Here is a 54096-nt window from a genome sequence, read left to right as displayed (position 1 = left end):
GCTCCTGCCGCAAAAAGCAGCAGGTTAGGGTTCTTACGTGGGTCAGATTTGGACGGAAATTACCTGTGGCAGTGGGTCAGTTCTGCGTGGAAATCAACAGGTGTTGGCCATGGGCAGCAGCGAGCCCAGCGTGCCCTTGTTGATGGCGCCCTGCAGGTCGGCGATGCGCTTGCGGTTGGTCAGTGCCAGCACCACGATGGCGGCCAGCATGGCGCCGATGATGGCCCAGATGGCCAGCACCTTCTTGAGGTCGATGTTCTTGAACCTGGCCGTGGCCAGCTCGCTGTGGTCGAAGGCCGGGATCACGTACTTGGAGAGCAGGAAGTTCAGGCCGATCACGAGCAGGATGGGCAGCAGCGCGAGGAAGAAGGACGGCAGGTTGGAGTTGTCCACCGCGGCGAACTCCTCCTTGTGCTCGCCATAGCCTTCGCCGGCCTTGCGCGCGGCGGCGGTGCGCCGCGACAGCCACAGCATGCCGGTGGCGAACATGAACACCGCCGCCACCAGGCCCATGCCGGGTGCGGCGTAGATGGTGGTCTTGAAGAACGGGATCGGGATCGCGTTCTGGATCGCCGGCGTGCCCGGCAGCGCCACCATCGTGAAGGTGAAGCTTCCGAGGCCGATGGCGGCCGGGATCAGCCGCTTGGGGATCTGCGCCTCGCGGAACAGCGAGGCCGCGATCGGGTAGACCGAGAAGGCCACCACGAACAGCGACACGCCGCCGTAGGTCAGCAGCGCACAGGCCAGCACCACGGCCAGGATGGCGCGCTCGCCACCGACCCAGCGCACGATCTGGTGGGCGATGGCGCGCGCCGCGCCCGATTCGTCCATCAGCTTGCCGAACACCGCGCCGAGCAGGAACAGCGGGAAGTAGGTGGCGAAGTAGCTGCCCAGCGCCGGCATGAAGATTTGCGTGTAGCTGGCGAAGAAGGGCAGGTCGCCGATGTTGAAGGCCACCGCCACGGCGGCGCACAGTGGCGAGATGAAGATGACGTTCCAGCCGCGGTGGGCCAGGAAGATGAGCAGCGCCAAAGACGCGAAGATGCCAACGATGCCGAGCATGGGAGTTGTCTCCGAAAGAGTGAGCGGTCCCTGCCTCCTGTGCGAAGACTGTGCCAAGCCGAAACCAAGGGTTAACCCAAACGTTTTGGAGCCAGAACGGCGCATCCCTGCGGCGGCCTGTACACGTTCCTGGACAGGCCATGGACCAGGTGTACAGTCACCTGGACACATGGCGGCAGTGGGTTGACCGCGCCACACGACAACAAAGTCAACGAGAAAGCCCGAGGGGACGCATGACTGCAGCGGCGCACACCGAAGCCTGGCCCGACGGCGTCCTGGGCCACAGCGCCGCCAGCATCCGCATGCTGGCCATCCGCTCGTTGTTTGACCGCCTGGAAGACCTGTGCGAGGGCGCCGTCGCCGTCGACATGGAGGCGCGCGTGGCGTGGATCAACGACAAGTACGCGCGCAAGGTCGGCCTGGACGATGCCCGGGCCGCGCTGGGCCGGCCGATCGAGGAGATCATTCCCCACAGCGCGCTGCGTGAAGTCGCGCGCAGCGGAAAGCCCATCGTGGTGGACATCATGCCGCTCGGTGCGGAGCACGTGGTGGTCACGCGGCTACCGCTGCGTGACGAGCAGGGCCACTTGGCGGGCGCCATCGGCTTCGTGCTGTACGAGCGGGTGGACGGGCTCAAGCCCGTCATGGCCAAGCTGCAGCAGTTGCAGGCGCGGCTGCAGGCGGCCGAGCGCGAACTGGCCGACAACCGCCGTGCGCGCTACAGCCTGGCGGCATTCCTCGGCACGTCGGCACCGGCGAACGAGGTCAAACGCCAGGCACGGCGCGCGGCACAGCTGGACGCCACCGTGCTGCTGTGCGGCGAGACCGGCACCGGCAAGGAGTTGCTGGCCCATGCCATCCACCATGTGTCCCCGCGTGCGGCGCGGCCCTTCGTCAGCGTCAACGCCGCCGCCATCCCCGAAGCGCTGCTGGAGGCCGAACTGTTCGGCGTCGCACCCGGTGCCTACACCGGGGCGGACCGCCGTGGCCGCGACGGCAAGTTCAAGCTGGCCGACGGCGGCACGCTGTTCCTGGACGAGGTGGGCGACATGCCCATGGCCCTGCAGCCCAAGCTGTTGCGCGTGCTGCAGGAACAGGAGATCGAGCCGCTGGGCGCCAACCGCCTGCTGCGGTTGGATGTGCGGGTGATTGCGGCCAGCAGCTTCGATCTGGGCCAACGCGTGGCCGAGGGCCGCTTCCGTGCCGACCTGTACTACCGGCTGGCCGTGCTTGCGCTGCGGCTGCCGCCACTGCGCGAGCGGCTGGACGACCTGCCCCTGCTGGTGGAGCACCTGCTGGAAGACATCGGGGCACGCATGGGGCAGGCGGTCGACATCGACGCGCATGGCTTGGCGCTGCTCCAGCAGCACGATTGGCCCGGCAACGTGCGCGAACTGCGCAACACCCTGGAACGCGCGCTGCTGCAAAGCGATACACCGCACCTGAGCGCGGCGCACGTCGCGGCGTCACTGCCTGCACCGAAGCCCGGCGCCATGCCGCTGCCCACCGAGCGGCCCGTCGCCGCGACCACCGACGCCGCGGTGCAACCGCTGGCCGACGCCCTTCTCACGGCGGAACGCCTGGCGATCTCCGCCGCGCTCGAGGCCCATGGCGGCAGCAAGGTGGCCGCCGCACGCGCGCTCGGCATCTCGCGCGCAGCGCTGTACCAGAAGCTGTCCGCCCACCGCATGGGCTGACCAGAGCGCCGCGCACCCAAGGGCCGACGCGGCTGCGCCGGCTGGCTCTGGCGCCAGCCTGGCGTCTTGGCGCCGCCCGCCGGCCCTCAGCAGGAGGGCCGGGGCAACGAACGGCCGGCCACAGCGCCCGTTGCCGTGAACACTGAAGCGATGGGAAAAGCGCGGCCAGCGCAACAATGCTCAGAACAGTATGCAAATTGAAACAAAATTTAGATGGGTTGCGTGAATACAAAACAACAAATTCGCGCACTGAAAATGACAAACTCGCACACCTCTCATTGACCAAAAAAATTGTGTACCGTGAGTGCGCATTCTTTCGGCGCTGAGGTCATCGGGGGAGGCAGCGCCGGGATCGTTGATCGAGGGCCGAGGCAACTGTTGCCCCGCGCGCCATGACCAATACAACAACGTACGAGGAATCCATGAAATTTCGTCCAAAGATGCTGCTCGCCGCCTTGGCTCTGGCGGGAGTGGCAGGCGCTGCCCAGGCCGATGTGCTCAAGGTCGATGTCAACAACGGCTACACGACGCTGGCGCAGGCCCCTGGGTACCAAGGTGAAGTCGCGCAGTGGAGCGTCACCAACACCACCGTGCCGGCGGTCGGCGCACCGTATGACAGCTTCGTGGCCTACTGCCTGCAGATGATGGAATCGGTCGAACAGGTCGGCGAGCAGAACTACAGCCGTGTCAGCTTCGCTGCCAATGCCGACGTGCAGGAGCTGTACGACCGCTTCTACAGCAGCTCGCTCACCAGCGCCGTCAATGCCGTGGGCTTCCAACTGGCCCTGTGGGATCTGCTCGGCCAGGCCGATGCGACCAGCTTCGTCACCGGGCTTTCGGGTGCAGGCGCTGCGGCCCTGATGATGCTGGACGAGGTGCACAACGGCACCGATCCCTACCAGCAGGACCAGTACGAGCTGATCTCTTGGATCTCCCCAGACAACCAGGATCTGTTGCAGGCCGTGTCCACAGGCTCCGGCGAGGTGCCCGAGCCGAACGCCCTGGTGCTGGGCGGCGTCGGCCTGCTTGCCCTGGGCTGGGCTTCGCGCCGGCGCAAGACCGCGAACCGCATCTGACCCTGCCGGCGGCGCACGGCGAAGCCGTGCGCTGCTGAACCGGCGCGCGGGGGGGCGGTTGTCGCCCCCGCGCCGCATCGTCTGAAATCCACAGTGTTTGAACATCGTCCTGCGCCGCAATGCGGGCGGGAGAGGAGCGTTTGATGGGAGCCCCCAATAACCTGACCACCAGCGTCGAGGTCTGTGAAGACACGGACAAGACCTTCAGTCTGGTGGACCTGCTCGTCGCGGCTGGCTACACGCCGACGGCACCGGTGACGGTGACGCAGGCGCTGGTGACCAATCCGGACGGAACGATTTCGCCGGCGCCGACTTCCCTGGTGCGCCTGACCACCGATGGCAGCGGTATGACCATCACCGCCAGCAACGAGGCGAACTGGTACGGCAGCCTGAGCAGCCTGAACCTGGTGGTCGAGGTGGGGGTGCAAACCTTCACGGTGCGCGTGAACATCACGGTCCTGCCGGTCAACGATGCGCCGGAAGGCGCGGACCACGCCATCGCGCTGACCGACGATGCGGGCTATGTGCTCAAGGAGTCCGATTTCGGCTTCCACGACCCGGTGGAGGGGAACAACTTCAAGTCGGTCGTGCTGACCACCCTGCCGAGCTCCGGCCAGCTCCTGCTCAACGGCGTGGCCCTGGTGGCCGGTGCCGAGGTCTTGGTGCAGGACATCCGGGCCGGCGCGCTGGTGTACAGGCCGCCGGCGGCGGGCGCGGGGCCGGTCGGCTTCGACTTCCAGGTGCGCGACGATGGCGGCACCGCCAACTGCAACGGCCAGGACCTCGACCTCACGCCCAACCGCATCACCTTCGAGCCGGAACTGGGCAGCCTGGGCGACCGCGTCTGGTTCGATGCCAATGGCAACGGGACCCAGGACACTGGCGAGGCCGGCGTGGCCGGCATCAACGTGGTGCTGACGGGAGCGGGCGCCGACGGCACGTTCGGCACGGCCGACGACGTGTTCCGCGCCACCACCACGAACGCCCAGGGCAACTACCTGTTCGACGACCTGGCATCGGGCCAGTACCGCGTGACCTTCAATGCGGGCAGCACCTACACCTTCACTGCAGCGGACCGTGGCAGCAACGACGCTGCCGATTCCGATGCCAACGCCAGCGGCGCGACGGGCGTGGTGCAACTGGGCATCGGCGAGCACGACCTGACCGTGGACGCTGGCCTGGTGCTGCGCGACACCAACACCGCCAAGCTCGGCGACCGGCTGTGGTACGACACCAACCGCAACGGCGTGCAGGACACGGGCGAGACCGGGGTGGCCGGCATCACCGTCACGCTGGCCGGCGCGGGCGCCGACGGCGTGTTCGGCACGGCCGACGACATCAGCCGCACGACGACCACGAACAGTGCAGGCAACTACCTGTTCAGCAGCCTGGCGGCCGGGCAATACCGCGTGACCTTCGGCGCGGTCGCCGGCCACAACTTCACCGCAGCCAACGCGGGCACCAACGACGCGACCGACTCCGACGTGAACGCCAGCGGCGTCTCCCATACGGTCACGCTGGCGATCGGTCAGTCCGACCTGACGGTGGACGCTGGCATCGTGCAACGCGAGACCAACACCGCCAAGCTCGGCGACCGGCTGTGGTACGACACGGACCGCGACGGCGTGCAGGACACGGGCGAGACCGGCGTGGCCGGTGTCACCGTCACGCTGGCCGGCGCAGGCGCCGACGGCGTGTTCGGAACGGCCGACGACATCGCCCGCACGACGACCACGAACAGCACGGGCAACTACCTGTTCAGCAACCTGGCGGCAGGCCAGTACCGCGTGAGCTTCGGCGCCGTGGCCGGCTACAACTTCACCACGGCCAACGCGGGCGGCAACGACGCGACGGACTCCGACGTCAACGCCAGCGGCGTCTCGCACACGGTCACGCTGGCCATCGGCCAGTCCGACCTGACGGTGGACGCCGGCATCGTGCAGCGCCCGGTCACCACCGGCGCCATCGGCGACTTCGTCTGGTTCGACTACGGCACAGGGGCCAGCAACCACAACAACCTGCAGGACAGCAACGAAACCACGCTGCCGTACCTCGTCGCCAACGTGAAGGTGACCCTGCACGACGCCGGCACCGGCACCATCCTGCAGACCACCTACACGGGAACCGACGGCAAGTACCTGTTCACCGGCGTCAACGCCGGCAACTACTACCTGACCTTCGACAAGAGCAACGCCGTGGCCTACAGCGCCTACTATGGCCGCTATGAGAGCGTGGCGCGCCAGGCCTGGGTGCAGAAGGACGTGGGCAACGACGACACGCGCGACTCCGACGTCAGCGGCCTCATGCGGACCGATGAGGAGCTGTATGTCTCGCGCACCGACAGCTTCTACCTCGCGCAGGGGCAGACCGACCTCACGCGCGATGCCGGCATCACGCCCATCGTGCTGGACCTGGACGGCAACGGCATTCAGACCGTGGCACGCCAGGCCTCGGACGCCAGCTTCGACCTGTTCGGCAACGGCACCCCCGTGCACTCGGGCTGGATCTCCGGCGGTGACGGCTTCCTGGCCGTGGACAGCAACGGCAACGGCCGCATCGACGACATCGGCGAACTGTTCGGCGGCAATGCCAAGGGCGCGGGCTTCGCCAAGCTGGCCAGCTTCGACAGCAACGGCGACGGCCTGGTCGACAGCCGCGACGCCGCCTTCGGCGAGCTGCGCGTCTGGGTGGATGCCGATGGCAACCGCCAGACCGACGCCGGCGAGCTGCGCACGCTGGCCGAGGCCGGTGTCGCCGCGCTGACGGTGGACTACGTGGAGCAGCCCTTCCTCGATGCGCAGGGCAACCTGCACCTGGAGCGCAGCAGTGCCAGCCTAGCCGACGGCAGCGTGGTGGACATGACCGATGTCTACTTCAACGTCGATGCCGCCGACGCCCAGGCGGCCGGCGTGGCATTGCCGACCATGGCCGAACTGCTGGGCGTGGACGACGCGCTGCTGCAGCAGGCTTTCGGTGCGGGCACGCTGAGCGGGCAGGCCGGCCTGCCCGCCGCCGATCTCGGCTTCGATGCCGCCGCCGAAGCGCAGCGGGCCATCGCCGAAGCCATGAAGCACGCCGAGGCCTCGCTGTCCGTGAGCTGCTGAAGCCAGGCCTGCCCCGGGCGGCGGCCTTCCTTTCCGTGCCGCCGGCAGCGCTGGCGCGCGTCCATGCCATGACCTCTCCCTCCATGATCCAGGCAGCGCTGCCAGCCGAGGCGCCGCTGCTGGACGGCATCGCCTTCCTGGCACGCTACTTCGGCACCGCCATCGAGCGCGCCACGCTGCTGGAGGCCGCGCGCGGCAGCGGCGGCATCGATGACCTGCTGGCCATCTGCGCCGCGCGTGCCGGCCTGGCCTGCACGCCGCTGCCAGCGGGCGAGGTGCGCGCCACCATGCTGCCGGCGCTGGTGCGTGGCGACAACGGCCGCGTGCTGGTGGCCTTGCAGCGCGAGGGCGAGCGTTTCGAATGCCATGTGCCCGGTGTGCAGGGCAGCCACTGGCTGAGTCTGGCCCAACTGCAGGCCGAGTGCCCCGGCGCGCGCTGGCACGCCGTGCGCCCCGCGCTGTTCTTCGACCAGCGCAGCCTGCTCTACACCCTGCCGTCTGCGCGGCGCTGGTTCTGGGACGTGTTCGGCCGCAACCGCTGGATCTTCCGCTGGGCCTTGCTCGGCACGCTGGCGCTGAACCTGTTCGGCGCGCTGATCCCGTTCTTCTCGATGGCGGTCTACGACCGCGTCGTGCCCAACAATGCGCTCGGCAGCCTGTGGGTGCTCACGCTGGCGGCCGTGCTGCTGCTGGGCTTCGAGCTGGCCATGAAGCTGTTGCGCAGCGGTCTGCTGGAATCGGCCGCCCGACGCATGGATCTGGCCCTGTCCTCGGCCATCTTCGCGCAGTGCCTGCGCCTGCGCGCAGCCACGCGGCCGGCCTCGGGCGGCGTGCTGGCCAACCTGGTGCGCGACTTCGAATCCGTGCGCGACTTCTTCGCCGCCGGCACGCTGGCCGTGCTGGGCGACCTGCCGTTCCTGCTGCTGTTCCTGGGCCTGATCGTGCTGATCGGCGGCTGGCTGGTGCTGGTGCCGCTGGCCATGATCGTGCTGATGCTGGCCAGCGCCTGGCTGCTGCAAAAGCCGCTGGCGCGCCAGGTCATGTCCTCCACGCGCGAAGGCGCGCAGCGCACGGCCCACCTGTTCGAAACCATGAACGCGCTGGACACCGTCAAGTCGCTCGGCGCGGAGGCCTGGAGCCGGCGCAAGTGGGAGCAGCTGACGGTGGCCATCGCCCACAGCAGCCTGAAGACGCGCGAACTCGTCAACCTGGGCGCCTCGTTCTCGACCTCGGCCATGGGCCTGTCCAGCGTGCTGCTGGTCACCGCCGGCGCCGTGCTGATCGGCGAGCAGGCGCTCACGCTGGGCCAGCTCATCGGCGTGACCATGCTGTCGGGCCGGGCCCTGACGCCGGTGGCGCAGATCGCCGGCCTGATGGTGCGCTGGCAGCAGACCCGCTTGTCCCTGCAGGCCACCGACCAGATCATGGCCGCGGCCACCGACGACGCCGGCGCCACGCTGCATGCGCCGCCGCTGCGCGGCGCGCTCGAATTGCGCGAGGTGCACTTCGCCTACCCGCAGCGTCCACCGCTGCTGGACCGGCTGAGCCTGCGCATCCGACCCGGCGAGCGGGTCGGCTTCATCGGCAAGCTGGGCTCGGGCAAGAGCACGCTGCTCAAGCTGGTGCTGAACCTGCACCAGCCTGCCAGCGGCAGCGTGCTGGTGGACGACCTCGTCACCACCCAGCTCGACGCGCTGAGCCTGCGGCGCCAGATCGGCTACGTGCCGCAGGACGTCACGCTGTTCCACGGCACCGTGCGCGAGAACATCGAACTGGGCCGCACCGAAGGGGGCGACGCGGCGCTGCTGGCCTCCATCCGCAGCGCCTGCCTGGACGAAACGCTGGCGCAGCTGCCCGCCGGCGTGGACACCCAGGTCGGCGAGCGCGGCGAGCTGTTGTCCGGCGGCCAGCGCCAGGCCGTGGCCATCGCACGGGCGCTGCTGCCGCGCCCGCGCCTGCTGCTGCTGGACGAGCCCAGCTCCATGATGGATCCGGCCACCGAGCAGCGCCTGATCGGCCAGCTGCGCGCGCTGCCCGACACCACGCTGCTGCTGGTCACGCACCGCATGGCCATGCTGCCGCTGGTCGACCGCCTGGTCGTCATGGACCGCGGCCGCGTCGTGGCCGATGGGCCGCGCGACCAGGTGCTGCGTGCGCTCGCGCAGAACGCCGGGGCCGTCCCGGCCCAGCAGCAGGCCGCCGGTTGAGAAGCGCCATGGCAAGCGATCTCCAAGCCCTGACCGGTCCTGCCGAGCTGGACACCACGCCGCGCCGTCTGGCCCTGGTGCTGGTGGCCGCGCTGGCCCTGTTCTGCGTCGTCGCCCTGGCCTGGATGGCCCTGGCCCGGATCGATGTGGCCGTCAACGCCCGCGGCAGCGTCGTCGCACCCAGCCGCCTGCAGGAAGTCGCCAGCCTGGAAGGCGGCATCGTGCACCGCCTGCTGGTCAAGGCCGGCGACACGGTGCTGCGCGGCCAGCCCTTGGTCCAGCTGGACCGTGCCCAGTACGCTGCCGACCTCGGCGAAAGCCTGCAGACGCGCCGGGCGCTGCAGGCCGCGCGCATCCGCTTCGACGCGCTGCTCGCCGGCCGCACGCCCGACTTCTCCGGCCTGGACCCCGAGGCGGCACCGCTGGTGCGCGAGGAGCAGCGCCTGTGGCAGGAAGCCTGGCGCGAGCACCAGGCCGGCCAGGCCGCCACCGCGCAAGCCGTGCGCGCACGCGCCGCCGAGCTGCAGGAGGCGCATGGCCGCATCGCCAGCCTGCAGGCGTCCGAAGCCTCGGCGCGCGAATCGCTGCAGATCGAGGAGCGCCTGCTGCAGGCCGGCGCCGGTGCGCGCGCCGATTTCCTGGCGGCGCAGCAGCGCTGGCTGGCCCAGAAGGGCGAGCTGTCGGCGCTGCGCGAATCGCTGCCGCGCCTGCAGGCCGCGCTGGCCGAAGCCCAGGCCCAGGGCGCCGAGCTGACGGCGCGCGCACGCGCGCAGTGGGGCCTGCAGCGCACCGAGATCGAGGGCAAGCTCGGCACCTTGTCGCCGCAGGTCCAGGGACGCGAGGACCGGCTGCAGCGGCGCGAGCTGCTCTCGCCCATGGACGGCGTGGTCAACCGCGTGCTGATCGCCACCCAGGGCGGCGTGGCGGGCGCCGGTGCGCCCATCCTGGAGATCGTGCCGCACGACGATGCGCTGCGCATCAGCGCGCGGGTCGGCCCGGCGGACATCGGCTTCCTGCACGCACGGCAGCAGGCCCGGGTGCGCGTCGCAGCCTTCGATGCGTCGATCTACGGCACGCTGGACGCCACCGTCCAGCGCGTCGGCGCCGACGTGCTGCTGGACAACGACAAGCAGCCCTACTTCGAGGTCGAACTCATGGCCGCGAACAGCCACCTGGAGCATGACGGCAAGCGGCTGGCGCTGCAGCCCGGCATGTCGGTGGACGCCAGCATCCTGACCGGCCAGCGCACCGTGCTGCAGTACCTGCTCAAGCCGGTGTTCAAGACCCTGGGCATGGCCCTGCAGGAGCGCTGATGGCTCGACACATTCTGGTGGCGGCGCTGTGCCTGGCCTGGCTGGCCGGCTCGGCCACGGCGCAGGACGAGGCGGCGTGGACGCTGCCGCGCGCGCTGGAGCAGGCGCTGGCGCGCGATGCGCGGGTGGCCGGCGCCCGCGCCAACGCGCAGGCCGCGCGGGCGCAGCAGCGCCAGGCCGACAGCCGGCTCTGGCCCAGCGCCGGCCTGCGCCTGACCCATGGCCGCAGCTCCGACCGCGACCCGCCCTTCGTGCTGGAGCGCACTACGCGCCGCGGCGAAGCCTTCCTGCGCTGGAATTTGTTCAACGGCCTGGAAGACCAGCGCCAGATCGCGGCCCAGGAATTCGATGCGATCGCCGCCGAGGCCGACCTGCTGCAGGCGCTGGACGAAGCCTGCGAGCGCATCGCCGCCGCCTACTTCACGTTGCTGCGCCAGCAGCACCTGGCCCAGCTGGCCCGCGAGCGCCTGCGCGAGGTCGAGCGGCTGGCCGCGCGCGTGGCCAGCCAGGCCGCGCTGGGCAAGACTTCGGATGCCGACGCCCAGCTCGCCGAGGCCTCGCGCATCGACGCGCAGCTCGCGCTGCAGGGCATCGAGGCCGAGCAGCAGGCGGCCCGTTCCCGGCTGGCCGTGCTGCTGGGCTTGCAGCAGGGCGCTGGACTGCGGGTGGCCGAGGTGCTGCCGCCGCCCGCGGATGCCGACCTGGAGCCGCGCGCCTGGGCCGACCAGGCGGAGCGGCAGAACGGGCAATGGCTGGCCGCCGCGGCGCGCGTGGCCGGCACGCGTCGGCGCATCGCCAGCATCGCACCCGAGTACCTGCCGCGGCTGGACCTGGACCTGCGCCGCAGCCTGTACGACCGCACCGATCCACAGCCCACCACCTCCCAGCGCCATGGCTGGTCCGTCGGCGTGACCTGGGAGGTGCCGCTGGGCGGCGCGCCACGTGCGCGCCAGGACGAACTGCGTGCCCGCGCCGCGCTGGCCGAGGCCGAACTGCAACGTGTGCGCGACGAGGTGCAGACCGATGCCGGTGCCGCGCGCGAGCAGGCACGCCAGACCGCCAGTGCCGTGCCGCAGCTGGCGCAGCAGCGCCAGCGCTGGGAGCAGGTGGTGCGCGCCAGCGAGCTGCAGTTCGACGCCGGGCGGCGCAGCCTGATGCAGCTGATCGACCAGTACGACCGGCGCTTCGGCGTGCAGCAACGCGACATCGACAACGCCTGGCAGCAGGCCGAGGCCCATCTGCGGCTGCGCCGGCTGGCGGGCGACCTGGCCGAGTGGTTCGGCGTGCTGGACGGCGGCGCGCGCTGAGGCCCGGGGCCGGCCTGCGCTGGCGCCACGGGCGAGGTGCCAGGTACCGCGGTTCTCAGTCCAGCGAGATGTTGGCGCTGCGGATGACCTCACCCCATTTCTGCTGGTCGCGCCGGACCCAGACGCCGACCTCCTGCGGCCCGGTCGGCAGCGGCTCCATGCCATGGGCCTCGATCCTGCGCGCCAGTTCGGGATCCTTGAGCGTCTGCTGCAGCAAGGCGCTGATGCGCTCCACCACCGCAGGCGGCGTTTTCAGCGGAACGTACATGGCGTACCACGACGTGTAGTCGAAGCCGGGGAGGACGGCGGACATGAGCGGCAGCGACCGGGTCGCGGGCGAGGTGCTGGCCGAGGTCGCGGCGACCAGGCGCACCCGCCCCTTGTCGATGGCGGCCTGCAGCGAGGGCAGGCTGCTGAACATGGCTCCCACGCGGCCCGACGCGAGGTCGGAGATGGCCGGCGCCGTGCCCTTGTACGGCACGTGGATCACCTCGGTCTTCGACAGGCTCTTGAACAGCTCGGCGCCCAGATGCGCGGTGCCGCCCACGCCGGCCGACGCGAAGGACAGCTGGCCGGGGTTGGCGCGGGCGTAGTCGACCAGCTCCTGCACGTTGCGGACCGGCAGCTTGGCGGACACCACCAGCACATGGGCGCTGGTCGTCACCATGCCCACGGGTTGCAGCCTAGCCAGGTGGTCGGCGCCACCCTGCTTGCTCAGGAGCGGCTGCAGCACCGCGTTGCCCAGCGCGGGCATCCACAGCGTGTGGCCATCGGGCTCGGAGCGGCTGACGGCCATCAGCGAGGGGATGCCCATGGCGCCGCCCTGGTTCTCGACGACGAACGCCTGGCCGGTGGTCGTGGCGAGCTTCTGCGCGATCTCGCGCGCCGTGATGTCGGCGGGGCCGCCCGCGGCGTAGGGCACCACGATCTTCACCGGCTTGGCAGGCCAGTTCGCCTGTGCGTGCAAGGTGCCGGCGGCGGCGCAGAGCGCCGCGACGACGAGCGTGCGGCGGTGGAGGCAAGGGCTCACGGGTGGGTCTCCGGTTGTAGATTCGGCATGCTCAGGGGTGCGTGGGCACATCGCGCGGCGCGGGGCCGTCGTAGGTCCACAGGTAGTCGCGCGGAATCGGTCCCTTGTTCCTGCCGCCCTGGCCCGTCTGCTCCCAGGCGTGCGACAGGATGCCGACGGAGCGCGAGAGGCAGAACAGGCCACGCGCGAGCGGGGCCGGAAAGCCCAACTCGGCATAGATGACCGCGGTGGCACCGTCGATGTTCATGGGGATGCGGCGGCCGCCCTTGCGCGCGGCCAGTTCTTCTTCCACCGCCCTGCCGATCGCGGCGAAGCGGCCGCCGACCACGCCGCTGCGCGCGGCCTCGTCCACCAGCGCCAGCAGCCTGGGCGCGCGTGGGTCCAGCGGGTGGAAGCGGTGCCCGTAGCCGGAGACGAACTTGCCGCGCTCCTCGATCGCCTTGTCGAGGCCGGCGCGCGTGCTGTCGGCCAGCGAGGCGCCGGCGTCCTGGCGGCGCGCGATGTCCTCGAACATCTCCACGGCCTGCTCGCCTGCGCCGCCATGCACATCGCCCAGCACGTTCACGGCCGACGCCATGGCGTTGTTCAGCCCCACGCCGCAGGTCGTCGCCATGCGTGCGATGGCGATGCTCGGGGCCTGCGGGCCGTGGTCCACGCCTGCCACCAGGGCGGCGTCCAGCAGGCGCGCTTGGCCCGCGTCGGGCAGCTCGCCGCGCGTCATCAGCCAGACCATCTGGGCGAAGCCGACGCGGCCGATCAGCTCCTCGATGGCGTAGCCGCGAAAGCGGATCGCGCCGGGGCGCATGTCGATGATGGAGGTGCGCCACCAGTCGGGAACGCGGGGGTCGTCGGTGCTCATACAACCTTCTCCTTGATGTGTTCTTCGATCTCGCCCGGCGTGTAGCCGAGCTCTGCCAGGATGGCCGTGGTGTGCTCGCCCAGACGCGGCGGCGGGCGGTCCACGCGCGGTGCTTCGCCGTTGAGCTTGAAGCCGGTGCGCACCACGCGGATGTCGCGCCCCACGCCGGGCACGTCCTGGAAGGTGCCCACCATGCCGCGCTGCGCGATCTGCGGGTGCTCCAGGGCCTGCGGCACCGAGTAGACCGGCCCGGCCGGCACGCCGACCGCATTGAACAGCTCCCACCAGGCGTTGACCGACTTCGCGGACAGCGCGTCCTCGACCAGTGCCTTGAGGGCGGCGCGGTGCTGCAGCCGGCCCTGGCGGTCGGCGAAGCGTGGGTCCGTCTTCCATTCGGGGTGCGCCAGCACGTCGCACACGGCCTCCCACTGCTCCTGCTTGTTGGCGGCGATGTTCAGCAGGCCGTCGCCGGTGCGAAAGGTGCCGGAGGGGCTGGCCGTCACGTTGTCGTTGCCCAGCGGCTGGGGCGCGCGGCCGGCGATCAGGTGGTTGGAGACGGCCCAGCCCATGGTGGCCATGGCAGCCTCCAGCATCGACACGTCGACGAACACGCCGCCGGTGCGGTGGCGGTCGGCCAGCGCGCTGGCCACGGCGAACGCCGCCGTGATGCCGCCGATGGTGTCGGCCACCGGGTAGCCCACGCGGTAGGGTGCGTTCTCCGGAGCGCCGGTGATGCTCATGACGCCGGACATGCCCTGGATGATCTGGTCGTAGGCCGGCAGGTCGCGCAGCGGCCCGTCCTGCCCGAAGCCCGAAATTGCGCAGTAGATGAGCCGGGGGTTTTCCTTCAACAAGTCTTCGTAGCCCACGCCCAGGCGCTGCATCACACCGGGCCGGTAGTTCTCGACCAGCACATCGGCCGTGCGCACCAGTCGGCGCAGCGCTTCCTTGCCCTTCGGATGCTTGAGGTCCAGCGTGATGGACCGCTTGCCCGGGTTTTGCGCCAGGAAGGACACGCCCATCATGGCCTTGTTCAACGCGGGATCGGCGCCGAGCTGGCGGGCCAGGTCGCCGGTGTTGCGCGCTTCCACCTTGATGACGTCGGCGCCCATGTGCGCCAGTTGGTGGCACGCGAAGGGTCCCGCCAGCACGTTGGTCAGGTCCAGCACGCGGATGCCGTGCAGGGGTTGGATGGCCATGGAGGTTCCTTACTCGGGCTTGATGTTGGCCGACTTCACCACGGCCGCCCAGCGCTTCGTCTCGGAAGCGGCCTGCTGCGATGCCTGTGCCGGTGTGTTGACGACCGGCGTCAGCCCTTGTTCGGCCAGGCGCCGCTTGCCATCGTCGGCGTTCAGCGCTGCCGCAAATGCCTTGTTCAGCGTGTCGATGACTGGCTGCGGCGTGCCGGCGGGTGCCGCGAAACCGACCCAGAAATCCATCACGAAGCTCGGCAGCTTGGCCTCCTTGGCGGACGGCACATCGGGCAGCAACGGCGAGCGCGCCTCGCTCGTGACCACCAGCGGGCGCAGCTTGCCCGACCTGATGTGCGGCAGCGCCGTCGGCAACGACGTGACCAGTGCCTGCACTTGGCCTGCCATCAGGTCGGTCAGCACCGCGCCGGCGCCCTTGTACGGGATGTGCACCAGGTCGATGCCGGCGGCGGTCTTGAACAACTCGCCGCCCAGGTGCGTGTTCGTCCCGTTGCCGCCCGAGCCATAGTTCATCGTGCCGGGCTTGGCCTTGGCCAAAGCGATGAAATCCTGCACCGTCTTCACCGGCAAGCCCAGGTTGACCACCAGGACATGCGGCGCGGAGGCGGCCGTGATGATGTGCGAGAAGTCCTTCTGCGCATCGAATGGCATCTTGGGCAACAGGCCCGGCGCGATGGTGAAGGACATCTCGGTTGTCAGCACGGTGTAGCCGTCTGGCGCGGCCCGCGCAACGGTCCCCCAGCCGATCAGCCCGCCGCCGCCCACCTTGTTGTCCACGACGAAGGGTTGGCCCAGGCCGTTGGCGACCTGGTTGGCGGCCAGGCGCGCCACGATGTCGGTCGTGCCGCCCACAGCGTAGGGGACGACGATGGTGATGGGCCGCACCGGGAAGGTCTGTGCCGATGCGGTGGAGCCCGCGGCAATGGTCAGGGCTGCAGCGACGGGCAGGAAGCGGGACATGTTCATGGGAAGGTCTCCGGTGAAGTGGGCGGTCAGTCGAGCTTGATGTTTCCGCTGCGCACGACGGCGCCCCAGCGCTGTTGCTCGGTCTTCAGCAGTGCCACGGCCTCCTGCGATGTGCCGCCCACCGGTGCGCTGCCCTCGGCGAGCAGCGTGGCGATGGTGTCGGTGCGCGCCAGGGCTTTGGCCACTTCGGCTTGCAGGCGCGCAACGATGGCAGGCGGCGTGCCGGCCGGCGCGACGAGCATCTTCCAGTCGCTGGTATCGAAGCCGGCGTAGCCGCTCTCGCCCACCGTCGGCACATCGGGCAGCGCCGGCATGCGCTTGGCAGAGCTGACTGCCAGCGCGCGCAGCTTGCCGGCCTTGATGAACGGGATGACCGTCTGCGGCGTGGCGAAGTAGTAGTCGACCTGGCCGCCCAGCAGATCGTTGGCGGCCGGGCCTGCGCCCTTGTACGGGATGTGCCGCGTGCTGATGCCGGCCTGCTTCGTGAAGACCTCACCGGTCAGGTGGCCCACGGTGCCGTTGCCGGCCGAGGCCATGGTCAGCGCATCGGGTTTGGCCTTCGCGGCGTTGACCAGATCCTTCAATGTCTTGTAAGGCGACCCGTCCTTGACCACCAGCACCACGGCCTGACCCGCCACCGTGGCAACGGGTGTGAAGGCCTTGGCCGCGTCGTAAGGCATCTTCGCGTACAGCGACGGGTTGATGGCCAGGTTGGCCGTCTGGCCCATGCCCAGCGTGTAGCCGTCCGGTGCCGCCTTGGCCACGGCGTCCATGCCGATGTTTCCGCCGGCGCCGGCCTTGTTGTCCACGATCAGCGTCCAGCCCGTCCCGATGCGGACCTTGTCCAGCACCATGCGCGTCACGATGTCGGTGCCACCGCCCGGCGGGAAGGGCACGATCACCTTGATCGGCTGGCTGGGATAGGCGCCGGGCTGCGCGTGCGCGGCGGCGGCAAGGACCAGCGCGAGCGCGCCGGACAGGTAGGGCAAAAGCCTCATGGTGTCTCCAGATGGTGTGGAAGGAGGGGAGCGGTCAGGCGAGCCGGTACACGCGGCTCGCCGTGCCCTGGAACAGGGCGTGGCGCTCTGTGGCGGAGAAATCGGCCGTGAGCTTCTTGAACGCGTTCCAGCCGTTCACGAAGCTGTACGAACCCTTGTCGACCGGGAAATTGCTTTCGAACATGCAGCGCTCGGGGCCGAACGCGTCGATGCAGCCGAGCAGCCAGGGCCGCCAGGTGGCGGCCAGCCGGTCCGAGCTCGGCGGCAGCGCGCCGCTGTCGAAGCCGAAGCCGTTGATGCGCATGCCCAGGCCGCCCAGCTTCACATGGACGTTGGGGAACCGGGCCAACGCCTGCATGGATGCACGCCAGCGGGCGAACACCTCGTCGCGGTGCGCCGCGTGGGCGCCGATGCGCACCACGCCGCCGCAGTGGTCCACGATGATGGGCAGCGCGGGGAAGGCGGCGGCCACCTCCATCAGTTCGGGCAGCTGCGGCCAGAACAGCCAGGCGTCGTAGGACAGGCCCTGCGCCTGCAGCTGCGCCAGGCCCGCCCGGTAGGCGGCGTCGCGCAGCAGGCCCTGCGGCGCGGCGGTGAGCGGGTTGGCCAGCGAACCGTCCGCATCCCAGGTGGTCAGGTGGCGCACGCCGCGAAAGCGGCCGCGGCCGGCCTGCGCATGGGCGTCCAGCACCGCGGCGACGCCGGCTCCCAGGCGAAGGTCGGCGTAGCCCACGATGCCCTTGGCGATCTCGGGCGTGCGCGCGCCCGCCGTGGACGCCACGACGAACGCCGTCTCGCCGACCGGCCGCAAGGCCTCGGGGCCATCGGTCCGGTAGCGCGTGAGCGCCTGCATGTAGACCGAGGCCTGGACGGCGTGCCCGCTGCGGGCGTCGGCCGCGTAGTCGGCGTGCAGGTAGGTCCAGCCCGTCCGGTCGTAGAAGTGGTGGTGCGCGTCCACGATGGGCAGGGCCGGCTCGATGGCCTGCTCCTGTCCGCGCTGCAGCCATTCCTCGCGCACCGGGAGGTAGTTGGAACTCACCCCCGGCTCCTTGCGCAACCAACGAACGGGCGCATCTGCACCGGCTCGGCGGTGGCCGTGCCTTGTCCGGGAGTGGGCCGCATCGATGTTTGCTTCATGAATCCGACGGTGTGATTGTTCTGTTGAGTAGAACTATGTTCTGTGTAAAAGAACTATAAGCGCGCAAGGCATCTCTGTGGCATGCGGGAAAACCCTCGAATTTGCCGTTCCGTGCCGCGTGTTCTACTAGGCAGAACTAGCACTGCCTCCATGACGACCGACCCCTCCATCCCCACGGCCGAAGCCGACCCCGCCGAACCATCGAGTGGCGTGGCGGTGCTGGACCGCGCATTCGCCCTGCTGGGCGCTTTCCAGCCGACCGACGACCGGTTGAGCCTGACGGAGCTGTCGCGCCGCACAGGGCTGTACAAGAGCACGGTGCTCCGGCTCCTGGCGGCGCTCGAGCACGGGGGCTTCATGCGCAAGCTCGACGACGGGCAGTACGCCATCGGCCCGCAACCGATGCGCCTGGCCGCGATCTACCAGCGCTCCTTCCGCGTGGATTCCGTCATCGAGCCCTTGCTGGCCGAGCTCAGCGCCAGCCTCGGCGAGACGGCCTCGTTCTACGTGCGGGCGGGAAGCCGGCGCCTGGTGGTCAGCCGCGTCGAGCCGGCCCGTGCGGTGCGCGTGTCCATCCGCGTGGGGGAAGACTTCGACGTCGCCAAGGGCGCCTCGGGCAAGGTGCTGTGCGCGTTCACCGACGACGACGCCGCGGGCGAGCCGGTGCGCGCACGGCTGTGGGCCACCTCCTACGGGGAGCGTGACGCCGAGACGGCCTCCGCGTCGGTGCCCGTGTTCGGCGCTCTCGGCGAGCTCAAGGGCGCGCTCACGGTGTCCGGCCCGCTGTCCCGCCTCGGCGAGCCCGCGGCCATGCAGGCCGCCGTGGCGCAGCTGCTCGAGATGGCCCGCCGGGCCACGGCCGGCTTCGGCGGAAATCCGGCGCGGTACGCCGCGGCGGTGCAACCCGCGTCCGGGCCGGCCGGCGCACGCATCTGAGGCGCTGCCAGGCGCGGCCTCGCACGGGCCGGCGGATCAGTCCGCCAGCACCACGGGCCCGGCGCTCGCCGTCGCCGCATACAGCCGCTCGACCTCGGCATGGCGCCGCTGCAGCACCGCGCGCTGGTTGAGGTAGCCCTTGTCCGTGATCTCGCCGGCTTGCAGCGCAGGCGGGGCGTCCAGCACGAGCGCGCGGCGCGGGCTGCGCGCCGAGCCTGCGCCGGCGGCGGCCTGTTCCTGCATCATCCGACACAGCGCCGCCCGCAGCACTTCGGGCTGCTGCTGGCCGGCCGCCGAGGGGAACACCAGCAGCCCGATCTCGGCCCGGTCGTGGCCCGCGACCACGATGTCCTGCACCAGCGGCGCGAGCCGCGACACCAGCGCCACGCGCAGCGTGCCGACCGAGACCCAGGTGCCGCTGGACAGCTTGAAGTCCTCGGCCACGCGGCCATCGAACACGATGCCGCGGGCCGGCTGCTCGGCGTCGAGCAACCGGCCCGCATCGCCGATGCGGTAGTAGCCCTGCGCATCGAAGGCCGCGGCGGTTTCCTGCGGGCCGTGCAGGTAGCCGGGGAACACGGAGACGCCGCGAATGCGCATCTCCAGCTTGTCGCCGCTGGGCACGAAGCGCACCGCCATGCCGGGCAGCGGATTGCCGATGCAGTCCGCACCGTCCTGTTGCCAGTGCGACGTGGTGATGGCCGGCGCGGTCTCGGTGCAGCCCCAGGAGGTGGTGAGCCACAGCGGGCGGCCCGGGCGCACGCGCGCGGCCACGGCCTGCAGCCGCTGCCAGGTGGCGGGCGCCAGCGCCGCCGCCGCGTAGAAGGCCAGGCGCAGACGCGACAGGATGGCGTCGGCCAGCGCGTCGTCGGCCTCCAGGAGCGGCAGCAGCATGTCGAAGCCGCGCGGCACGTTGAACCACAACGTGGGCCGCACTTCGCGCAGGTTGCGTGCGGTCCTCTCGACGAGGCCCGGCGCGGGCCGGCCTTCGTCGATGTACAGCGCGCCGCCGTGGGCCAGCACCATGTGCAGGTTGTGGTTGCCGCCGAAGGTGTGGCTCCAGGGCAGCCAGTCCACCAGCACGGGAGGCTCTTGCGCGAGGAAGCGCCAGGTCTGCGCCATCTGCTGCTGGTTGGCGCACAGCATGCGGTGCGTGTTGATGACGGCCTTGGGCCGGCCCGTGGAGCCAGAGGTCAGCAGGTACTTGGCATGGTCGTCGGGCGCGATGGCGGCGAAGGCCTGCTGCACGGCCGGCGTCTCGCGCGTGGCCCGCAGCGCATCGAAGGCCAGTGCGCCGGGCCAGTCGGGCGCATGGTCGCTGAAGACGCAGGGCACGGTCAGGTCGCAGGCCGCCATGGCCGGTCCGTAGGCACGTGCGTCGGCCGCGTAGACCAGGGCCGGCCGCAGCAGCGCGAGCATCTCGCGCAGGCGCGTGAAGTCCGTGGCCTGGCGCGAATAGGCGCTGGACAGCGAGCAGGCCGGCCGGCCCACGTGCATGGCGGCCAGCATCAGCACGGCATGGTCGATCGCGTTGTCCGAGAGGATGACGACGGGCCGTCCCGGCGGCAGGCGCAGGTCCAGCAGCGCCTGGCCGACGGCGCCCACGGCCTGGCGCAGCGCGGCGTAGTCCAGGCGGCGCCAGTCCTGGCCGTCGGCCGTGCGTTCGGCCAGCGCGGTGGCCTGCGGCGTGGCACGCGCCCAGTGCTCCAGCCATTCGCCGACACAGCGCGCATGGGGTTCCAGCGCCACGGGCGAGTGCAACACGAAGGAGCCGTCGCCGAGCTCGGTGCGCAGCGCGGCGGGCGGCGCGATCTGGGTGGGGTCGTTCAGGAAGTCGATGGGCGCCATGTTCAGTCCAGCTCCGGGTGGTCGGCCTTGGCCGCCATGAGGCCCAGCAGCAGCTGGTCGCGGGCGCGCTGCAGCTCCGCCGCGCTGCGGCCGGTCAGGGCCTCGTTCACGCCGGCCACCACCTTGGCCTGCAGCTCGGCGTGCAGGGTGGGCGCGCCCAGGTCCTGCCACCAGCTTTCGATGGGGCCGCCCAGGTGCGCCAGCAGGTGCGCCATGCCGCCTTCGCCGCCCGACAGGTGCAGGTTCAAAAACGGGCCCAGCAGCGCCCAACGCAGGCCGGGACCGTGCGCGATCGCGGTGTCGATGTCGGCCACACTGGCCACCCCTTGGTCGACGAGGTGGAAGGCCTCGCGCCACAGCGCGGCCTGCAGCCGGTTGGCGATGTGGCCGCGGATCTCGCGCCGCACCTGGATCGGTTTCTTGCCGATGGCGCGGTAGAAGTCCATCGCGCGCGCAATGGCCTCTGGCGCGGTTTTCTCGCCACCGCCGACCTCGACCAGCGGGATCAGGTGCGGCGGGTTGAACGGGTGGCCCAGCACCACGCGCTCGGGGTGCGCGCAGGCCGATTGCATGGCGCTGACGGCCAGGCCCGAGGAGCTGGAAGCCAGCAGCGCGCAGGCCGGCGCGGCGGCGCCCATGCGCGCATAGAGCGCGGTCTTGAGGTCTTCCCGCTCGGGTCCGTTCTCCTGCACGAAGTCGGCCCCGGCCACGGCGTCCTCGAGCCGCGCATGGAAACGCAGCCGTTCGGGCGTGGCGCCCTCGGCCAGGCCCATGCCCTGCAGGGCCGGCCAATGCCGTGCCACGGCCGCGCGCAGGCGCTGCTCGGCACCTTCGGCCGGGTCGGTGGCGACCACGTCCAGCCCGCGCGCGAGGAAGCAGGCGGCCCAGCTCGCGCCGATCACGCCGGTGCCGACGACGGCGACGGTTCTGATCGGGGTCACAGGCTCTTCCAGCGCGCGCAGCGCGACTCGGCCTTGGTGGTCCAGGCGGCCTCGCCCGCGATGGTCTCCACGACCTTGTAGTAGTCCCAGGGCTCTTTGGATTCGGCCGGCGTCTTGACCTGCACCAGCCGCATGTCGTGCACCATGAGGCCGTCTTCGCGCAGCCAGCCGTTCTGCATGAACATGTCGTTGACCTGGGTCTTGCGCAGCTGGGCCATGACCTTGTCGCCGTCGTCGGTGCCCGCGGCCTGGACGGCCTTCAGGTACTGCAGCGCGGCCGAGTAGTCGCCGGCATGGAAGGAGGTCGGCATGCGCTTGTGCTTGTCGAAGAAGCGGCGGGCCCAGGTACGCGCCTCGGGCGACTGGTTCCAGTACCAGCTGTCGGTCAGGAACATGCCCTGCGCGGTCTTCAGGCCCAGCGCGTGCACATCGTTGATCGTGATGATCATGCCGGCCAGCTTCATGGTCTTGCCGATGCCGAACTCGGCCGCCGACTTGATCGCGTTGACCGTGTCGCTGCCGGCATTGGCCAACGCCAGCACCTGGGCCTTGGAGGCCTGCGCCTGCAGCATGAAGGAGGAGAAGTCGCTCGCGCCCAGCGGGTGCTTGACCGCGCCGGCCACTGTGCCGCCGTTGGCTTCCAGCGTCTTGCTCGCGTCGGCCTGCAGCGCGGTGCCGAAGGCGTAGTCGGCCGTCACGAAGTACCAGCTCTTGCCGCCCGAGCGGGCGACCGCGTTGGCCGTGCCGCGCGCCATGGCCACGGTGTCGTAGGCGTAGTGCACGGTGTAGGGCGAGCAGTGCTCGTTGGTCAGGCCCGAGGCGCCCGCGCCGACCACGAAGTAGGGCCGCTTCTTCTCGGCCGCCACGCCGGCCATGGCGATGGCGGCGCCCGAGCCCACGCCGCCGATCAGCATGTCCAGCCTGTTCACGTCGAACCACTCGCGCGCCTTGGCCGCAGCGATGTCGGCCTTGTTCTGGTGGTCCACGGTGAGGAGTTCGATCTTCTTGCCGTTGACGGTGCCGCCCATGTCGGCAATCGCCATGCGGATGGCCTCGGCACCGGCCGGGCCGTCGTAGTCGCGATACAGGCCCGACATGTCGCTGACGAAGCCGATGCGGACGACGTCGTCCGAGATCTGCGCCTGCGCGCCGGCCGCGCAGGCCAGGGCAGCGCACAGCGCTGCCATCGTGCGTTGATGAGGCATCGGGCGTCTCCTATCGGTTGTTGGGGGCGAATTCCGGGCGGGGCGCTCCCGGCCTCGGCAGGCCCATGATCTGGCGCGCCTCTGCGGGCGTGGCCGGTTCCATGTCGAGCTCGCGGATGATGCGCACGATGCGCTCGGTCAGCTGCACGTTGGTCGCCAGCTCGCCCTGGCGGAAGTACAGGTTGTCTTCCAGGCCCACACGCGCATGGCCTCCCAGCAGCAGCGCGGCCACGTTGGCCTCCAGCTGCGACGGGCCGATGCCGCTCACGCAGAAGATGCTGTTGGCGGGTAGCGTGTCCACCATCTGCTGCAAAAAGCGCGGCGAGTAGGGCATCGCGTTCTGGAAGTTGCGGTGCACGTTCATGACCAGGTTGATGAAGTGCGGCGCGTCGTCGTGGCCCTCGCCGATCAGCGTCGTCACGTCCTGCAGGATGTGGGTGGGGCTGAACACCTCCCACTCGGGCTTGATGCCGCGTGCCTTCATGCCGGCTGCCAGCGCACGGCCCTTGGACAGCGGCGTGTCCATCAGGATCTCCTTGCCCTCGAACGAGAGGTTCAGCGTGGTGGCGTCCAGCGTGCACATCTCGGCGCCCGCGTCCATGCCCTTGGTGCGCTCGTCCCAGGCGATCTCCCAGCGCTCGCCGGCCAGCGGGCGCACCATGTCGCCGTGCACGCCGCCGCCCGTGGAGTTGTTGAGCACGATGTCGCAGCCGGCCGCGCGGATGCGCTGGTTCATGTCGCGGTAGATGGCGGGGTTGCAGGTGGCGCCGTCGTCGGGCCGGCGCGCGTGCAGCGCGACCACGCTGGCGCCCGCGTTCCAGCAGCGCACGACGTCGTCGGCGATCTCTTGCGGCTGGGTGGGCAGGTGGGGGTTCTGCGACTTGTGGGCCATGCCGCCCGTGGGGGCGACGGTCACGATGACCTTGCGTCTGGACATGCTGTCTCCGTTGCGTGGGGATGCGGCATGGTGGTCCGCGGGCCGCACGCATTCAGTCATCGCGACGACATTCGGCCTCAGGGTTTTCGCGGTGCGCGGCCGCGGCTGCTATGGTGGCGACCCCCACCATGCGCCGCGCTGCTCCGCCCGAAGACGCCTCCTCGCTGGACCGCCTGCTCGACGGTTCGGCCTGGTTCCCCGCGCTCGACGCGCCCGCGCGCGAGCGCGTGCGCGCCGAGATGCAGCAGGTGGACGTGGCGGCCGGCGCCGCGCTGTGCCGCATGGGCGACGAACCGCAGCATTGGTACGGTGCCATCGACGGCCTGCTCAAGTGGGCCGTGACGGCCGAGGACGGCCGCTCGGTCACGTTGGGCGGCCTGTCGCGCGGCAGCTGGTTCGGCGAGGGCACGCTGCTGCGCGCCGTGCCGCGCACGGCCGACATCGTTGCGCTGCGCCCCAGCCGCGTGGCCTTGATGCCGGTGGAGACCTTCCAGTGGCTGCACGCCACCGAGCGTGCCTTCGACCATTTCCTGCTGCGCCAGATCAACGAGCGCATGCACTGGTTCCTGGGCAACTTCGCGGCCCACCACCTGCTGGACACCGACAGCCAGGTGGCGCGCGCGCTGGTCGGCCTGTTCCATCCCTGGCTGCACCCGGGCAGCGATCCGCACCTGGCCGTCTCGCAGGAGGAGATCGCCAACCTGTCGGGCCTGTCGCGCCAGCGTTGCAATGCGGCGCTGCGCCGGCTGGCGGAGGCCGGGTTGATCGCGGTGGGCTACGGCGGCATCACGGTGCTGGACCTGCCGGCCCTGCGCCGCCGCGTGCCGGGTTGACCGTCTGCGTGCGCGCGGCGCTCAGGCGCTGCCGCTCGGCGCGAGTTCGGCCTGCAGGTAGCGCACCAGGGCCTGCACCTTGGGCACGTTGGCGCGGTTCTCGGGCAGCAGGGCCTTGAGCCAGAACGCGTCCAGCGGGAAGTCCGCCAGCAGCGGCAGCAGCGCGCCGTTGTCGAGCGCGGGCCGGGCCAGGTAGTCGCCCAGGATGGCGATGCCGTTGCCGGCCAGCGCGGCCGACAGCAGCAGCTGCGCCTCGTTGGTGTTCAGGCGCGGCTGCACCTTGACGCTGACGCGGCCCGCCGCGCTGCCGAAGCTCCAGGTGCTGCCGGTCGGCAGGAAGTTCAGGATGGCGTGGTCCTTGAGCTCGCTCGGGTGGCGCGGCGTGCCGCGCGCGTGCAGGTACTGCGGCGCCGCGCAGGCCGTGCGCGGCATGGGGCACAGCGGCTCTTCCACCACGCCGGCATAGGTGTCGGGCATCAGGGTCAGCGCCAGGTCGAAGCCCTCTTCGGCCGGGTTCACGGCGCGGTCCAGCGCGACGACCTCCAGGTGCAGCAGCGGGTACAGGCGCTGGAAGCGCTCGAGCAGCGGGCCGACCAGGCAGACCGTGACCGAGGTTGGCGCCTTGATGCGCAGCTGGCCCTGCAGCTGGTCGCCGACCGGGTGGGCGAACAGCTCCTGCGCGTCGGTCACCACGCGCTGCACCGCGGGCAGGTAAGCGCGGCCCACCGGCGTGAGGCGCACGCGCCGTGTCGTGCGTTCGAACAGCGCACCCTGGACCTGTGCTTCGAGCTGGCCGATGCGCTTGGTCACGACCGAGGGCGCGATGCCGAGTTCGCGCGCCGCGGCCGAGAAGCTCTCGGTGCGCGCCACCGCCAGGAAGGTCCGCAGGTTCGAGAGCGTGTCCAAGCCGGGGCTGCGGTGGGCGTCAGTCGACCGAGATGTTCTGCGCCCGGATGATGCCGCCCAGCAGCGCGGTCTCGTCTTTCACGCGCTGGTGCAGGCCTTCGCTGGAGGTGCCCACGGCCTGCCAGCCCTGGTTCAGCAGCCGCGTGCGCGTCTCGGGCTCGCGCAGGATGCGCGGCACCTCGGCCGCGAGCCGCGCCTGCGCGGCCTTGGACAGGCCGGCCGGGCCGACCAGCGCGGTCCAGACCTCCAGGTTGAAGTCCTTCACGCCGGCATCGGCCAGCGGCGCGACGGAGGGCACCAGCGCGCTGCGCCCGCTCGTGACGCCGATGGCTTTGAGCTTGCCGGCCTGCACCTGCGGCATGGCCACGCCGGGCGGCACCAGCGCCATCTGCACCTGCTCGCCGATGATGGCGGTGACGACCGCGGGGTTGCCGGAGTAGGGCACGTGCACTGGCGCGATGCCCGACTTGCTCTTGAGCAGCTCCATGCCCAGGTGGGCGACCGAGCCGGCGCCGACGGAGCCGTAGTTGGCCTTGGCCCCGGCCTGGCGCATGGCGGCGAAGAAGGCCGCGCCGTCGGGCAGCTGCGGCGCGGCCACCAGCACCAGCGGCGCGGTGGCCAGCAGCGAGATCTCGCTGAAGTCCTTCTGCGGGTCGTAGCTGAGCTTGGGGTTGAGCAGCTTGGCGGAGGTCAGGTTGCCGTTGATCACGACGCCCAGCGTGTGGTCGTCCGTGGCCTTGGCGACCTGGTCGGCCGCGATGTTGCCGGAGGCGCCGGGCTTGTTCTCGACGATGACGGGCTGGCCCAGCGCGCGGCTCAGCGGGTCGGCCAGCGCACGCGCCGCCATGTCGGGCGTGGAGCCGCCCGGAAAGCCCACGAGCAGCCGGACCGGCCGCGTCGGCCAGGTGGGGTCGGCGGCCTGGGCCGGGCCCAACGTGGCGCCGAGCATGCAGGATGCCAGGCAGGCCAGGGCCGCGCGTCTTGTCTCTTTGTTCAAAGTCTCTCTCCTGAAGCGTTGGTCAATCGTCGCGGCCCAGCCAGGCGCCGTCCTGCGCAAGCTGTGCCTGCAGCGCCGGCACGTCGATGGCGCGCAGGTCCTGCCCGTGCTGCAGCGCCTGCGCGGCCGCGGTGCCGGCCGCCTGCCCCATCACGAAGCAGGCGCCCGACACACGCGCGGCCGACTGGCCCAGGTGCGTCATCGAGGCGCAGCGGCCGGCGACCAGCACATTGTCCAGGGTGCGCGGCAGCAGCATGCGCAAGGGCAGGTGGTTGTAGCCGCGTGCGCGCGGGATGTCCTGCCACTGGAAGGCGATGTTGCCTGCCACATGTTCCTCGATCATCCAGCCGTTGACGCCGATGGTGTCGGCGAAGCTTGCGCAGTCCAGCACGTCGCGCGCGGTGAGCTGGTAGTCGCCGAGCACGCGCCGCGTCTCGCGCACGCCGACCTGCGGCGCGATCTCCAGCAGGTAGGCGTTCTCGAAGCCCGGCGCGTAGGCGCGCAGGAAGCGGAAGAAGTTCAGGATCTGGCGCCGGCCCTCGATCTCCGCGGCGCTGAGCTCCAGCGCATTGGTGCCGTCCACCGGGCCGCCCTCCGCGTTGGACAGCTGGGTCACGTTGGCGCGCCACTCGGCCGGGTTCTTCTGCGGCCGGATGATGGGCGTCTTGCGCGCGAAGCGCCAGCCCTCGCGCTCGGCCTGCTCCATGAGGCCGTCGAAGCGGTTCCAGATGTCGCCGGCGCGTGCCGCGTCCACACCGTTCACGCGGAACATGGTGGACGGGTACATCATGTCTTCGCCCTGGCCCTCGGCGTCGCGGCCCTTCTCGAACGGCGCGCCGGCCCAGGTGGCCAGGTCGCCGTCGCCCGAGCAGTCGATGAACATCCGGCCCAGCACGGCGCGGCGGCCCGACTTGGTCTCCAGCAGCAGCGCAGACACGCGGCCCGGCTCCGCCATCTGCACGCCCACGGCCTGTGCGTGGAACAGCACCTGCGCGCCACTGCCCACGACCACGTCGTCGGCCGCGAGCTTGAAGGCCGCGTTGTCGTAGGCCTGGGCGGCGATCTTGCCGCCGAACAGCAGGTGAGGTTCGCGCAGGCCGCCCAGCGCGTCCATGCGCTGCAGCAGGTCGTCGGCGATGCCGTGCACGACCTGGCGCACCTCGCCGTGCACGTTGGCGTGCAGGCCGCAGAAGTTGGTCACGCCGGCCGCCGTGCCCATGCCGCCCAGGAAGCCGTAGCCCTCCACGAGCAGCGTGCTGCGGCCCTGGCGCGCGCTGGCGGCGGCGGCGGCGATGCCTGCCGGCCCGCCGCCGAGCACCACCACGTCATAGGCGCCGAAGACAGGGGTCTGGCGGCTCGGTTCGGTGATCGGTTCGAAGGTGCTTGCTTGCATCGCGGTGGCGCTCCATGAAATGTGGAGCGCATGGTAGTGATGCAGGAAATCAAAAACAATCGGCCGCAGTGCGAGCGGAAAATTCGCGATTCGCGAATAGTCAGAGGACTTGGCCGCCGTTTAATATTGAAAATCTAACGTCTGACGTTAATATTGCAAGGATGTTAAATCGCTCCGCTCACGCTTTCCTGCGCGATCGCCTCGGCGACATGCCGGCCGTGGTGCTGCTTGGCCCACGCCAGGTCGGCAAGACCACGCTGGCGCGGCAGATCGCCGCGCAATGGCCGGGCGGCGCCGTGTACCTGGACCTGGAGCGGCCGGCGGACCGCTTGCGCCTGGAGGACGCGGACGCCTACCTGCGGGCACAGCAGGGGCGCCTGGTGGTCATGGACGAGATCCACCGTGCACCAGGCATCTTCGAGGTCCTGCGCGGCATCATCGACGAGCGTCGCCAGGACGGTCTGCGCAGCGGGCAGTTCCTGCTGCTGGGCTCCGCCGCGCTGGACCTGATGCGCCAGTCCAGCGAGACGCTCGCGGGCCGCGTCGCCTATGTGGACATGGCGCCGGTCGACACCCAGGAGGCGGCGCAGGCCGGCATCGCCGACGCCCAGCTGTGGCTGCGCGGCGGCTTTCCCGACAGCCTGCTGGCCATCGACGACCGGCGCAGCCTGGACTGGCGGCGCGACTTCATCCGCAGCTACCTGGAGCGCGACGTGCCCATGTTCGCGCCGCGCATGCCGGCCGAGGCCATCGGACGCCTGTGGACCATGCTGGCGCACCAACAGGGCGGCGTGCTGAACCAGGCCCGCATCGCCAGCGCGCTGGGCGTGTCCAACCCCACCATCGACCGCTACATCGACCTGCTCGTGGACCTGCGCCTGGTGTTGCGCCTGCGACCCTGGTCCGGCAACGTCGGCAAGCGGTTGGTCAAGTCGCCCAAGGTCTATGTGCGCGACAGCGGCGTGCTGCATGCGTTGCTCGAACTGCAGACCCTGAATGACCTGCTGGGCCACCCCGTCAGCGGCTTGAGCTACGAGGGCCATTGCATTGCGAGCCTGGTCCAGGCGGCCGGCACGCGGCGCGCGCCGTACTTCTACCGCACGCATGCCGGCGCGGAGATCGATCTGGTGCTGGAGCAGGGCGGTCGGCCGGCCATCGCGATCGAGATCAAACGCTCGACGGCGCCCAGTCTGGACAAGGGCTTCGGCGTGGCCTGCGACGACCTGGGCATCACCGAGCGCTACGTGGTCTATCCCGGCACCGAACGCTTCCCGCTGCGCCAGGGCGCCACCGCATTGGGCCTGCGCGAGCTGGCGCAGCTGTTGCGCGCCTGAGCGGCGCGCGCTCCTGGCCCGTCAGGGCGCCGACACCGCGCAGCGGTAGCTGCCCGCGTCCAGCGTGTCTCCCGCCACGTACTGCGGGTAGTTCGGGTAGCGGCACAGCGGCCGTGTGGCCAGCGTGGCGTAGGGCGCCGTGGTCGCCTTGCGCACCTGCACCAGCGCATCGGCCGGCGCCTGGCCCGAGCTGACCCACTGGTCCAGCGTGTTCAGCATGTCGTGCTGGGTCGGCACTTCCACGCCCGTCGTGAGACTGGCGGCCGTGCCGCCGTGGTTGGAGGCGGGCGAGACGTACAGGCGCATGGCGCGGTCCACCTCGGCCTGGCCCAGCTTGGCCACCACGCTCTGGTAGTACTGGATGCCGGCCTGCGCGCTCTGCGCCATGTCGCCCGCGTTCTCGCGCACGATGAGCTTGCCGCCGCGCCGGAAGAAGGCCGTGAGGTCGGGGTTGGTCGCGTCCATGAGCGCGGACACGGCCTGGATGCGGCCGGCGAAGTTGGCCGCGCTGTAGGTGCGCACGTCGAAGTTGGCGTCGCGCGCGATCACGTAGCGCGCGTAGCTGCTGCCGTAGTTGACGCCGCGCGCGTCGCTCGCCAGCGGCGTGGGCACGGAGGGGACCTGGCCCGTGCTGACCCAGCGGCCGATGCCTTCGCCGCCGGGCTGGATCTCGCCGCCGAACAGCCGGCCCGGGTAGGTCGTGATGCCGTTGGCCAGTGTGAACGGCAGCTGGATCGGGCCGTAGGCCGCCTTCAAGGTCGCCAGCTGCGGATCGGACAGGCAGCTGTCACCCGCGTCAGCGCCTGCCGCGCAGCGCAGGCTGTCCAGGCTGAAGCGCGCCGGGCAGGCCAGGTAGTTGTTGACCACGCCATCGGCCAGGCCGTCGAGCGCGTCGCAGGCGGTGTTGACCGCGTTGGCCACCAGGCGAATCTTGGCCGTGCTCAGCGTGCCGCCCGCGAACTGCGGCTGCGTGAACGCGAGGAAGCCGTTGAACAACCCGGTCCAGTGGATCACGGGAACGGCCGAGACGATGCCGTCGAAGTCGGCCGGGTAGCGCTGCGCCATCGTCAGGCCCTCGCGCCCACCCTCCGAGCCACCGTAGAAGTACTGCCTGGCCGGCGCGCGCAGGTAGTAGCTGCGCAGCAGCACATGGGCGACGTCCTTGACCTTCTTGTACGACGCATGGGCGAAGTTCTCGAACATCTCGTCGTTGAGTGCGAACTTGCCGGGATCGGTGGCGTTGTAGGCCGTGGCGTCGTGGCCCGAGTCGGTGCTGAAGGTGGCGTAGCCCGTGGCCAGCGGCAGCGGCTGGCCTGGCGCGGCGTCGCGCAACGCTGCCGTGGCATTGATCAGCGTGCCGTTGAAGCCGCCGCCGCCCACCATCAGCGCCTTTTCGTTCCAGCTGGTCGGCAGGTTGATCTGGAAGCGGATGGCGTCGGCGCCGGCCGTGCGCGCAGCGATGCTGCCCAGCAGCTGGCAGTACTCGGGCAGGTCGCCGGCGGCCACCACCAGCGTGGCCTGCGCCACCGTGGCTGCGCCGCTGGGCAGGCCGATGGCGTTGGCCTCCACGGTCTTGCCGGCCAGGCTCGGGCAAGCCTGCTGCAAGGCGGCGCGGTCCGGAATGGGCGGCGGTGCATCGTCGCCGCCGCAGGCGCCCAGCAGCGCCACGGTGGCCAGTGCGGCGCCGGCCAGAGGTGCGATCGAACGGTTCATGGTGTCTCCCCTTGTTGTGAACGAAATCCCTACACGCCGAGCCGCTCGCCCAGCGTCTGCGGATCGGCCAGCAGCGCCGCGGAGTCGCCCTGCAGCACGACCTGCCCCTTCTCCATGACCAGCGCGCGGTCCGTGTGCGCCAGCACCTTGCGCCAGTCGCGGTCGACGATCAGCGTGGCGATGCCGGTACTGCGGACCTGTGCGATCACGCGCCAGATCTCGGCCACGATCAGCGGCGCCAGGCCCTCGGTGGCCTCGTCGAGGATCAACAGCCGTGGGTTGGTCATGAGCGCGCGGCCGATGGACAGCATCTGCTGCTCGCCGCCCGAGAGCTGGTTGCCGCCGTTGTTCAAGCGTTCCGCCAGGCGCGGGAAGGTCTCCAGCACACGCTCGTAAGTCCAGGCCTTCTTGCCGTCCACGCCGGCACGTGCTGCCATGACCAGGTTCTCGCGCACGGAGAGGTTGGGGAAGATGCCGCGGCCCTCGGGCACGTAGCCGATGCCCAGCCGCGCCATCTTCTCGGGCGGCAGGCCCGCGAGCTCGCGGCCATCGCATTGCACGCGGCCCTGCGCCGGGCGCACGTAGCCCATCAGCGTGCGGATGAGCGTCGTCTTGCCCATGCCGTTGCGGCCCAGCAGGCCGACGGCTGTGGCGGCCGGGATCTCGCCGGCCACGCCGTGCAGGATGTGGCTGTCGCCGTAGTAGGTGTGCAGGTCGTCGAAGCGGATCATTCAGCGCCGCCCGGCCGCCCGAAGGCGCTGAAGCGCCCCCTCGGGGGGCAACGATACGTGAAACGATGCGTGTGGGGGCTCATGTCAATTCCTCCTCGCCCAGGTAGGCGCTGCGCACCTGCGGGTCGTTGCGGATCGCATCGGGGTCGCCGCTCGCGATCACGGCGCCGTTGACCATGACCGTGATGCGCTCGGCGATGCGGAACACGGCGTCCATGTCGTGTTCCACGAGCAGGATGGCGTGAACAGGCTTGAGGCGTTCGAGCAGGCCCAGCATGCGCTCGGTCTCCTCTGCGCCCATGCCGGCCAGTGGTTCGTCGAGCAACAGCACGCGCGGCTTCGTCGCCAGGCACATCGCGACCTCGAGCTGGCGCTTGGCGCCATGGCTCAGCTGGCCGGCGGTGTGCGTGGCCAGGGCCGCGAGGCCGGTGGCTTCGAGCGCCGCATCGGCCGCGCCGCCGCTGGTGGCGCAGGCGCGCGCGGACTGCCAGATCGCCCACGGCCGCGGCGTGGCGGCCTGCGCGGCCAGGCGGCAGTTCTCGTGCACCGTGAACTCCGGGAAGATGGTGGTGCGCTGGTAGCTGCGGCCCACGCCAGCCAGTGCGCGGCGTGCCTGCGGCCGGGCCGTGATGTCCTCGCCATCCAGGGTGATGCGACCCTCGGAGGCCGCGATCTCGCCCGACAGCATGTTGATCAGCGTGGACTTGCCGGCGCCGTTGGTGCCGATCACGGCATGGACCTCGCCCACACGCAGATCCAGCGTGACGGCGTTCACCGCGACCAGCCCGCCGAAGCGGCGCGTGAGGCCTTCGACCTGCATCAGCGCGTTCATGGCTGCTTGCCTTTCACGAGGCCGATCAGCCCCTTGGGCAGCAGCGCGACGAAACCGATGATGGCCAGGCCCAGCGTCAGCTGCCAGTGGTCGGCCAGCGGGCCGATCAGCGCGTGCGTGCCCAGCAGCTCCTTGAGCAGCGTGAACACCACGGCGCCCAGCACCGCGCCGCGCAGGTGGCCGATGCCGCCCAGGATCACCATCAGCAGCACCTCGCCCGAGATGTGCCAGGACAGCATCTCGGGATTGACCACGCCGTCGCGCGCCGCCACGAGGAAGCCCGCCAGACCGGCCAGCGCGCCGGCCAGCACGAAGGCCGCGAGCTTGTAGCCGTAGGTGGGGAAGCCAGCGGCGCGCATGCGCTGCTCGTTCACGCGGATGCCGGCCAGCGCTGCGCCGAAGCGCGAGCGGCGCACCACCGCGAGCACGCCGTAGGTGAACACCAGCGCAGCCAGCACCACGTAGAACAGCACGGTGCGGTTCTCCATGTCCAGCGCGCCCGCGGCGGGGCGCACGTAGAGGTAGATGCCATCGCTGCCGCCACCGACCGGTGTGTCGTGGAACACGAAGTAGGCCATCTGTGCGAAGGCCAGCGTGACCATGATGAAGTACACGCCGCGCGTGCGCAGCGACAGGGCGCCGACCGCCAGCGCGTACAGCGCGGCAGCGCCCATCGCGAGGAACATCAGCCAGAACAGGTTTCCGCCGCCGTCGCCGGAGGCCAGCACGGTCACATAGGCGCCGATGCCGTAGTAGGCCGCATGGCCCAGGCTGACCAGGCCGGTCATGCCGACCAGCAGCTGCAGGCTCAGCGCGAAGATGGCCAGCACCATGACCTTGACCAGCAGGTCGGCCAGGTAGCCGCCCAGCAAGGGCCCGGCGATGCCCAGTGCGACGGCGACGGCCAGCGGGAGCAGTCCGGTGACGCGATGCGACGTGGAGACGGGTGTGGTGGGCATGGCAAGCGCGCTCGTGTTCATGCGCGCCGCCCCATCAACCCTTCGGGCCGCCAGACCAGCACGATGGCCATCAACACGTAGATGCCGATGCCCGCGAGTTCGGCGAAGAAGACCTTGCCGAAGGTGTCGACGAAGCCGACCAGCAGCGAGGCCACGAGCGCGCCCGTGATCGAGCCGATGCCGCCGATCACCACCACCACGAAGCAGATGATCAGCACGCTGGCGCCCATGTTGGGATAGACCGAGGCCATGGGCGCGGCGATCATGCCGGCCAGCGCCGCCAGCGCCACGCCGGCCGCGAACACCGTGCGGTACAGGCGCCGGATGTCGATGCCCAGGCCGCGCACCATGTCGCGGTCGCTCGCGCCAGCGCGCACCATCATGCCCAGCCGCGTGCGGTTGACGACGAAGTACAGCGCCAGCGCCAGCACGATGCAGGCGCCCGAGGCGAACAGCCGGTACCAGGGGTACTGCATGATGCCGCCCAGGCCGAAGCTGCCGGCCAGCCAGTCGGGCACGGGCACGCCGTGCACGTCGTTGCCCACCAGCATGGCGCGCAACTCCTCGAACACGAGGATCAGGCCGTAGGTCATGAGCACCTGCTGCAGGTGCTCGCGCTGGTACAGGTAGCTGAAGAACACCCACTCCAGCACGTAGCCGAAGACGGCCGCCAGCACCATGCCGGCCAGCAGCATCAACAGAAAGTTGTTGCCGAACAGCGGCGACAGCGCGAAGGCCATGTAGGCGCCCAGCATGTAGAAGCTGCCGTGCGCCAGGTTGATCACGCCCATGATCCCGAAGATCAGCGTGAGCCCCGAGGCCAGCAGGAACAGCAGCAGCCCGTATTGCACGGCGTTCAGGCACTGCACGAGAAAGGTGGCAAGGTCCACGGCGGTGATCCCCCGGCTAGACGAAAGAGGGCAGGGCGCGCGGCGCCCTGCTGCGGTGGGGCGATCTCAGTTCTTGCAGCCGCGTGCGGGGTCGGACAAGGATTTCGACGCGATGCCCACGACCTTGTTCTCCTTGCCATCGACCTTGCGCAGGTAGATGTCCTGCACCGGGTTGTGCGACTTGGACATCGTGAACGTGCCGCGCGGGCTGTCGAACTTCGCCTTCTCCACGGCGGCCGCGAACTCGGGCTTCTTGGCCACATCGCCCTTCACGGCATCCAGGCCCACGCGCAGGATCTGCGCCGCGTCGTAGCCCTGCACACCGTACACGTCGGGCTGCAGCTTGAAGGCCTTCGCATAGGCGGTGCGGAAGCTCTTGTCCTTGGGCACGGTCAGGTCGTCGGCATAGTGCAGCGTGGTCAGGATGCCTTGTGCGGCATCGCCCTGGGCCTCCAGCGTGCCGTCGGTCAGGAAGCCCGAGCCGTACAGCGGCACGGTCTTGTTCAGGCCCGCGGCCGCATAGTCCTTGACGAACTTCACGGCGCCGCCGCCGGCGAAGAAGGCGAACACGGCATCGGGCTTGGCCGCAGCGATCTCGGTCAAGAGCGCCTGGAACTCCACGTTCGGGAACGGCAGCGTGAGCTGCTTGCTGACCTTGCCGCCTTCCTTCTCGAAGCCTTCCTTGAAGGCGTTGGTCATCTCTTCGCCAGCGGCGTACTTCCAGGTGATGGTGATCGCGGTCTTCTTCTTTTCCTGCCTGGCCGCAACAACCCCCATGCCGTAGGAGGACTGCCAGTTGGAGAACGAGCTGCGGAAGATGTTGGGCGCGCACATGGGGCCGGTCACGGCGTCCGAGCCCGCGTTGGGCACGATCAGGAGCGTGTTGCTCTCCTTGGCCGCGCGCGCCATGGCCATGGCCACGCCCGAGTGCACGGTGCCGATGATCACGTCGACCTTGTCGCGCTTGATGAGCTTGTTGACGTTCTCGGTGGCCTTGGCCGGGTCGGACTCGTCGTCGACCTTGAAGTACTCGATCTCGCGGCCTGCGAGCTTGCCGCCCTGTTCGTCCACGTAGAGCTTGAAGCCGTTCTCGATGGCCACGCCCAGGGCCGTGTAGGTGCCGCTGAAGGGCAGCATCAGGCCGACCTTGAGCTTCTCGCCGCTTTGCGCATGGGCGCTGCCCGCGAGGGCGAAGGCGGCCATCGCCAGGGTGGCGCGGCGGGTCAGGTGTGCGGTCATCGTTGTCTCCGGTGGTGAATGAATGCGTTCGTCGCGGCGATCACCTGCTCGGGCTGATCGCGGTGCGGGGAATGGCCGCACTGCGGCAGCTCGAGCAGTTCGGTGCCGGGCACGCCCTCGGCGATGCCGCGGACCTGGGCCAGCGTGCCGTAGGCATCGTCCAGGCCCTGGATGGCCAGCACCGGGCATCGGATCGCAGCCAACGCGTCGGTGATGTTCCAACGCGCGAAGGGCGGGTGCAGCCAGATGCGGTTCCAGCCCCAGAAGGCCGAATCGGGGTCGTCGTGGTGGCGCGCCAGGCCTGCGCGCAGGCTGCCGTGTTCGTAGTCCTCGCGCGCGCGGCGGATGTTGGCCAGCGTGATGTCCTCGACGAAGATGTGCGGCGCCAGCAGCACCAGGCCGGCCACGCGCGCCGGGTGGCTGGCGGCGTGCAGCAGTGCGATGGAGCCGCCGTCGCTGTGGCCGAACAGCCAGGCCGGCTGCGACACGTCAAGCGCATCGAGCAGCGCGGGCAGCACCTCGTCGGCCTGGCGGTGCATGAAGTCCAGGCCCCAGGTTTCGTCCTCGGCGCGCGGCGTGGAGCGGCCGTAGCCCGGGCGCGAGAACACCAGGCCGCGCGCACCCACGGCCTGGCACAGGCGCGCGGGGAAGTCCTTCCACATCGACAGCGAGCCCAGGCCCTCGTGCAGGAACACCAGCAGCGGTGCCTTGGGCTGCGCGGCGGGCAGCCAGGCGAGCTCGATCTCGACGCGGCGGCCGCGCCAGTCGATGGCGACGCTGTCGCTCACAGCCTGGCTTCCTGCTCGCGCAGCCGAAAGCGCTGGATCTTGCCGGTCGCCGTCTTCGGCAGCTCGGCGAGGAAGGCGATCTGGCGCGGGTACTTGTAGGGCGCCAGGCGCTCCTTGACGAAGGCCTTGAGCTGCTCCTCGTCGGCCTGCTGGCCGTCCTTGAGCACCACGAAGGCCTTGGTGCGCGTGAGGCCATCGGCGTCGGGCGTGCCGATCACGGCGGCCTCCAGCACGCTGGGGTGCTGCATCAGCGTGGACTCGACCTCGAACGGCGACACGTAGATGCCGCTGACCTTGAGCATGTCGTCGCTGCGGCCCGCGTAGGTGTAGTAGCCATCGCCGTCACGCACGTACTTGTCGCCGCTCTTGGTCCAGCCGCCCTGGAAGGTCTCGCGCGTCTTGTCGCGGTTGCCCCAGTACATCAGCGCGGCGCTGGGCCCGCGGATGTAGAGGTCGCCGACCTCACCCACGGCCACCGGCGCCCCGTCTTCGCCGCGCAGTTCGATGTCGTAGCCCGGCACGGGCTTGCCGGTGGTGCCATAGCGCACGTCGTCGGGCCGGTTCGACAGGAACACGTGCAGCATCTCGGTGGAGCCGATGCCGTCGACGATGTCCACGCCGAAGCGGGCCTTGAAGCGCTCGGCGATCTCGGCCGGCAGCGCCTCGCCGGCCGAGGAGCACATGCGCAGCGCCACGTCGGCGCGCTGCGGCAGCCGCGGCGAGGCCAGCATGCCGGCAAAGCCCGTGGGCGCGCCGAAGAACACCGTGGGCCTGCACTGCAGTTCGGTCCAGCGCTTGAACACCGCGTCGGGCGTGGGCCGCTCGGCCATCAGCACCACGCAGGCGCCGACCGAGAGCGGGAACGTCAGCGCATTGCCCAGGCCGTAGGCGAAGTACAGCTTGGCGGCGGAGAAGCACACGTCCTTGTCGGTCAGCGCCAGCACGCCCTTGCCGTAGAGCTCGGCGGTCCACCACAGGTTGCGCTGGGTGTGCACCGTGCCCTTGGGCCGGCCGGTGGAGCCCGAGGAGTAGAGCCAGAAGCCGGGCTCGTCGCCGGTGGTCGGTGCGGGCGCAGGCGCGGGCTGCGCAGCGGCCAATGCGGCCTCGAACTCCAGCGCGCCGGCCGCCAGTGTCCCGACGGGCTGCGAGACGATGGTGGTGTGCAGTTCGTGGCGGGCGGTCTCCATGCCGGCTTGCAGCGCGGGCAGCAGCGCACCGGAGACCAGCGCAGCCTGGGCGCGGCTGTGCTCCAGCATGTAGGCGTAGTCCGCGGGCGTCAGCAGGGTGTTGACGGCCACCGGCACCAGGCCCGCGTACAGGCAGCCCAGGAAGCTCACGGGCCAGTCGTGCGTGTCCAGCATCAGCAGCAGCACGCGCTCTTCGCGGCGCAGGCCGGTCGCCAGCAGCGCATCCGCCAGGCGGCGCGCGCGCTGCTCCAGCTGGGCGTAGCTGAGCGGGCCGCGGTCGTCGATGTAGGCCAGCCGGTCGCCGCGCCGGCGGTGCAGCGCGAACAGGTGCTCGGCGAAGTTGAAAGGACCGTCGGGGGGCGTGGGCATGGGTGTCTCCTGCTGTTCTGGGGGCTCAGAGGCCGAGCGCGGCCAGCACGGGCGGGCTGGCCTGCACCGCGCTGCGCTGGTGGAAGAAGTCCAGCGCGCGCAGGCCGCCGAGCTCGGCGCCGCCGCCGGCGCGGCCGGGGCCGCCGTGCAGCGATTGCGGCATCACGTTGCCGTGGCCGGTGTGCACCTGCGCCACCTCGGGCGTGACCACGTGCACGCGGCCGTGGCTTGCGGCCAGCGCCAGCGCGCTGCGGCCCAGCAGTGCCGCGTCGTCGCCGTACAGCGAGGCCACCAGCGAGCCCTGGCCGCGCCGGGCCAGCGCCAGCGCGTGCGGCACATCGCGGTAAGCCAGCAGCGTGGCGACCGGGCCGAACACCTCCACGTCGTGCACGGCCTGGGCGCCGTCGGCGTCGCGCGTGCCCAGCAGCACGGGCGCCACGCAAGCGGCCACGGCGGGATCGGCGTCGACCAGCGGCTGGGTGCGGCCGTCGTGCAGGATCTCGGCCGTGCGGGCGAGCTGTGCCACGCCCTGTTGCACCGTGTCGAACTGCGCGCGGCTCACGAGTGCGCCCATGCGCACGCTCGCATTGCGCGGGTTGCCGGTGCTGACCTTGGACAGCCTGGCGGCGATGGCCTCGGCCGCTGCGCCATACACCGCCTCGGGCACCAGGATGCGCCGGATCGCCGTGCACTTCTGGCCCGACTTGACCGTCATCTCGCGCACCACCTCGCGCACCAGCCCGTCGAAGGCCGGCGTGCCGGGCGTGGCGTCGGGCAGGGCCAGCGCGCTGTTCAGGCTGTCGGCCTCGATGTTGGCGCGCACCGCATGGCGCGCCAGGGCCGGGTGGCTGCGGATGACGGCGGCGGTATCGGCCGAGCCCGTGAACGAGACCACGTCGAAGGGCTCCAGCGCATCGAGCAGGCCGGCCGAGCTGCCGCAGACGATGGACAGCGCGCCCGCGGGCAGGATGCCGGCGTCGACCACGTCCTGCACCATGCGCTGCGTGAGCCACGCCGTGGCGGTGGCCGGCTTGACGACCACGGCCATGCCCGACAGCAGGGCCGGCGCGGCCTTCTCCCACAGGCCCCAGGCCGGGAAGTTGAAGGCGTTGATGAACAGCGCCAGGCCCGGCCGCGGCACCTGCACGTGCTGGGCCTGGAAGGCCTCCTTGGCCAGGCGCACGGGCTCGCCATCGCGCAGCGCGCGGGCATCGCCCAGCGCCTCGCCCCAGCGCGCGTACTGGCCCAGCGTGAACAGCGCGCCGTCGATGTCCACGGCCGAGTCGTTCTTCACGGTGCCGGAGTTGGCCGTGGCGATCGCGTCGTAGGCCTCGCGGTGGGTTTGCAGCCGCTGGCCGACCTGGGCGAGCAGGGCCGCGCGTTCGCGGTACGTGAGGGCCTGCAGCGCCGCGCTGCCCTGGCGGCGCGCGAAGTCGAAGGCGGCCGGCAGGTCCAGGCCGGTGGCGTCCACGCGCACGAGTGCGGTGCCGAGCACGGGGTCCAGCAGCGTGCTGCCGGCGCCGGTGCCTGCCTGCCAGCGGCCGGAGACGAAGTTGGGGAGCAGGGCGGTCATGGCGTCAGGTCTTGGTGAACTGGATCTGCCCTTCGGGCAGCAGGTAGAGCACCAGCGCGCGGCCCTGGGCCACGGTCGGGCGGTGGGCGCTGCCGGGTGGGTAGACGCACCAACCGGCCGGGCGGCCGTCGAAGGTGGCGCCGTCGTCCAGCGGCAGGATCAGGTCGATCTCGCCCTGGGGATGGGTGTGGTGCGGGCCGGCGATGTCCTGCATGTCGACCACGTCGACCGAGAAACGGTGCAGTGCGTCTTCGGCCTTGAACACACGCCCATAGCGGATGCCGCCGCCTTCGCGTTCGCACAGCCAGCCTTCGGCGACGCCGGCCAGGCAGCCGGCCTTGAGCGCTTCGTAGCCGGCGCTGCCCGGCGCCCAGGCGGCGTTGAGCCAGCTGTCGAGCGCGGCATCCAGCGGCCGGCCGGCGATCTGCGCGGTCAGGCCGGCGAGCTGCCGGTGGAAATCCTGTTGGTGGTCCATCGTGTTTCCTTGTCTTGCGCAACGGGCTTGCGCTGCGCTGGCGACATGCAATATCGTGCTTGTGGCGCACGATAGGACCTGAGACAAGGGGTGTCAAGCAATATAGTGCACGTTTGGTGTTTACCCTGGGAACGACAATGCTGGGCAGGAAAGGGCGCAGGCCATGAACAAGCGGGAGGGGCGCGCGGCACAGGCCGAGGCGCCTGCAGGGGCGGAGCAGCCGCGCGACGCGCTGCTGGCGGCATTGGGCGAGCGCGTGCGCAGCCTGCGTGCGCGGCGCGGCCTCACGCGCAAGGCCGTGGCGCAGGCGGCCGGGGTGTCCGAGCGGCACCTGGCGAACCTGGAATACGGCATCGGCAACGCGTCCATCCTCGTGCTGCAGCAGGTGGCGGGGGCCCTGCACTGCTCGCTCGCCGAGATGGTGGGCGACGTGACCACCAGTTCGCCCGAGTGGCTGTTGATCCGCGAGCTGCTGGAGAACCGCTCCGAGGCCGACCTGCGGCGCGTGCGCGTGACCATCGGCGAGCTGCTGGGCACGGGCGCCATAGACCCCGGGCGCGGCCGGCGCATCGCGCTGATCGGCCTGCGCGGCGCGGGCAAGTCCACGCTGGGCCGCATGCTGGCCGAGGCGCTGGACCTGCCCTTCATCGAGCTGAGCCGCGAGATCGAGAAGGTCGCCGGTTGCAGCGTGCGCGAGATCCACGACCTGTACGGCACCAACGCCTACCGCCGCTATGAGCGCCGTGCGCTCGAGGAGACCGTGCAGATCTACGGCGAGGTGGTGATCGCCACGCCGGGCGGCATCGTCTCCGACCCGGCCACTTTCAACGAACTGCTGGCGCACTGCACCACGGTGTGGCTGCAGGCCTCGCCCGAGGAGCACATGGGCCGCGTGGCGGCCCAGGGCGACCTGCGCCCCATGGCGGCCAGCAAGGAGGCCATGGAAGACCTGCGCCGCATCCTGGATGGGCGCGCGGCCTTCTACTCCAAGGCCGACCTGCGCGTGGACACCAGCGCCAAGAGCCTGCAGCAGGCCTTCGACCTGCTGCGCAGCAGCGTGCAGGCCGCGCTGGCCTGACATCCCTGCCGCCGCCTGGCGGCGTTCCGGCCTGCACAAAAAAACCTGTGCGGGGCTTGACGCGTGCACTGACATGCATAATGATGCATGCACCGCTTTTCGATAGATGCAGTATCTTGCATTTAACCTACCGGAGACAGCATGGCCGACACCGCCCCCACGACTTCCGCGCCGCGCGTGGACTACCGCACCGAACCGAGCCAGTACCGCCACTGGTCGCTGTCCACCGACGGCGCCATCGCGCGCCTGTCGCTGGACATCGCGGAGGACGGCGGCATCCGTCCCGGCTACAAGCTCAAGCTCAACAGCTACGACCTGGGCGTAGACATCGAGCTGCACGACGCGCTGAACCGCGTGCGCTTCGAGCATCCGCAGGTGCAGTCTGTCATCGTGACCAGCGGCAAGGACCGCATCTTCTGCTCGGGCGCCAACATCTTCATGTTGGGCCTGTCCAGCCACGCCTGGAAGGTGAACTTCTGCAAGTTCACGAACGAGACGCGCAACGGCATCGAGGACTCGTCCAGGCACGAGGGGCTGAAGTTCCTGGCAGCCGTGAACGGGGCATGCGCCGGTGGCGGCTATGAGCTGGCGCTGGCCTGCGACGAGATCGTGCTGGTGGACGACCGCTCGTCCTCGGTCTCGCTGCCCGAGGTGCCGCTGCTGGGCGTGCTGCCGGGCACCGGCGGCCTCACGCGCGTGACCGACAAGCGCAAGGTGCGCCACGACCTGGCGGACATCTTCTGCACCAGCGTGGAGGGCGTGCGCGGCCAGCGTGCCGTGGACTGGCGCCTGGTGGACGCCGTGGCCAAGCCCGCGCAGTTCGGCGCCGTGGTGCAGGAGCGTGCGGCCAAATTGGGCGCCGCCGGCGGCCGTTCGACGGCGGCCCAGGGCATCGCCTTGCCGCGCATCGAGCGCACGGACAGCGACGACGGTATCGCTTATGAACACGTGACGGTCGCCATCGATCGCGCCCGCCGCACCGCCACGCTGACCATCAAGGCGCCCACCGGCGCGCAGCCCCTCGATGCCGCCGGCATCGAAGCCGCAGGCGCCGCCTGGTGGCCGCTGGCCATGGGCCGCCAGCTCGACGACGCGATCCTGAACCTGCGCACCAACGAGCTGGACATCGGCACCTGGCTGCTCAAGACCGAAGGCGACGCCGCAGCCGTGCTGGCGGCCGATGCGACCATCGTCGCCCACCAGGACCACTGGCTCGTGCGCCAAACCCTGGGCCTGCTGCGCCGCAGCTTCGCGCGGCTGGACGTGTCCTCGCGCACGCTGTTCGCGCTCGTGGAGTCCGGCTCCTGCTTCGCCGGCATGCTGGCCGAACTGGCCTTCGCAGCCGACCGCACCTACATGCTGGCGCTGCCCGACGATGCGGACAAAGCGCCAAAGATCGTGCTGGACGAATTCAACTTCGGCCTGCTGCCGCTGGTGACCGACCAGAGCCGCCTGCAGCGCCGCTTCTACGAGGAAGCGGGGCCGCTGGAAGCCGCACGCGCAGCAGCCGGCCGGCCGCTCGACGCCGACGCCGCGCTCGCGCTGGGCCTGGTCACGGCCGCGCCCGACGACATCGATTGGGATGACGAAATCCGCATCGCGCTGGAAGAGCGCGCCGCCATGTCGCCCGACGCGCTGACCGGTCTGGAGGCCAACCTGCGCTTCGCGGGCAAGGAGAACATGGTCACGCGCGTGTTCGGCCGCCTCTCGGCCTGGCAGAACTGGATCTTCCAGCGCCCCAATGCCGTCGGCGAGAAGGGCGCGCTCAAGCTCTACGGCAAGGGCGAGAAGACCGCCTTCGACTTCAACCGCGTCTGAACGCACCCAGGAGACCCCCATGAGCACGATCAACTACAGCGAGAAGATCCCCAACAACGTCAACCTGGGCGAAGACCGCACGCTGCAGCGCGCGCTCGAAGGTTGGCAGCCCAACTTCATCCACTGGTGGGACGACGTGGGCCCCGAGGGCTCGACCAACCACGAGGTCTACCTGCGCACCGCCGTCAGCGTGGACCCGCAGGGCTGGGCGCAGTTCGGCCACGTGAAGATGCGCGACTACCGCTGGGGCATCTTCCTGAACCCGGGCGACGCCGAGCGCAAGATCCACTTCGGCGACAGCCTGGGCGAGAAGGCCTGGCAGGACGTGCCCGGCGAGCACCGCGCCAACCTGCGCCGCATCATCGTGACGCAGGGCGACACCGAACCCGCGAGCGTCGAGCAACAGCGCCACCTGGGCCTGACCGCACCCTCCATGTACGACCTGCGCAACCTGTTCCAGATCAACGTGGAGGAGGGCCGCCACCTGTGGGCCATGGTCTACCTGCTGCACAAGCACTTCGGCCGCGATGGCCGCGAGGAGGCCGAGGCGCTGTTGCAGCGCACCTCGGGCGACCAGGACAACCCGCGCATCCTGGGCGCGTTCAACGAGAAGACGCCGGACTGGCTGGCCTTCTTCATGTTCACCTACTTCACGGACCGCGACGGCAAGTTCCAGCTCTCCGCACTGGCCGAGAGCGCGTTCGACCCGCTGGCCCGCACCACCAAGTTCATGCTGACCGAAGAGGCGCACCACATGTTCGTGGGCGAGAGCGGCGTCTCGCGCGTGCTGTCGCGCACGGCGGCCGTCATGAACGAGCTCAAGACCGACGACCCGCAGAAGGTGCGCGCGGCCGGTGCCATCGACCTCGGCACCATCCAGCGCTACCTGAACTTCCACTACAGCGTGACCATCGACCTGTTCGGCGCCGACCAGTCGAGCAACGCAGCCGTCTTCTACAGCTCGGGCCTCAAGGGCCGCTACGAGGAAGGCAAGCGCACCGACGACCACCAGCTCAAGGGCCAGACCTACAAGGTGCTGGAAGTCGTCAACGGCCAGCTGCAGGAGAAGGAAGTCCCCATGCTCAACGCACTCAACGAGGTGCTGCGCGACGACTTCATCAAGGACTCCGTGGCCGGCGTGAACCGCTGGAACAAGGTGCTGGAGAAGGCCGGCATCCCGACGCGCCTGACGGTGCCGCACAAGGCCTTCAACCGCCAGATCGGTGCGCTGGCCGGCATCAAAATGTCGCCCGAGGGGCGGGTGGTCAGCGAGAACGAGTGGAACGCGAAGAAGGCCGAATGGCTGCCGACCCCCGAGGACTTCGCCTTCGTGGCGTCCCTGATGGGCCGCGTGGTCGACCCGGGCAAGTTCGCCGGCTGGATCGCACCGCCGGTGATGGGCATCAACCGCCAGCCCGTCGACTTCGAATACGTCCGGTTTGGATGAGGCCGCCATGGACATGGCCGTGGACGCCGCCGTCATCCAGCAGCACCTGATCGACCCCGAGATCTGCATCCGCTGCAACACCTGCGAGGCCACCTGCCCGGTCGGTGCCATCACGCACGACGAGCGCAACTACGTGGTCAAGGCCGATGTCTGCAACGGCTGCATGGCCTGCATCGCGCCTTGCCCCACGGGCTCGATCGACAACTGGCGCAGCATGCCCAGGCTGCGCGCCTACTCCATCGAGGAGCAGCTGACCTGGGACGAACTGCCGCCCGCGCTCACGCCCGAGCAACTGGCTGCGGCTGGCGTGGGCGAGGTGCCCGCAGCAGCGCCGCCACCCGTGCAGGCCACGCCCGAGCCCGGCACCGTGGCGTTCAACTCGGCGCAGTACGGCGCCAGCATCCCGCCCTGGTCGGCCGCGCACGCCTACACCAACCTCTACAGCCCGAAGAAGCCGACCACGGCCACCGTGGTCGGCAACTTCAACTGCACCGAGGCCGGCTTCGCCAGCGAGACCCACCACGTGGTGCTGGACTTCGGCGCCATGCCCTTCCCGGTGCTGGAGGGCCAGTCCATCGGCATCGTGCCGCCCGGCACCGATGCGCTGGGGCGGCCGCACCAGCCACGCCAGTACTCGGTGGCGAGCCCGCGCAACGGCGAGCGGCCGGGCTACAACAACCTCTCGCTGACCGTCAAGCGCGTGGCCGAGGACCACCAGGGCAAGCCGGTGCGCGGCATCTGCTCCAACTACGTCTGCGACCTGAAGGTCGGCGACCCCGTGCAGGTGGTCGGTCCCTTCGGCAGCAGCTTTTTGATGCCCAACCATCCGAAGTCGCACCTCGTGATGGTCTGCACGGGCACGGGCAGCGCCCCCATGCGCGCGATGACGGAGTGGCGGCGCCGGCTGCGCAACAGCGGCAAGTTCGAGGGCGGCAAGCTCATGCTGTTCTTCGGCGCGCGCACGCAGCAGGAGCTGCCCTACTTCGGCCCGTTGCAAAGCCTGCCCAAGGACTTCATCGACATCACCCTGGCCTTCTCGCGCATGCCGGGCCAGCCCCGGAAGTACGTGCAGGACGGCATGCGCGAACGCGCGGCCGACCTCGCCGCGCTGCTGCAGGATGGCGCGAGCCACTTCTACGTCTGCGGCTTGAAGAGCATGGAGCAGGGCGTGGTGCTCGCGCTGCGCGACATCGCCACGGGGGCGGGGCTGGACTGGGAGAGCATCGCCGCGACGCTCAAGCGCGAGGGGCGGCTGCACCTGGAGACCTACTGAGACCGCAAGGGATCGCCAGGGCGGCACAATGGCCCCCATGGTGAGTGAACTAAGCGACGCAGAGCTGCACGACATGGCAGCCATGTGGCGAGCAGAGGCCCTGCGGGGCTCCAAGGAAGCGCGCGGCCAGGCGCACCTGCTGGAAGTCGAACAGCGCAGGCGCCAGGGGGTTCCCGGGCTGCGCGACAACACGGATCTGGACCTGCGGCCCCTCGCAGAACGGCAGGAACGGCGCAGTTGGTGGCAGCGCGGCTGACACCACCGGCCGGCGGCTGCCGCCAGCGGCGCGGCGGCGGCCCGCGCCACACTGCGGCCCGGCCCTTCGCGCCGTAGCCTGCCCTTGCGGGCGTCGGCGTCAGACGATCCTGCGGTCCAGCATCTCGCGCACGCGCGCCACCAGGGCCGCCAGGTCGAAGGGCTTGGTCATGACCTCCATGCCGGCTTCCATGAAGCCGTTGCCCACCGTCGCGGCCTCGGCATAGCCGGTGATGAACAGCACCTGCAGTTCCGGCCGCAGCAGCCGGCCGGCATCGGCCACCTGGCGGCCGTTCATGCCGCCGGGCAGGCCCACGTCGGTCACGAGCAGGTCGATCGGCCCGCTGGCCTGCAGCTGGCGCAGGCCGGCCGGGCCGTCGGCGGCGCCCAGCACGGTGTAGCCGGCGTCCTGCAGCACCTCGGTCAGCAGCTCGCGCACGATGTCCTCGTCCTCGATCAGCAGCAGGGTCTCGCCGGTGCCGCCGCCGGGCGGCTCGGCGGTGTGGGCGGCGTCGTCGGTCTCGGCATCGCCCAGGTGGCGTGGCAGCAGCAGTGTCATGGTGGTGCCGCGGCCGGGCTCGGAATCCACCTGGATCTGGCCGCCCGACTGGCGCACGAAGCCATAGACCATGGACAGGCCCAGGCCCGTGCCCTGGCCCAGCGGCTTGGTCGTGAAGAAGGGGTCGAACACGCGCTGCACGATGTCGTGCGACATGCCGGTGCCGGTGTCGGTCACGCGCAGGCAGACATAGTCGCCGGCCGGCAGCTCCTGGGCGGCGGCCTCCTCTGCGGCCAGCGTGCGGTTGGCGGTGGCCAGCGCAAGGCGTCCGCCCTCGGGCATGGCATCGCGTGCGTTGATGCACAGGTTCAGCAGCGCGTTCTCCAGCTGCGAGGCGTCCACGCGCGTGGGCCAGGTCGCCGGAGCCGGCTCCACCGCCAGTTGCACGGCCGGCCCCACGGTGCGCGCCACCATCTCCTGCATGCCTTGCACGAGCCGGTTCACATCGGTGGGCCGGGGGTCCAGCGTCTGCCGGCGCGAGAAGGCCAGCAGGCGCTGCGTGAGCGAGGCGGCGCGCCGCACCGAGCGTTCGCCCATGTCCAGGTAGGCGTGCAAGCCCTCGGTCTGGTGCTGGTCCAGGCGCAGGCGCATGAGCTGCAGCGCACCGCTGATGGCGGCCAGCAGGTTGTTGAAGTCGTGCGCGATGCCGCCGGTCAGCTGGCCCACGGCCTCCATCTTCTGCGCCTGGCGCAGTGCGTCCTGGGTTTCGGCCAGGTCCTGCCAGGCGCGCTCGCGCGCCAATGTGCGCTCGGCCACGCGCTGCTCCAGCGTGGCGTTGAGCTGGCGCAGCGCGGTCTCGGCCTGCACACGTTCGGTCACGTCGTAGCCGCCCGCGAAGATGCCGCACGTCTGGCATGTGGCATCGCGGATCGGCTGGCACAGCAGGTCGACGAAGCGCTGGCCCGGCGTGTGCGCGAACCGCACCGGCAGCGCATGCGCGCGCAGCGGCTCGCCCGTGGCATAGACCCGGTCCAGCATCTCGAAGACGCCCTGGCCTTCGAGTTCGGGGAACGCGGCGCGCACCGGCCGGCCCAGCAGTGCGCGCGGCCCGGCGATCTGCAGGTAAGCGTCGTTGGCATAGTCGAACACATGGTCGGGCCCGGACAGCACGGCGACGAAGCCCGGCATCTGCTGCAGCAGGCGCTGCTGCTGCGTGCGCTCCGCTTGCGAGCGGCGTTCGGCCAGCACCTTGGCGGTGGTCTCGACCACGGTGTCCAGCATGGCGATCACCGTGCCGTGTCCATCGAACACCGGGCCGTAGTTGAACGTGAACCAGGCGTCCTCCATGCGGCCATGGCGGTCGATGCGGATCAGGTAGTCCTCGATGAAGGTGGACTCGCCGGCCAGCGCGCGCTCGGCGATGGGCTGCAGCTGCGGCCAGACCTCCTTCCAGGTTTCGCGCAGGGGCTGGCCGAGCGCCTGCGGCTTGGTGCCGAGGATGGTGGCGTAGCCGTCGTTGTAGATGGCGATCAGGTCCGGCCCGCAGAACAGGCAGGCCGGGAACTTGGAGGCGAGCATCTGGTCGACGGTGACGCGCAAGGCCACCGACCAGCCGGCGATCGGCCCGAGCGGGGTACTCGCCCAGTCGAAGGCGCGCACCTTGGCGCCCATGTCGCCGCCACCGGTCTGGAATGCGGAGGGGCCGGACTGGGTCATGGAGCCACGATCTTAGGACCTGCCGGATCGGTGCCGCAGCCGACCGCCTGCTGCGGCTGCCACGTCGCGCCGGCTGCTGGCCCGCCGATGCGGCCTTGGCCTACAAAACCGCAGCCTGCCGGCCGTGGCGCCCTCAGGCAGCCTTGCGCGTCGCCTCGCGGCCGGCCGGGAAGGGCAGGCCCAGGTGTTCGCGCAGCGTGCGCCCGCTGTACCCGGTACGGAAGATGCCGCGCCGCTGCAGCAGCGGCACCACGCCGTCGACGAAGTCCGAGAGGCCGTCGGGCAAGGCGTCGGGCATCAGGTTGAAGCCGTCGGCCGCGCCCACGGCGAACCAGTGCGCGATGTCGTCGGCGATCTGCTCGGGCGTGCCGACGATGATGCGGTGGCCGCCGCCGCCGCCGAGCTCGCGGATCAGCTGGCGCACCGTGAGGTTCTGGCGGCGCGCCAGCGCGATGGTCGCGGCGAAGAAGGTGTGGTTGCCGTTGCCACCGGCGGGCAGCGCCAGGTTCTCGGGCAGCGGCTGGTCGAGCTGGAGCCGGTCGGGCGTGGTGCCCAGCGTGCCCGCCAAGCGCGTCAGGCTGTAGTCCCAGGGGATGGCGTCGATGAAGTCGTCACGGCGGCGGATGGCCTCGGCTTCCGTGGCGCCGATGAAGGTGGTCAGCCCGGCCAGCACCTTCACGGCATGCGGCCCGCGGCCCAGCGCGGCGGCGCGGCTGTTGAGCGCCTGGCTGTAGGCCAGCGATTCCTCCAGCGACTGGGAAGCCGAGAACACCGCCTCGGCATGGCGCGATGCCAGCTCGCGCCCGTCGGCCGAGCCGCCGGCCTGCACCAGCACCGGCCGGCCCTGCGGCGAGCGCGGCAGCGTCAGCGCGCCCTGCACGTTGAAGAACTCGCCGCGGTGCGCGATGGGGTGGACCTTGGCCGGGTCGATGAAGCGGCCAGTCGCCTTGTCGCCGACCAGCGCGTCGTCCTCCCAGCTGTCCCACAGCGCCTTGACGACGTCGGTGAACTCCGAGGCGCGCGCATAGCGCCTGCCATGGTCGGGCACGGCCTCCAGGCCGAAGTTGCGGGCCGAGGCCAGGTCGGCCGTGGTCACCACGTTCCAGCCGGCACGCCCGCCGCTCACATGGTCCAGCGAGGCGAAGCGGCGCGCGATGTTGTAGGGCTCGTTGTAGCTGGTCGAGGCCGTGCCGATCACGCCGATGTGGGTGGTGGCCGCGGCGACAGCGGTCAGCAGCACCGTGGGCTCCAGCGCCGTGATCGGGCGGAAGTGGATCTGGTCGATGATGGCCGCGTTGTCGGCCAGGAACACGGCGTCGAGCTTGCCGCGCTCGGCGATCTGCGCCACGCGGATGTAGTGCTGCACATCGATGAAGGCGCGCGGGTCCGCATCGGGTGTGCGCCAGGCCGAGGGCACGAAGCCCGAGTGCAGGATGTTGACGTTCAGGTGCAACTGGCGTGGAGGCAGGCTGGCCATCTCAGTCCTTCTTGAAATAGTCGGGCAGGCGGTAGCCGGCCCAGACCGGGTTGGCCTGGAACACCTTCTGGAATTCCGGCGCACGGTAGGCGGCCACGATGTCCTGCGCGAACCTGGCGTTGGCGTTGCCGCGCTTGACGGCCACCACGTTGACGTAGGGCAGCGTCATGTCCTCGAGCTTCAGCGCCTCGGTGAGCTTCAGGCCCGAGGCCACGGCGAAGTTGCCCTGCACGGCGGCAAGATCGGCATCGGCCAGCGAGCGTGGCGCCTGCGCAGCGTCCAGCGGCACGAGCTTGAGCTTCTTGGGATTGGCCACGATGTCGCGTTCCGAAACGCTGATCGGGTCGACGCCCGGCTTGACCTGCACCCAGCCGATGGCGGCGAGGATGTTGAGCGCGCGCGCGGCATTGACCGGGTCGGCAGGCAGCGTCACCGTGGCGCCATCGGGCACGGCAGCCAAGGTCTTGTGCTTTTGCGAGTACAGGCCCATCGGCGGCGTGGGCACATGCACCACGGGCACGAGATCGAAGCCCTGGCGCTTGTTCGTGGCCTCCAGGTACAGGCTGTGCTGGAAGATGTTGGCCTGGATCTGGCCGCGTTCGACTGCGTCGTTGGGCTGCACGCCCTGGCTGAACTCCACGTACTTGATGGTGTAGCCCTGCTTTTCGAGCTGCGGCGCGATGCCCTTGGCGAAGGCGTCGCGGTAGGGGCCGGGCATGAAGCCGACCGACAGTTCGGTGGCGGCCGCAGCCGTGCTGGCCAGCACGGCGGCGGCCAGGGCGGCGAGGACGAGGCTGCGGCGCGCGGCGCCGTGCGAGAGGGGATGCATGGAGACTCCTTGGAAGCGCCGCACTCTAGGCGCGGTGCCTGCTCCGGCCAACGAAGATTTGCGTGCTTGGATATCCGCGGTGCGAGCAAGCGCGACGGGGGCGCTCAGTACGCCGCGCCATGCGCCGCCAGCACCGGGTCGCCGGAGACGGCTGTCGAGGCGCGCCCGTCCGTCCCCACGGGCACCGTGCCCACCAGCGTCACGCGGTAGAGCTGGCGGTCGAAGTCCAGCGCGAAGATGTCGTTCGGTGCCACGTGGGCGGTGGCGCGGTTGTCCCAGAACGCGAGCGAGCCAGGCTCCCACTTGAAGCGCACCGTGAACTCGCTGCGCACGGCGTGTTCCCAGAGGAACTCGAGCAGCACGCGGCTCTCGCGCGCGTGCAGGCCGACGATGCGCTTGAGGAAGCCGGGGCTGATGTAGAGCACCTTCTCGCCGGTCTCGGGGTGCACCGTCACGAGCGGATGTTCGCTGACCAGCTCCTTGCTGCGCACCGCCTGCTGGTAGGCCACCGAGGCCTGGGCACCGGCCGGCGGGCTGAAGCGGTGCTCGCCGCGCAGGCCTTCCAGGAAACCCTGGAGCGGGCCGGACAGGGCGGCGAAGGCGGCGGCCAGGTTGGTCCACTGCGTGTCGCCGCCATAGGGCGGAATGGTCACGCCGCGCAGGATGGAGGCGTAGGGCGGGTTGTGCGCGGCCGTCACGTCGGCGTGCCAGCCGGTCCAGGGCCGCTGCTCGGCCTGGCCCTGGTGGCTGTTGGCCGTGCGGTGCTTGGCGATGGAGTAGAGCTCCGGATGCCCCTCGACATGGCCGAACACCGGATGGCCCAGGGTGGGCTCGCCGAACTGGCGCGCGAAGGCGATCTGCTGCACGTGGTCCAGCGGCTGGTCACGGAAGAACACCACCTTCCAGCGCAGCAGCGCGGCACGGATGGTGGCGACCTCCGCCGGCGCCAGCGGGCGGCGCAGGTCCACGCCCGTGACGAGGGCGCCGATGTGGGCGGATTGCGGCAGCACCTCGATGTGGCGGGTGTCGTCCAGGGCGCGCTCCAGCTGGTGCTGGACGGCGGCGGGCAGGGGCATGTTCATGGTGTCTCTTTCGGTGGGGGCTCAGGTGCGCGGGGCCGCGCCGGCCTGCGCCTGGCCCGTCGGGTCCGTGCCTTCCAGGCCCAGCGCGGCCAACAGGCTGCGCGTCTGTGCGATCTGTTGCTGCAGCGCAGCCTGCGTCTGCTGCGGGCCCAGGAAATGCGGCTTCCACTGGTTCAGCGCGAGGAAGGCCTGCCACTCTGGCAAGCGCGTCACCTGCGCGAAGGCCTGCACCCAGAAGGCCTGCTGCTCGGGCGTCACGCGCGCAGCTGTGGCCACGCCCTGGAACGACTGGCTGACGTAGTCCACGCCCTGTTCCTTCCAGGTCGGCGCGTCGGCGAACGCGCCGGCGAGGCGCTCATCCGCCGCGATGGCGATCACCCGCACGCGCTGGTTCTGCAGGTAGGGCAGCAGGTTGGGCGTGGTGGCGGACACCACGTCCAGGTGGCCGCCGACCAGCGCCGCCGTGGACTCCGCCGACGACTTGTAGGGCACCACGCGCAGGCCGCGCACGGCCACGCCGGCCTGTTGCAGCGGCTGGGCGATGCCCAGATGGATGTGGTTGCCCAGCGTGGTGGCGATGCCGATGGACAGGGCCGCCGGGTCGCGGCGCAGCGTGGCGATGAGCCCGGCGGCGTCGCGGATGGGCGCGTCGGCGCGCACGGCCACCGTGGTGAATTCGCGCAGCAGCGTGACCAGCGGCGTGATCTCCTGCAGCCGCGGCGCCAGCGCGCCCTGGGCCACGCTGGTCACGTAGCCGCTGCTGAGCGTCATGAGCAGGCTGGCGTTGCCGCCCTGGCGCTGCAGCGTCTCCAGCGCCTGGATCGAGTGGGCGCCCGAGCGGTTGCTGACGACAAAGCTCTCGGTCAGTCCCTCGCGGGCCAGCAGTTCGGTGAGTTTGCGCGCCGCGCTGTCGAGCGCGGCGCCGGCGCCGCTGGGCACGATGAACTCGGGCTTGGTCGGCTTCCAGGGGCCGGTGGTGGCGCGCGCCTGCGGCAGCATGGCGGCCGCCAGCAGCGCGAGGCTCGCGCGCCGGGTGGGGTGGTGGGGCATGGGCTTCCTCGGGGCAGGCGCGCCGGGGGCAGCGCGCGCAGCCAGCCACTCTAGGAAGGGCCCGCGCCGCAGTGAACGAAGAAAACCGCATGAGCACATGCGCTTTCCGTCCTTGGCGGGCGTGCCGGTGATGCGCCGGTTCAAGCGGCGCGCAGCTGCATGCGCTGCGCCTGCCACGCCAGCGGCAGGCAGGCGAGCAGGAACAGCAGCGCGACGGCGCCGTAGACCTCCAGATCGTAGGGCCGCCAGCCGGTGTCGGCGACCACGGCCTTCGCCGCGCCGAGCACGTCGAACAGGCCGATCACGAGCACCAGCGAGGTGTCCTTGAGCGCGCCCACGAACACCCCGAGCGCGGCTGGCGCCGCCAGCCGGCGCGCCTGCGGCAGCAGCACCCCTGCCAGCACCTGCACGGGCCGCAGGCCGAGTGCCTGCGCCGTGAGGGCCTGGCTGGCCGGGATCGCCTGCAACGCGCCGCGCAGCACCTCGGCCAGCTGGCATCCCGTGTGCAGCGCGAGCGCGGCCAGCGCCAGCTGGAACTTCGCGCCCGACCAGTCGCCGCCGAGCAGCAGCGGCACCCAGAACGCCACCAGCAGCAGCTGCGTGACGAGCGGCACGGCGCGCACGGTCTCGACCAGTGCGGTGGCTGGCCAGCGCAAGGCGCGGTGCCGCTGGCGCCTGGCCAGCGCCAGCAGGACGGCGAGCGGCAGGGCCAGCGCCATGGCCGCGAGCGCCAATGCCAGCGTGACGAGCAGCCCACCCCAGGCCACCGGCGCCAGGGGGGGCCGGCCGCCCAGGCCGGCCAGCGTGGCGGCGGCACCGGCCAGCGCGAGCAGGCAGGCTGCCACGCGCCAGCGCGGCGCCAGCGGCCGCAGCAACGGCACCAACGCTGCGGCCAGCAGCAGCGCGCAGGCCAACGCGGCCTGGGGCCGCTGCGCCGCGGGCAGGGTGCCGAACAGCAGCAGCGTGCGGTTCTCCCAGACAGAGGCCCAGCAGGCGCCGGCCGCGGCCGCGCAGTCGGCAGGCAGGCCATGCCATTGCGCCCGCAGCACGGCCCATTGCAGCAGCTGCCAGCCGCCCCAGGCCACGCACCCTGCCAGGGCCAGCTGCCACGCGGCCTGCAGCGGCGTGCGCCAGCGCAGCGCGCCGTGCCAGCCCACCGGCCCCAGGCGCTGGCCCAGCCGCTGCACGCCACCGCCCTCCAGTCCCTGGCGCGTGGCACGGGCGTTGGCGCGTGCCAGCGTCCAGGCGACGAGCAGGCTGATCGCCAGATAGAACAGCGCCGCCAGCGTGATGCCTTCCACCGCGCGGCCGGTCTGCGTGACCGTGGTATTCACGACGGCCATGAGGTCCTGGTAGCCGATGGCGATCGCCAGCGTGCTGTTCTTGAGCAGCATCAGGCACTGGCTCGCGTACGGCGGCAGCGCCAGCCGGGCCGCGTGGGGCGCGAGCACCAGCCGCGCGAGCTGCCCCGGCGCCAGGCCCAGTGCGCGCCCGGCATCGACCTGGCCGGCCGGCACG

General features: G+C 70.6%; 44 protein-coding genes (1 of these 44 only partly in view). 14 read left to right on the top strand and 30 right to left on the bottom strand.

Annotated elements, in window-relative coordinates:
- Positions 1-93 precede the first annotated feature (93 nt).
- On the bottom strand, positions 94-1062 hold the full coding sequence (locus ASF45_RS07830; protein ID WP_056659601.1) for a GntP family permease: 969 nt from the start codon (positions 1060-1062) through the stop codon (positions 94-96).
- A gap of 302 nt (positions 1063-1364) precedes the next feature.
- Here ASF45_RS07830 and ASF45_RS07825 point away from each other — a divergent pair, with 302 nt between their 5' ends.
- From ASF45_RS07825 to ASF45_RS07800, 6 genes are all read left to right on the top strand, one after another.
- Positions 1365-2759, top strand: coding sequence for a sigma 54-interacting transcriptional regulator (locus ASF45_RS07825; protein WP_235580849.1), 1395 nt, complete (start codon positions 1365-1367; stop codon positions 2757-2759).
- A gap of 422 nt (positions 2760-3181) precedes the next feature.
- Positions 3182-3835 carry a PEP-CTERM sorting domain-containing protein gene (locus ASF45_RS07820; protein WP_162243969.1) on the top strand — a complete coding sequence of 218 codons (654 nt, stop codon included), beginning with the start codon at positions 3182-3184 and terminating at the stop codon, positions 3833-3835.
- A 143-nt stretch (positions 3836-3978) separates the two neighbouring features.
- On the top strand, positions 3979-6939 hold the full coding sequence (locus tag ASF45_RS07815) for an SdrD B-like domain-containing protein (RefSeq protein WP_056659596.1): 2961 nt from the start codon (positions 3979-3981) through the stop codon (positions 6937-6939).
- A gap of 68 nt (positions 6940-7007) precedes the next feature.
- On the top strand, positions 7008-9146 hold the full coding sequence (locus ASF45_RS07810; RefSeq protein ID WP_235580848.1) for a type I secretion system permease/ATPase: 2139 nt from the start codon (positions 7008-7010) through the stop codon (positions 9144-9146).
- A gap of 8 nt (positions 9147-9154) precedes the next feature.
- Positions 9155-10459, top strand: a complete 1305-nt coding sequence (locus ASF45_RS07805) for an HlyD family type I secretion periplasmic adaptor subunit (protein ID WP_056659592.1) — start codon at positions 9155-9157, stop codon at positions 10457-10459.
- Positions 10459-11766 (top strand): TolC family protein, encoded by a 1308-nt coding sequence (locus ASF45_RS07800; RefSeq protein WP_082550869.1) that lies wholly within the window; start codon positions 10459-10461, stop codon positions 11764-11766. The genes ASF45_RS07805 and ASF45_RS07800 overlap by 1 nt, the downstream gene beginning before the upstream one ends.
- A 55-nt stretch (positions 11767-11821) precedes the next feature.
- On the opposite strand, the gene ASF45_RS07795 is transcribed toward ASF45_RS07800, so the two are convergent.
- From ASF45_RS07795 to ASF45_RS07770, 6 genes are read right to left on the bottom strand one after another with little or no spacing between them, the layout of a single operon-like run.
- Positions 11822-12796 (bottom strand): tripartite tricarboxylate transporter substrate binding protein, encoded by a 975-nt coding sequence (locus ASF45_RS07795; RefSeq protein ID WP_063887598.1) that lies wholly within the window; start codon positions 12794-12796, stop codon positions 11822-11824.
- A gap of 31 nt (positions 12797-12827) precedes the next feature.
- Entirely contained in the window at positions 12828-13655 is an 828-nt protein-coding gene (locus tag ASF45_RS07790; RefSeq protein WP_056659588.1) for a citryl-CoA lyase, read from the bottom strand.
- Positions 13652-14854 (bottom strand): CaiB/BaiF CoA-transferase family protein, encoded by a 1203-nt coding sequence (locus tag ASF45_RS07785; protein WP_056659586.1) that lies wholly within the window; start codon positions 14852-14854, stop codon positions 13652-13654. Before ASF45_RS07785 ends, ASF45_RS07790 begins: the two co-directional genes overlap by 4 nt.
- 9 nt (positions 14855-14863) lie before the next feature.
- Complete coding sequence (locus ASF45_RS07780) at positions 14864-15832, bottom strand: tripartite tricarboxylate transporter substrate binding protein (protein ID WP_056659583.1); 969 nt, start codon at positions 15830-15832, stop codon at positions 14864-14866.
- 26 nt (positions 15833-15858) lie between these two features.
- Complete coding sequence (locus ASF45_RS07775; protein ID WP_056659581.1) at positions 15859-16830, bottom strand: tripartite tricarboxylate transporter substrate binding protein; 972 nt, start codon at positions 16828-16830, stop codon at positions 15859-15861.
- Between the two features lie 34 nt (positions 16831-16864).
- On the bottom strand, positions 16865-17869 hold the full coding sequence (locus ASF45_RS07770) for an amidohydrolase (protein ID WP_056659579.1): 1005 nt from the start codon (positions 17867-17869) through the stop codon (positions 16865-16867).
- A gap of 249 nt (positions 17870-18118) precedes the next feature.
- On the opposite strand from ASF45_RS07770, the gene ASF45_RS07765 reads away from it, so the two are divergent.
- The gene (locus tag ASF45_RS07765; protein WP_056659577.1) at positions 18119-18904 is read left to right on the top strand and encodes an IclR family transcriptional regulator; all 786 of its coding nucleotides are present in this window, start codon (positions 18119-18121) and stop codon (positions 18902-18904) included.
- A 36-nt stretch (positions 18905-18940) separates the two neighbouring features.
- Here the strand turns inward: ASF45_RS07765 and ASF45_RS07760 are convergent, their stop codons facing one another.
- Genes ASF45_RS07760 through ASF45_RS07745 form a run of 4 tightly spaced genes read right to left on the bottom strand, consistent with a single transcriptional unit; the run spans position 18941 to position 23835 of the window.
- Positions 18941-20752: a feruloyl-CoA synthase gene (locus ASF45_RS07760; RefSeq protein ID WP_056659575.1), complete on the bottom strand. Its 1812-nt coding sequence runs from the start codon at positions 20750-20752 to the stop codon at positions 18941-18943.
- Positions 20753-20754: 2 nt separating this feature from the next.
- On the bottom strand, positions 20755-21693 hold the full coding sequence (locus tag ASF45_RS07755) for a 3-hydroxyacyl-CoA dehydrogenase NAD-binding domain-containing protein (RefSeq protein WP_235580847.1): 939 nt from the start codon (positions 21691-21693) through the stop codon (positions 20755-20757).
- Positions 21690-22898 carry an ABC transporter substrate-binding protein gene (locus tag ASF45_RS07750; protein ID WP_056659573.1) on the bottom strand — a complete coding sequence of 403 codons (1209 nt, stop codon included), beginning with the start codon at positions 22896-22898 and terminating at the stop codon, positions 21690-21692. The genes ASF45_RS07755 and ASF45_RS07750 overlap by 4 nt, the downstream gene beginning before the upstream one ends.
- 10 nt (positions 22899-22908) lie before the next feature.
- A complete protein-coding gene (locus tag ASF45_RS07745; protein WP_056659571.1) occupies positions 22909-23835 on the bottom strand; it encodes a 3-keto-5-aminohexanoate cleavage protein in 927 nt (308 codons plus the stop codon).
- Between the two features lie 128 nt (positions 23836-23963).
- Here ASF45_RS07745 and ASF45_RS07740 point away from each other — a divergent pair, with 128 nt between their 5' ends.
- Positions 23964-24668, top strand: a complete 705-nt coding sequence (locus ASF45_RS07740) for a Crp/Fnr family transcriptional regulator (RefSeq protein WP_056659569.1) — start codon at positions 23964-23966, stop codon at positions 24666-24668.
- Positions 24669-24689: 21 nt separating this feature from the next.
- Here the strand turns inward: ASF45_RS07740 and ASF45_RS07735 are convergent, their stop codons facing one another.
- From ASF45_RS07735 to ASF45_RS07725, 3 genes are all read right to left on the bottom strand, one after another.
- On the bottom strand, positions 24690-25574 hold the full coding sequence (locus tag ASF45_RS07735) for a LysR family transcriptional regulator (protein ID WP_056659567.1): 885 nt from the start codon (positions 25572-25574) through the stop codon (positions 24690-24692).
- Between the two features lie 19 nt (positions 25575-25593).
- The gene (locus tag ASF45_RS07730; RefSeq protein WP_056659565.1) at positions 25594-26523 is read right to left on the bottom strand and encodes a tripartite tricarboxylate transporter substrate binding protein; all 930 of its coding nucleotides are present in this window, start codon (positions 26521-26523) and stop codon (positions 25594-25596) included.
- Positions 26524-26593: 70 nt separating this feature from the next.
- Positions 26594-27964, bottom strand: coding sequence for an FAD-dependent oxidoreductase (locus ASF45_RS07725; RefSeq protein ID WP_056659563.1), 1371 nt, complete (start codon positions 27962-27964; stop codon positions 26594-26596).
- A gap of 209 nt (positions 27965-28173) precedes the next feature.
- On the opposite strand from ASF45_RS07725, the gene ASF45_RS07720 reads away from it, so the two are divergent.
- A complete protein-coding gene (locus ASF45_RS07720; RefSeq protein ID WP_235580846.1) occupies positions 28174-29298 on the top strand; it encodes an ATP-binding protein in 1125 nt (374 codons plus the stop codon).
- 21 nt (positions 29299-29319) lie between these two features.
- On the opposite strand, the gene ASF45_RS07715 is transcribed toward ASF45_RS07720, so the two are convergent.
- From ASF45_RS07715 to ASF45_RS07670, 10 genes are all read right to left on the bottom strand, one after another.
- The gene (locus ASF45_RS07715; protein ID WP_056659559.1) at positions 29320-31011 is read right to left on the bottom strand and encodes a tannase/feruloyl esterase family alpha/beta hydrolase; all 1692 of its coding nucleotides are present in this window, start codon (positions 31009-31011) and stop codon (positions 29320-29322) included.
- A gap of 29 nt (positions 31012-31040) precedes the next feature.
- Entirely contained in the window at positions 31041-31742 is a 702-nt protein-coding gene (locus tag ASF45_RS07710; protein WP_056659556.1) for an ABC transporter ATP-binding protein, read from the bottom strand.
- 79 nt (positions 31743-31821) lie between these two features.
- Positions 31822-32574, bottom strand: a complete 753-nt coding sequence (locus tag ASF45_RS07705; protein ID WP_056659554.1) for an ABC transporter ATP-binding protein — start codon at positions 32572-32574, stop codon at positions 31822-31824.
- The gene (locus ASF45_RS07700) at positions 32571-33533 is read right to left on the bottom strand and encodes a branched-chain amino acid ABC transporter permease (protein ID WP_056659552.1); all 963 of its coding nucleotides are present in this window, start codon (positions 33531-33533) and stop codon (positions 32571-32573) included. The genes ASF45_RS07705 and ASF45_RS07700 overlap by 4 nt, the downstream gene beginning before the upstream one ends.
- A gap of 17 nt (positions 33534-33550) precedes the next feature.
- The gene (locus ASF45_RS07695; RefSeq protein WP_056659550.1) at positions 33551-34423 is read right to left on the bottom strand and encodes a branched-chain amino acid ABC transporter permease; all 873 of its coding nucleotides are present in this window, start codon (positions 34421-34423) and stop codon (positions 33551-33553) included.
- A gap of 66 nt (positions 34424-34489) precedes the next feature.
- Positions 34490-35662 carry an ABC transporter substrate-binding protein gene (locus ASF45_RS07690; protein WP_056659548.1) on the bottom strand — a complete coding sequence of 391 codons (1173 nt, stop codon included), beginning with the start codon at positions 35660-35662 and terminating at the stop codon, positions 34490-34492.
- Positions 35659-36450: an alpha/beta fold hydrolase gene (locus ASF45_RS07685; RefSeq protein ID WP_056659546.1), complete on the bottom strand. Its 792-nt coding sequence runs from the start codon at positions 36448-36450 to the stop codon at positions 35659-35661. Before ASF45_RS07685 ends, ASF45_RS07690 begins: the two co-directional genes overlap by 4 nt.
- Positions 36447-38006: a benzoate-CoA ligase family protein gene (locus tag ASF45_RS07680; RefSeq protein ID WP_056659544.1), complete on the bottom strand. Its 1560-nt coding sequence runs from the start codon at positions 38004-38006 to the stop codon at positions 36447-36449. Before ASF45_RS07680 ends, ASF45_RS07685 begins: the two co-directional genes overlap by 4 nt.
- A gap of 25 nt (positions 38007-38031) precedes the next feature.
- Positions 38032-39579 carry a 3,4-dehydroadipyl-CoA semialdehyde dehydrogenase gene (locus tag ASF45_RS07675; RefSeq protein ID WP_056659542.1) on the bottom strand — a complete coding sequence of 516 codons (1548 nt, stop codon included), beginning with the start codon at positions 39577-39579 and terminating at the stop codon, positions 38032-38034.
- Positions 39580-39583: 4 nt separating this feature from the next.
- Positions 39584-40054, bottom strand: a complete 471-nt coding sequence (locus tag ASF45_RS07670) for a DUF4863 family protein (RefSeq protein ID WP_056659540.1) — start codon at positions 40052-40054, stop codon at positions 39584-39586.
- Between the two features lie 163 nt (positions 40055-40217).
- Here ASF45_RS07670 and ASF45_RS07665 point away from each other — a divergent pair, with 163 nt between their 5' ends.
- From ASF45_RS07665 to ASF45_RS07645, 5 genes are all read left to right on the top strand, one after another.
- Positions 40218-41132 (top strand): helix-turn-helix transcriptional regulator, encoded by a 915-nt coding sequence (locus ASF45_RS07665; protein WP_056659538.1) that lies wholly within the window; start codon positions 40218-40220, stop codon positions 41130-41132.
- Positions 41133-41273: 141 nt separating this feature from the next.
- Positions 41274-42950, top strand: coding sequence for a 2,3-epoxybenzoyl-CoA dihydrolase (gene boxC, locus ASF45_RS07660; RefSeq protein WP_056659537.1), 1677 nt, complete (start codon positions 41274-41276; stop codon positions 42948-42950).
- A 19-nt stretch (positions 42951-42969) separates the two neighbouring features.
- The gene (gene boxB / locus ASF45_RS07655) at positions 42970-44397 is read left to right on the top strand and encodes a benzoyl-CoA 2,3-epoxidase subunit BoxB (protein WP_056659535.1); all 1428 of its coding nucleotides are present in this window, start codon (positions 42970-42972) and stop codon (positions 44395-44397) included.
- A gap of 7 nt (positions 44398-44404) precedes the next feature.
- The gene (gene boxA / locus ASF45_RS07650; RefSeq protein WP_056659533.1) at positions 44405-45670 is read left to right on the top strand and encodes a benzoyl-CoA 2,3-epoxidase subunit BoxA; all 1266 of its coding nucleotides are present in this window, start codon (positions 44405-44407) and stop codon (positions 45668-45670) included.
- Between the two features lie 73 nt (positions 45671-45743).
- Positions 45744-45926 carry a hypothetical protein gene (locus ASF45_RS07645; protein WP_156472890.1) on the top strand — a complete coding sequence of 61 codons (183 nt, stop codon included), beginning with the start codon at positions 45744-45746 and terminating at the stop codon, positions 45924-45926.
- Positions 45927-46025: 99 nt separating this feature from the next.
- Here the strand turns inward: ASF45_RS07645 and ASF45_RS07640 are convergent, their stop codons facing one another.
- From ASF45_RS07640 to ASF45_RS07615, 6 genes are all read right to left on the bottom strand, one after another.
- A complete protein-coding gene (locus ASF45_RS07640) occupies positions 46026-48140 on the bottom strand; it encodes an ATP-binding protein (protein ID WP_056659529.1) in 2115 nt (704 codons plus the stop codon).
- Positions 48141-48273: 133 nt separating this feature from the next.
- Entirely contained in the window at positions 48274-49617 is a 1344-nt protein-coding gene (locus tag ASF45_RS07635; protein WP_056659527.1) for an LLM class flavin-dependent oxidoreductase, read from the bottom strand.
- A gap of 1 nt (position 49618) precedes the next feature.
- On the bottom strand, positions 49619-50446 hold the full coding sequence (locus ASF45_RS07630) for a MetQ/NlpA family ABC transporter substrate-binding protein (protein ID WP_056659525.1): 828 nt from the start codon (positions 50444-50446) through the stop codon (positions 49619-49621).
- 104 nt (positions 50447-50550) lie between these two features.
- The gene (locus tag ASF45_RS07625; protein ID WP_369802106.1) at positions 50551-51522 is read right to left on the bottom strand and encodes a TauD/TfdA dioxygenase family protein; all 972 of its coding nucleotides are present in this window, start codon (positions 51520-51522) and stop codon (positions 50551-50553) included.
- A 27-nt stretch (positions 51523-51549) separates the two neighbouring features.
- The gene (locus tag ASF45_RS07620; RefSeq protein WP_056659521.1) at positions 51550-52578 is read right to left on the bottom strand and encodes a tripartite tricarboxylate transporter substrate binding protein; all 1029 of its coding nucleotides are present in this window, start codon (positions 52576-52578) and stop codon (positions 51550-51552) included.
- Positions 52579-52718: 140 nt separating this feature from the next.
- Positions 52719-54096, bottom strand: partial view of an ABC transporter permease subunit gene (locus ASF45_RS07615; RefSeq protein ID WP_056659519.1) — the 3' portion only. Its footprint extends 644 nt past the window's final position; 1378 of the gene's 2022 nt are visible here — the last part of the coding sequence; its start codon lies off the right edge, out of view — the gene reads right to left on this strand; it ends in the stop codon at positions 52719-52721.

The organism is Pseudorhodoferax sp. Leaf265, assembly GCF_001422365.1.
Classification (GTDB): Bacteria; Pseudomonadota; Gammaproteobacteria; order Burkholderiales; family Burkholderiaceae_C; genus Pseudorhodoferax.
The sequence above is the reverse complement of the archived record's forward strand: the minus strand, read 5'-3'. Positions and strand labels throughout refer to the sequence as shown.

Coding starts and splice junctions, on each gene's coding strand:
- ASF45_RS07785 (WP_056659586.1), bottom strand. CDS start 14,854: ATGGCCATCCAACCCCTGCACGGCATCCGCGTGCTGGACCTGACCAAC.
- ASF45_RS07815 (WP_056659596.1), top strand. CDS start 3,979: ATGGGAGCCCCCAATAACCTGACCACCAGCGTCGAGGTCTGTGAAGAC.
- ASF45_RS07625 (WP_369802106.1), bottom strand. CDS start 51,522: ATGCCCCTGCCCGCCGCCGTCCAGCACCAGCTGGAGCGCGCCCTGGAC.
- ASF45_RS07765 (WP_056659577.1), top strand. CDS start 18,119: ATGACGACCGACCCCTCCATCCCCACGGCCGAAGCCGACCCCGCCGAA.
- ASF45_RS07705 (WP_056659554.1), bottom strand. CDS start 32,574: ATGAACGCGCTGATGCAGGTCGAAGGCCTCACGCGCCGCTTCGGCGGG.
- ASF45_RS07825 (WP_235580849.1), top strand. CDS start 1,365: ATGCTGGCCATCCGCTCGTTGTTTGACCGCCTGGAAGACCTGTGCGAG.
- ASF45_RS07620 (WP_056659521.1), bottom strand. CDS start 52,578: ATGCCCCACCACCCCACCCGGCGCGCGAGCCTCGCGCTGCTGGCGGCC.
- ASF45_RS07820 (WP_162243969.1), top strand. CDS start 3,182: ATGAAATTTCGTCCAAAGATGCTGCTCGCCGCCTTGGCTCTGGCGGGA.
- ASF45_RS07830 (WP_056659601.1), bottom strand. CDS start 1,062: ATGCTCGGCATCGTTGGCATCTTCGCGTCTTTGGCGCTGCTCATCTTC.
- ASF45_RS07745 (WP_056659571.1), bottom strand. CDS start 23,835: ATGTCCAGACGCAAGGTCATCGTGACCGTCGCCCCCACGGGCGGCATG.
- boxB (WP_056659535.1), top strand. CDS start 42,970: ATGAGCACGATCAACTACAGCGAGAAGATCCCCAACAACGTCAACCTG.
- ASF45_RS07725 (WP_056659563.1), bottom strand. CDS start 27,964: ATGCAAGCAAGCACCTTCGAACCGATCACCGAACCGAGCCGCCAGACC.
- ASF45_RS07635 (WP_056659527.1), bottom strand. CDS start 49,617: ATGGCCAGCCTGCCTCCACGCCAGTTGCACCTGAACGTCAACATCCTG.
- ASF45_RS07690 (WP_056659548.1), bottom strand. CDS start 35,662: ATGACCGCACACCTGACCCGCCGCGCCACCCTGGCGATGGCCGCCTTC.
- ASF45_RS07680 (WP_056659544.1), bottom strand. CDS start 38,006: ATGCCCACGCCCCCCGACGGTCCTTTCAACTTCGCCGAGCACCTGTTC.
- ASF45_RS07670 (WP_056659540.1), bottom strand. CDS start 40,054: ATGGACCACCAACAGGATTTCCACCGGCAGCTCGCCGGCCTGACCGCG.
- boxC (WP_056659537.1), top strand. CDS start 41,274: ATGGCCGACACCGCCCCCACGACTTCCGCGCCGCGCGTGGACTACCGC.
- ASF45_RS07715 (WP_056659559.1), bottom strand. CDS start 31,011: ATGAACCGTTCGATCGCACCTCTGGCCGGCGCCGCACTGGCCACCGTG.
- ASF45_RS07740 (WP_056659569.1), top strand. CDS start 23,964: ATGCGCCGCGCTGCTCCGCCCGAAGACGCCTCCTCGCTGGACCGCCTG.
- ASF45_RS07750 (WP_056659573.1), bottom strand. CDS start 22,898: ATGCCTCATCAACGCACGATGGCAGCGCTGTGCGCTGCCCTGGCCTGC.
- ASF45_RS07805 (WP_056659592.1), top strand. CDS start 9,155: ATGGCAAGCGATCTCCAAGCCCTGACCGGTCCTGCCGAGCTGGACACC.
- ASF45_RS07700 (WP_056659552.1), bottom strand. CDS start 33,533: ATGCCCACCACACCCGTCTCCACGTCGCATCGCGTCACCGGACTGCTC.
- ASF45_RS07790 (WP_056659588.1), bottom strand. CDS start 13,655: ATGAGCACCGACGACCCCCGCGTTCCCGACTGGTGGCGCACCTCCATC.
- ASF45_RS07710 (WP_056659556.1), bottom strand. CDS start 31,742: ATGATCCGCTTCGACGACCTGCACACCTACTACGGCGACAGCCACATC.
- ASF45_RS07665 (WP_056659538.1), top strand. CDS start 40,218: ATGAACAAGCGGGAGGGGCGCGCGGCACAGGCCGAGGCGCCTGCAGGG.
- ASF45_RS07730 (WP_056659565.1), bottom strand. CDS start 26,523: ATGCTCGGCGCCACGTTGGGCCCGGCCCAGGCCGCCGACCCCACCTGG.
- ASF45_RS07775 (WP_056659581.1), bottom strand. CDS start 16,830: ATGAGGCTTTTGCCCTACCTGTCCGGCGCGCTCGCGCTGGTCCTTGCC.
- ASF45_RS07645 (WP_156472890.1), top strand. CDS start 45,744: ATGGCAGCCATGTGGCGAGCAGAGGCCCTGCGGGGCTCCAAGGAAGCG.
- boxA (WP_056659533.1), top strand. CDS start 44,405: ATGGACATGGCCGTGGACGCCGCCGTCATCCAGCAGCACCTGATCGAC.
- ASF45_RS07780 (WP_056659583.1), bottom strand. CDS start 15,832: ATGAACATGTCCCGCTTCCTGCCCGTCGCTGCAGCCCTGACCATTGCC.
- ASF45_RS07800 (WP_082550869.1), top strand. CDS start 10,459: ATGGCTCGACACATTCTGGTGGCGGCGCTGTGCCTGGCCTGGCTGGCC.
- ASF45_RS07640 (WP_056659529.1), bottom strand. CDS start 48,140: ATGACCCAGTCCGGCCCCTCCGCATTCCAGACCGGTGGCGGCGACATG.
- ASF45_RS07675 (WP_056659542.1), bottom strand. CDS start 39,579: ATGACCGCCCTGCTCCCCAACTTCGTCTCCGGCCGCTGGCAGGCAGGC.
- ASF45_RS07760 (WP_056659575.1), bottom strand. CDS start 20,752: ATGGCGCCCATCGACTTCCTGAACGACCCCACCCAGATCGCGCCGCCC.
- ASF45_RS07720 (WP_235580846.1), top strand. CDS start 28,174: ATGCCGGCCGTGGTGCTGCTTGGCCCACGCCAGGTCGGCAAGACCACG.
- ASF45_RS07810 (WP_235580848.1), top strand. CDS start 7,008: ATGACCTCTCCCTCCATGATCCAGGCAGCGCTGCCAGCCGAGGCGCCG.
- ASF45_RS07630 (WP_056659525.1), bottom strand. CDS start 50,446: ATGCATCCCCTCTCGCACGGCGCCGCGCGCCGCAGCCTCGTCCTCGCC.